Annotated in this window: 46 protein-coding genes (1 of these 46 running past the window's edge); 21 read left to right on the top strand and 25 right to left on the bottom strand. The window is 73.6% G+C overall.

The features are described from left to right. Window positions 1–549: 549 nt before the first annotated feature. Window positions 550–1,566, top strand: a complete 1,017-nt coding sequence (gene trpS / locus AC3EVP_RS23900) for a tryptophan--tRNA ligase (RefSeq protein WP_435132802.1) — start codon at window positions 550–552, stop codon at window positions 1,564–1,566. 75 nt (window positions 1,567–1,641) lie between these two features. On the opposite strand, the gene proC is transcribed toward trpS, so the two are convergent. Next, window positions 1,642–2,466: a pyrroline-5-carboxylate reductase gene (proC, locus tag AC3EVP_RS23895; RefSeq protein ID WP_335983529.1), complete on the bottom strand. Its 825-nt coding sequence runs from the start codon at window positions 2,464–2,466 to the stop codon at window positions 1,642–1,644. Window positions 2,467–2,660: 194 nt separating this feature from the next. Between proC and AC3EVP_RS23890 the strand changes: the two genes are divergently transcribed. Then, complete coding sequence (locus AC3EVP_RS23890) at window positions 2,661–3,128, top strand: hypothetical protein (RefSeq protein ID WP_435132800.1); 468 nt, start codon at window positions 2,661–2,663, stop codon at window positions 3,126–3,128. Between the two features lie 48 nt (window positions 3,129–3,176). Here AC3EVP_RS23890 and AC3EVP_RS23885 read toward each other — a convergent pair whose 3' ends face one another. After that, window positions 3,177–3,749, bottom strand: a complete 573-nt coding sequence (locus AC3EVP_RS23885; protein WP_435132797.1) for a TetR/AcrR family transcriptional regulator — start codon at window positions 3,747–3,749, stop codon at window positions 3,177–3,179. 75 nt (window positions 3,750–3,824) lie between these two features. Here AC3EVP_RS23885 and AC3EVP_RS23880 point away from each other — a divergent pair, with 75 nt between their 5' ends. Together AC3EVP_RS23880 and AC3EVP_RS23875 are read left to right on the top strand one after the other, a co-directional pair. Continuing rightward, window positions 3,825–4,517 (top strand): SDR family oxidoreductase, encoded by a 693-nt coding sequence (locus AC3EVP_RS23880; protein WP_488179823.1) that lies wholly within the window; start codon window positions 3,825–3,827, stop codon window positions 4,515–4,517. 131 nt (window positions 4,518–4,648) lie between these two features. Continuing rightward, window positions 4,649–5,524 carry a glycosyltransferase family 2 protein gene (locus tag AC3EVP_RS23875; RefSeq protein ID WP_435132792.1) on the top strand — a complete coding sequence of 292 codons (876 nt, stop codon included), beginning with the start codon at window positions 4,649–4,651 and terminating at the stop codon, window positions 5,522–5,524. A gap of 73 nt (window positions 5,525–5,597) precedes the next feature. Here AC3EVP_RS23875 and ilvD read toward each other — a convergent pair whose 3' ends face one another. From ilvD to AC3EVP_RS23860, 3 genes are all read right to left on the bottom strand, one after another. Further along, window positions 5,598–7,451 carry a dihydroxy-acid dehydratase gene (gene ilvD, locus AC3EVP_RS23870; RefSeq protein WP_435132790.1) on the bottom strand — a complete coding sequence of 618 codons (1,854 nt, stop codon included), beginning with the start codon at window positions 7,449–7,451 and terminating at the stop codon, window positions 5,598–5,600. Window positions 7,452–7,614: 163 nt separating this feature from the next. Continuing rightward, window positions 7,615–8,418, bottom strand: a complete 804-nt coding sequence (locus AC3EVP_RS23865; protein WP_335983547.1) for a sugar phosphate isomerase/epimerase family protein — start codon at window positions 8,416–8,418, stop codon at window positions 7,615–7,617. 152 nt (window positions 8,419–8,570) lie between these two features. After that, window positions 8,571–9,560, bottom strand: coding sequence for a Ppx/GppA family phosphatase (locus tag AC3EVP_RS23860; RefSeq protein WP_335983551.1), 990 nt, complete (start codon window positions 9,558–9,560; stop codon window positions 8,571–8,573). A gap of 130 nt (window positions 9,561–9,690) precedes the next feature. On the opposite strand from AC3EVP_RS23860, the gene AC3EVP_RS23855 reads away from it, so the two are divergent. Next, window positions 9,691–10,512 carry a DUF3109 family protein gene (locus AC3EVP_RS23855; RefSeq protein ID WP_435132787.1) on the top strand — a complete coding sequence of 274 codons (822 nt, stop codon included), beginning with the start codon at window positions 9,691–9,693 and terminating at the stop codon, window positions 10,510–10,512. Between the two features lie 54 nt (window positions 10,513–10,566). On the opposite strand, the gene AC3EVP_RS23850 is transcribed toward AC3EVP_RS23855, so the two are convergent. After that, window positions 10,567–12,273 (bottom strand): BACON domain-containing protein, encoded by a 1,707-nt coding sequence (locus AC3EVP_RS23850; RefSeq protein WP_435132784.1) that lies wholly within the window; start codon window positions 12,271–12,273, stop codon window positions 10,567–10,569. 152 nt (window positions 12,274–12,425) lie between these two features. Here AC3EVP_RS23850 and radA point away from each other — a divergent pair, with 152 nt between their 5' ends. Together radA and disA are read left to right on the top strand one after the other, a co-directional pair. Next, window positions 12,426–13,799, top strand: a complete 1,374-nt coding sequence (gene radA, locus AC3EVP_RS23845; protein ID WP_335983558.1) for a DNA repair protein RadA — start codon at window positions 12,426–12,428, stop codon at window positions 13,797–13,799. 483 nt (window positions 13,800–14,282) lie between these two features. Next, entirely contained in the window at window positions 14,283–15,440 is a 1,158-nt protein-coding gene (gene disA, locus AC3EVP_RS23840; protein ID WP_435132781.1) for a DNA integrity scanning diadenylate cyclase DisA, read from the top strand. 83 nt (window positions 15,441–15,523) lie between these two features. On the opposite strand, the gene AC3EVP_RS23835 is transcribed toward disA, so the two are convergent. Next, window positions 15,524–16,345: a hypothetical protein gene (locus AC3EVP_RS23835; protein ID WP_435132778.1), complete on the bottom strand. Its 822-nt coding sequence runs from the start codon at window positions 16,343–16,345 to the stop codon at window positions 15,524–15,526. Window positions 16,346–16,584: 239 nt separating this feature from the next. Here AC3EVP_RS23835 and AC3EVP_RS23830 point away from each other — a divergent pair, with 239 nt between their 5' ends. The 5 genes from AC3EVP_RS23830 to AC3EVP_RS23810 all read left to right on the top strand — a co-directional run bounded on the left by AC3EVP_RS23830 (window position 16,585) and on the right by AC3EVP_RS23810 (window position 21,606). Further along, window positions 16,585–17,631 carry an HhH-GPD family protein gene (locus tag AC3EVP_RS23830; RefSeq protein ID WP_435132775.1) on the top strand — a complete coding sequence of 349 codons (1,047 nt, stop codon included), beginning with the start codon at window positions 16,585–16,587 and terminating at the stop codon, window positions 17,629–17,631. A gap of 462 nt (window positions 17,632–18,093) precedes the next feature. After that, the gene (locus AC3EVP_RS23825) at window positions 18,094–18,624 is read left to right on the top strand and encodes a SigE family RNA polymerase sigma factor (protein WP_335983647.1); all 531 of its coding nucleotides are present in this window, start codon (window positions 18,094–18,096) and stop codon (window positions 18,622–18,624) included. Next, the gene (locus AC3EVP_RS23820; RefSeq protein WP_435132772.1) at window positions 18,612–19,379 is read left to right on the top strand and encodes a hypothetical protein; all 768 of its coding nucleotides are present in this window, start codon (window positions 18,612–18,614) and stop codon (window positions 19,377–19,379) included. The genes AC3EVP_RS23825 and AC3EVP_RS23820 overlap by 13 nt, the downstream gene beginning before the upstream one ends. A gap of 3 nt (window positions 19,380–19,382) precedes the next feature. Then, entirely contained in the window at window positions 19,383–20,066 is a 684-nt protein-coding gene (gene cseB / locus AC3EVP_RS23815) for a two-component system response regulator CseB (protein ID WP_335983568.1), read from the top strand. A gap of 289 nt (window positions 20,067–20,355) precedes the next feature. Next, window positions 20,356–21,606, top strand: coding sequence for a sensor histidine kinase (locus AC3EVP_RS23810; RefSeq protein WP_335983650.1), 1,251 nt, complete (start codon window positions 20,356–20,358; stop codon window positions 21,604–21,606). 23 nt (window positions 21,607–21,629) lie between these two features. Here AC3EVP_RS23810 and AC3EVP_RS23805 read toward each other — a convergent pair whose 3' ends face one another. Further along, on the bottom strand, window positions 21,630–23,216 hold the full coding sequence (locus AC3EVP_RS23805) for an MDR family MFS transporter (protein ID WP_435132769.1): 1,587 nt from the start codon (window positions 23,214–23,216) through the stop codon (window positions 21,630–21,632). Between the two features lie 208 nt (window positions 23,217–23,424). Between AC3EVP_RS23805 and AC3EVP_RS23800 the strand changes: the two genes are divergently transcribed. Next, window positions 23,425–24,009: a TetR/AcrR family transcriptional regulator gene (locus AC3EVP_RS23800; RefSeq protein WP_335983572.1), complete on the top strand. Its 585-nt coding sequence runs from the start codon at window positions 23,425–23,427 to the stop codon at window positions 24,007–24,009. A gap of 80 nt (window positions 24,010–24,089) precedes the next feature. Here the strand turns inward: AC3EVP_RS23800 and AC3EVP_RS23795 are convergent, their stop codons facing one another. Continuing rightward, window positions 24,090–24,806: a M23 family metallopeptidase gene (locus AC3EVP_RS23795; protein ID WP_335983574.1), complete on the bottom strand. Its 717-nt coding sequence runs from the start codon at window positions 24,804–24,806 to the stop codon at window positions 24,090–24,092. A 284-nt stretch (window positions 24,807–25,090) separates the two neighbouring features. On the opposite strand from AC3EVP_RS23795, the gene AC3EVP_RS23790 reads away from it, so the two are divergent. Next, window positions 25,091–25,438 (top strand): trypco2 family protein, encoded by a 348-nt coding sequence (locus AC3EVP_RS23790; RefSeq protein WP_335983577.1) that lies wholly within the window; start codon window positions 25,091–25,093, stop codon window positions 25,436–25,438. 7 nt (window positions 25,439–25,445) lie between these two features. Then, window positions 25,446–28,793 (top strand): NACHT domain-containing protein, encoded by a 3,348-nt coding sequence (locus tag AC3EVP_RS23785; RefSeq protein WP_435132765.1) that lies wholly within the window; start codon window positions 25,446–25,448, stop codon window positions 28,791–28,793. A gap of 110 nt (window positions 28,794–28,903) precedes the next feature. On the opposite strand, the gene AC3EVP_RS23780 is transcribed toward AC3EVP_RS23785, so the two are convergent. Then, the gene (locus AC3EVP_RS23780) at window positions 28,904–31,423 is read right to left on the bottom strand and encodes an ATP-dependent Clp protease ATP-binding subunit (RefSeq protein ID WP_335983582.1); all 2,520 of its coding nucleotides are present in this window, start codon (window positions 31,421–31,423) and stop codon (window positions 28,904–28,906) included. A gap of 451 nt (window positions 31,424–31,874) precedes the next feature. On the opposite strand from AC3EVP_RS23780, the gene AC3EVP_RS23775 reads away from it, so the two are divergent. After that, a complete protein-coding gene (locus AC3EVP_RS23775; RefSeq protein WP_435132761.1) occupies window positions 31,875–32,459 on the top strand; it encodes an SCO3374 family protein in 585 nt (194 codons plus the stop codon). Here the strand turns inward: AC3EVP_RS23775 and AC3EVP_RS23770 are convergent. The 10 genes from AC3EVP_RS23770 to AC3EVP_RS23725 form a co-directional block, all read right to left on the bottom strand. Then, window positions 32,390–32,728, bottom strand: coding sequence for a histone-like nucleoid-structuring protein Lsr2 (locus tag AC3EVP_RS23770; RefSeq protein ID WP_202235342.1), 339 nt, complete (start codon window positions 32,726–32,728; stop codon window positions 32,390–32,392). The two genes, AC3EVP_RS23775 and AC3EVP_RS23770, sit on opposite strands and share 70 nt — an antisense overlap. 120 nt (window positions 32,729–32,848) lie before the next feature. Then, window positions 32,849–33,367 (bottom strand): amino-acid N-acetyltransferase, encoded by a 519-nt coding sequence (locus tag AC3EVP_RS23765; protein WP_335983589.1) that lies wholly within the window; start codon window positions 33,365–33,367, stop codon window positions 32,849–32,851. 9 nt (window positions 33,368–33,376) lie between these two features. After that, window positions 33,377–33,772: a BlaI/MecI/CopY family transcriptional regulator gene (locus AC3EVP_RS23760; RefSeq protein WP_335983590.1), complete on the bottom strand. Its 396-nt coding sequence runs from the start codon at window positions 33,770–33,772 to the stop codon at window positions 33,377–33,379. Between the two features lie 104 nt (window positions 33,773–33,876). After that, complete coding sequence (locus AC3EVP_RS23755; protein WP_335983592.1) at window positions 33,877–34,062, bottom strand: hypothetical protein; 186 nt, start codon at window positions 34,060–34,062, stop codon at window positions 33,877–33,879. Between the two features lie 29 nt (window positions 34,063–34,091). After that, window positions 34,092–34,763 carry a hypothetical protein gene (locus tag AC3EVP_RS23750; RefSeq protein ID WP_335983596.1) on the bottom strand — a complete coding sequence of 224 codons (672 nt, stop codon included), beginning with the start codon at window positions 34,761–34,763 and terminating at the stop codon, window positions 34,092–34,094. Between the two features lie 147 nt (window positions 34,764–34,910). Continuing rightward, entirely contained in the window at window positions 34,911–35,708 is a 798-nt protein-coding gene (locus tag AC3EVP_RS23745; RefSeq protein ID WP_335983600.1) for a type III pantothenate kinase, read from the bottom strand. A gap of 6 nt (window positions 35,709–35,714) precedes the next feature. Then, complete coding sequence (nadC, locus tag AC3EVP_RS23740; RefSeq protein ID WP_335983603.1) at window positions 35,715–36,752, bottom strand: carboxylating nicotinate-nucleotide diphosphorylase; 1,038 nt, start codon at window positions 36,750–36,752, stop codon at window positions 35,715–35,717. A gap of 118 nt (window positions 36,753–36,870) precedes the next feature. Next, on the bottom strand, window positions 36,871–38,652 hold the full coding sequence (locus tag AC3EVP_RS23735; RefSeq protein ID WP_435132755.1) for an L-aspartate oxidase: 1,782 nt from the start codon (window positions 38,650–38,652) through the stop codon (window positions 36,871–36,873). Next, the gene (gene panC, locus AC3EVP_RS23730) at window positions 38,649–39,521 is read right to left on the bottom strand and encodes a pantoate--beta-alanine ligase (protein ID WP_435132752.1); all 873 of its coding nucleotides are present in this window, start codon (window positions 39,519–39,521) and stop codon (window positions 38,649–38,651) included. Before panC ends, AC3EVP_RS23735 begins: the two co-directional genes overlap by 4 nt. Next, complete coding sequence (locus tag AC3EVP_RS23725; protein WP_335983612.1) at window positions 39,518–40,408, bottom strand: Rossmann-like and DUF2520 domain-containing protein; 891 nt, start codon at window positions 40,406–40,408, stop codon at window positions 39,518–39,520. The genes panC and AC3EVP_RS23725 overlap by 4 nt, the downstream gene beginning before the upstream one ends. A 392-nt stretch (window positions 40,409–40,800) precedes the next feature. On the opposite strand from AC3EVP_RS23725, the gene AC3EVP_RS23720 reads away from it, so the two are divergent. Next, window positions 40,801–41,940, top strand: a complete 1,140-nt coding sequence (locus AC3EVP_RS23720; RefSeq protein WP_435132750.1) for a threonine aldolase family protein — start codon at window positions 40,801–40,803, stop codon at window positions 41,938–41,940. 66 nt (window positions 41,941–42,006) lie between these two features. On the opposite strand, the gene AC3EVP_RS23715 is transcribed toward AC3EVP_RS23720, so the two are convergent. From AC3EVP_RS23715 to cdgB, 4 genes are all read right to left on the bottom strand, one after another. Continuing rightward, on the bottom strand, window positions 42,007–42,984 hold the full coding sequence (locus tag AC3EVP_RS23715; RefSeq protein WP_435132747.1) for a quinone oxidoreductase family protein: 978 nt from the start codon (window positions 42,982–42,984) through the stop codon (window positions 42,007–42,009). Window positions 42,985–43,153: 169 nt separating this feature from the next. Beyond that, window positions 43,154–43,915 carry a response regulator gene (locus AC3EVP_RS23710; protein WP_335983621.1) on the bottom strand — a complete coding sequence of 254 codons (762 nt, stop codon included), beginning with the start codon at window positions 43,913–43,915 and terminating at the stop codon, window positions 43,154–43,156. A gap of 130 nt (window positions 43,916–44,045) precedes the next feature. Beyond that, window positions 44,046–45,248 carry a sensor histidine kinase gene (locus AC3EVP_RS23705; protein WP_335983624.1) on the bottom strand — a complete coding sequence of 401 codons (1,203 nt, stop codon included), beginning with the start codon at window positions 45,246–45,248 and terminating at the stop codon, window positions 44,046–44,048. Window positions 45,249–45,585: 337 nt separating this feature from the next. Further along, window positions 45,586–47,247 (bottom strand): diguanylate cyclase CdgB, encoded by a 1,662-nt coding sequence (cdgB, locus tag AC3EVP_RS23700; RefSeq protein ID WP_435132744.1) that lies wholly within the window; start codon window positions 47,245–47,247, stop codon window positions 45,586–45,588. Window positions 47,248–47,580: 333 nt separating this feature from the next. Here cdgB and AC3EVP_RS23695 point away from each other — a divergent pair, with 333 nt between their 5' ends. Continuing rightward, the gene (locus tag AC3EVP_RS23695) at window positions 47,581–48,093 is read left to right on the top strand and encodes a flavin reductase family protein (protein ID WP_335983630.1); all 513 of its coding nucleotides are present in this window, start codon (window positions 47,581–47,583) and stop codon (window positions 48,091–48,093) included. 111 nt (window positions 48,094–48,204) lie between these two features. On the opposite strand, the gene arfB is transcribed toward AC3EVP_RS23695, so the two are convergent. After that, window positions 48,205–48,630, bottom strand: coding sequence for an alternative ribosome rescue aminoacyl-tRNA hydrolase ArfB (gene arfB / locus AC3EVP_RS23690; RefSeq protein WP_335983633.1), 426 nt, complete (start codon window positions 48,628–48,630; stop codon window positions 48,205–48,207). Between the two features lie 139 nt (window positions 48,631–48,769). On the opposite strand from arfB, the gene AC3EVP_RS23685 reads away from it, so the two are divergent. The 3 genes from AC3EVP_RS23685 to AC3EVP_RS23675 all read left to right on the top strand — a co-directional run. Beyond that, window positions 48,770–49,345, top strand: a complete 576-nt coding sequence (locus AC3EVP_RS23685) for a TerD family protein (RefSeq protein WP_435132742.1) — start codon at window positions 48,770–48,772, stop codon at window positions 49,343–49,345. Window positions 49,346–49,688: 343 nt separating this feature from the next. After that, complete coding sequence (locus AC3EVP_RS23680) at window positions 49,689–50,144, top strand: tellurite resistance TerB family protein (protein ID WP_335983639.1); 456 nt, start codon at window positions 49,689–49,691, stop codon at window positions 50,142–50,144. A 19-nt stretch (window positions 50,145–50,163) separates the two neighbouring features. Next, on the top strand, window positions 50,164–50,591 hold the beginning of the coding sequence (locus tag AC3EVP_RS23675; RefSeq protein ID WP_435132740.1) for a helix-turn-helix transcriptional regulator. The gene runs 691 nt beyond the window's last position; only the first 428 of its 1,119 coding nucleotides appear in the window; its start codon is at window positions 50,164–50,166; the stop codon falls past the right edge of the window.

Raw genomic sequence — 50,591 nt, 5'->3', positions numbered from 1 at the left:
ACCCTTTCGGGGCCCCTCCGGGCTTTCCCTTCGTTGTGTTCTGACTCTATCAGACCCTTTCCAGTGCCTGACCCCCAGTCAGCGGGGCTTGTCTTTCCGGCCCTTCGGCCGTTCCGACGAGTGAGACTTTAGCGGAGGTTCACCGGCCGATCCAAATCGGCCGCTTCCCGTTCCGCCGGGCATTCCGAAAGCGCACAGGCGGACGAACGCGGCAATGCGCGTTCGACTCGATTGGTTGCTGCGGAATGGTCGCCCGGGGACCGACCGGAGTCGGCGCTCACGTCGGGCAACCCGGAGAACATTACGCACCGCCCCACCCGATGTCAACCCGCCCGGGTACCGGCCGGACAAGCCCCTCCCGCGGTACAGTCCTGTGCATGACCTCGCGTACGTACAGCTCCCAGTGGTGGGCCGCCTAGGGCGGCCCGGACTGACGTACGCATCCAACGGCCGCCGCCTCGGCGGCCGTTTCGCGTTGTGCTCCCCGGCCGCTTCACCGGGCGGCGGTCTCCATCTGTCACACGACACAGGACACAGGAGACGACGGACATGACGGTGACGACGCAGGGCGCGCGGGTCTTCAGCGGGATCAAACCCACCGGGCACCTCACGCTCGGGAACTACCTCGGCGCCATGCGGCGGTGGGCGGAGGAGGACCAGCACCGCACGGAGTCGCTCTTCTGCGTGGTGGACCTGCACGCGCTGACCGTGGAGCACGACCCGGCGCGGGTGCGGCGGCTGAGCCGGCAGACGGCGGGGCTGCTGCTGGCGGCGGGGCTGGATCCCGCGGTGTGCACGGTGTTCGCGCAGAGCCACGTGGACGAGCACACCCGGCTGATGTACCTGCTGGAGTGCGTGGCCACCGACGGCGAGATGCGCCGGATGATCCAGTACAAGGAGAAGTCGGCGCGGGCCCGGACCTCCGGGCAGAGCGTACGGCTGTCCCTGCTGACGTATCCGGCGCTGATGGCGGCGGACATCCTGGCGTACGGGGCGACGGACGTGCCGGTGGGCGAGGACCAGGCCCAGCACGTGGAGCTGACCCGGGACATCGCGGTGCGGTTCAACCAGCGGTACGGCCATACGTTCGTGGTGCCGCGGGCGACCGTGCCGGCGGTGGCGGCGCGGGTGATGGACCTCCAGGACCCGGCGGCGAAGATGGGCAAGTCCCACGCGTCGACGGCCGGGATCGTCTACCTGCTGGACGAGCCGGAGGCCGTCGCCAAGAAGGTGCGGCGGGCGGTGACGGACAGCGAGCCCGGGGTGTCGTACGACCGGCAGGCGCGGCCGGGGGTGGCGAACCTGCTGGAGGTGCTGGCGGCGTGTACCGGTGCGGAGCCGGGAGCGCTGGCGGAGCGGTACGACGGGATCGGGGCGCTGAAGGCGGACACGGCGGACGCGGTGGTGGAGTTGCTGCGGCCGCTGCGGGCGCGGCACGCCGAGATCAGTGCCGACCCGTCGTACGTCGACGGGGTGCTGCGGGAGGGCGCGGCGCGGGCCAGGGCGCTGGCGCGGCCGACGGTGGACGCGGCGTACGAGGCGATGGGGCTGCTGCGGCCGGCCTGAGGGGTGACCGCGGGTACGGGTAAGGGTACGGGTGCGGCGCGTGCCGGGCCCGTACCCTCTTCCGCCGCCGAAGGGTTACGCGCCCGCGGCCAGTTCGCGGCTGCGGTCGCGGGCGGCCTCCAGGGCGGCGATCAGGGCGGCGCGCACCCCGTGGTTCTCCAGTTCGCGGATGGCGCTGATGGTGGTGCCGGCCGGGGAGGTGACGGCTTCGCGGAGCTTGACGGGGTGCTCGCCGCTGTCGCGCAGCATGACGGCGGCGCCGATCGCGGACTGGACGATGAGGTCGTGGGCCTGGGCGCGGGGCAGGCCGAGCAGGATGCCGGCGTCGGTCATCGCCTCGACCAGGTAGTAGAAGTAGGCGGGGCCGGAGCCGGAGAGCGCGGTGGCCGCGTCCTGCTGCTTCTCGGGGACGCGCAGGGTCTTGCCGACCGGCTGGAAGATCGCCTCGGTGCGGGCGAGGTGCTGCTCGTCGGCGTGCCGTCCGGCGGAGATGACGGACATGCCCTCGTCCACGAGCACGGGGGTGTTGGGCATGACCCGGACGACGGCGGTGCCTTCGGTGAGGCGGTCCTCGACGGAGGCGGTGGTGATGCCGGCGGCGGCGCTGATCACGAGCTTGTCGGCGCCGACGTGCGGGGCGAGTTCGGTGAGCAGGGCGCCCATGTCCTGGGGCTTGACGGCGAGGATGAGGGTGTCGGCGGTCTTGGCGGCGTGCGCGTTGTCGACGGCCTGGACGCCGTAGCGGGTGCGCAGTTCGTCGGCGCGTTCGGCGCGGCGGGCGGTGACCAGCAGGTTGGCGGGGGCCCAGCCGGCCCTGATCATCCCGGAGAGCAGCGCCTCGCCGATCTTGCCGGCGCCGAGGACGGCGACGGTCTGGGTCGGGGCGGGGGTGGCGGTCATGCGGTTCACCTCAAGCGGTACGGGGCTCCCTGTGGGGTCATCCTCGCAGGGGGCGGGGGTGGGGTGAGGGACGCGTCCACTCCTCGGGCGGGCGTGCGGGCAGGCGGGGGTCCGGCCGGCGCCGGGGGTGCGGTAGGGGCGGGTCAGGGTCATCCCCTATGGCGTGCCGCCGGTCCCGGGGGGACCGTAGCGGTATGAGTCGTTCATCCCGTGAGATCTCTGTGTCGGGCGCGGAGAAGCGGCAGTTGGCCGTTGCTTCGGTGACCCTCGGACCCTGGCGGCCGGCCGCCGTCGTGGGCGCGCTGGGCGGCGGTGTGTCGCTGGCCCTGCACCTCGTGCACGGGCACTTCGGGCTCGGTGTCCTGACCGGTGCGCTGTCGGTGGCCGCGCTGCTGTTCTTCTGCGTGGGCGGGGCCGGTTCGGTGCTCGGCTACTCCGCGCGGGGCCGCGGGCGGGACCACCGGATCAGGCGCTGGGCGCGCTCGCACCCGTGGCAGGTGGCGAGTGTGCCGGCCGCGATGATGTTCCTGACCGACCTGGTGCTGCGGCAGGTGCTCACCAGCCAGGGGTTCTTCGGGTCGGTGTGGACGGGGCTGTGGCACGGCGCCGTGGTGGGGGCCGTCGTCGGCCTCGCCGGCACCTTCGGCCGCCCCCGCGCCTGACCGCGTCCGGCGGCATCCTGGACCGGCCGCCCCGCGCCGGCCGCCCGGTCAGCGCGCGGCCTTCACCACCAGCGCCGCCAGCTCCCGCCCCACCGCCTCGTCCAGGGGCGCGTGGTCGAGCAGCAGCCGGTACCACAGCACGCCGTAGACCACGTCGATGAGCAGTTCCAGGTCCGTTTCCGGCGTGATCTCGCCGCGGACCGCGGCCCGTTCGAGGATCTGCCGGAGCACCGCGCGCCGCCCGAAGAGGAAGCGGTCACGGAAGTCCGTGGCGAAGGCCGGGTCGAGCAGGGCCTGCGCCATGAGGCCGACCAGCACCGGCCGCTGCCCGTGCTGGCGGAAGGTGGCGGCGAGGAAGGCCGTCAGGTCGTCGGACAGCGTGCCCTCGTCCGGTACGGCGACCGTCGTCTGCGACAGGTCGAGCAGGGCCGTCAGCACGACGTCTGCCTTCGAGGACCACCAGCGGTAGATCGTCTGCTTGCCGACGCCGGCCCGCGCGGCGATGCCCTCCACCGTCAGCGCGCCGTATCCGCGCTCCCTCAGCTCGTCGATGGCCGCGCCCAGGATCGCCTGGCGCGCGGCCTCGCTGCGTGGCCTCCCCGGCCGCCGGTCACCCGTCATCCGCTCACCCTACTTTACAAGACGTGCCGTCTCGATATAAAAACGAGACGGCACGTATCGAATAGTCGAGGGGGCATGGGCATGCGTGTGGTGATCATGGGCGGCACGTCCGGCATCGGGTTGGCGACGGCTCGCGCGCTGCGGGCGGACGGCGCCGAGGTGGTCGTGACCGGCCGCGACCAGGAGCGGCTGGCGGCGGCCGCCGCCGAGGGACTGACCGCCGAGCGCGTCGACGGGACCGACGAGAAGGCGGTCACCGCGTTCTTCGAGCGGTTCGGCGCCTTCGAGCACCTGGTGCTCGCCTTCAGTTCCGGGCACGTCGGCCTGGGCCCGGTCCGGCAGATCGGGCTGGACGCCGTCCGGGCCGCGTTCGAGGGGAAGCTCTTCGGCTACCTGCTCGCGGTCCAGCGGGCGCAGGTCACCGGTTCGGTGACGCTCGTCTCGGCGGCGTCGGCGCGCGCCGGGCTGCCGGGGTCGGTCGGGCTCGCGGCGGTGAACGGCGCCATCGAGCGGATCGTCTCCCCGCTCGCCGCGGACCTCGCCCCAGTGCGGGTGAACGCGGTCTCGCCGGGCGTCATCGACACCGGCTGGTGGTCCTTCATGCCGCCGGAGCAGCGGGCGGCGCAGTTCGACGCCGCCGCGCAGTCGGTGCCCTCGGGCCGGGTCGGCACCGCCGAGGACGTCGCCGGCGCGATCCGGTACGTGATCGGCGCCGACTACGTGACGGGCTCGATCCTGCCGGTGGACGGCGGGTTCACCGTGGCGTGACCGCGGCCCCGGGCCGGGGGCGGGTCAGCGGTCGGGCAGCGGGTGGCAAAGGTCGTGGATTCGCGACCGGGAACACATGGCGGGTGGGGTTAGCATCGGCGGGTCGGTCCCGAGGAACGGAGACTTCACCCGTGCGCCACCCTCGTGTAGGTGTTGCGATTCTGACGATGGGTACCCGGCCCGCGGAACTCCTGGCGCTGCTGGACTCCGTGGCGGCGCAGGAGACCCCGGCGACGCGGGTCGTGGTGGTGGGCAACGGCTCGCCGCTGCCCGATCTCCCCAAGGAGGTCGCCACGATCGAGCTGAGCGAGAACCTCGGGATTCCCGGCGGCCGCAACGTGGCGATCGAGGCGCTGCGGGAGTTCGGCGACGTGGACGTCCTGGTCGACCTGGACGACGACGGGCTGCTGGTGGGCACCGACGTCTTCACCCGGCTGTGCGCGCTGTACGAGGCGGACGAGCGGCTGGGTGTGGTCGGGTTCCGGATCGCGGACGAGCGCGGGCGCACCGCGCGCCGGCACGTGCCGCGGCTGCGGGCGTCGGACCCGATGCGCGGCGGGCTGGTCACCACGTTCCTGGGCGGCGGGCACGGCCTGTCGATGCGGATGCTCGACGAGATCGGCGGCTGGCCGGACCCGTTCTTCTACGCGCACGAGGAGACCGACCTCGCCTGGCGGGCGCTGGACGCGGGCTGGAACGTCCGGTACGCGCCGGAGCTGGTGCTGCGGCACCCGTGGACCTCGCCGACCCGGCACGCGGTGTACTACCGCAATCTGGCCCGCAACCGGGTCTGGCTGGCCAAGCGGCGGCTGCCGGTGCTGCTGGTGCCCGCGTACCTGGGGGTGTGGACGGCGCTGACCGTGGCGCGCACCCGGTCGGGGGCGGGGCTCAAGGCGTGGTGCGCGGGGTTCGTGGAGGGGGTGCGGACGCCGTGTCCGCCGCGCCGGCCGATGCGGTGGTCGACCGCGTGGCGGATGACCAGGCTCGGCCGGCCCCCGCTGATCTGACCGCGCGGGGTGCGCGCGGGTCGGATCTGCGGGAGCCGGGCGGAAGCTCTGGGCCGGACGGAGCCGCGGGCCCTCAGCCCTCCAGCTTGCTGATGTCGCGGACGGCGCCCTTGTCCGCGCTGGTCGCCATCGCCGCGTAGGCGCGCAGCGCGGTGGAGACGTGGCGGGTGCGGGCGCGCGGCGCGTACACGCCGTTGCGGGCCTCCCGGCGGGCGGCCAGCTCCTCGTCGGAGACGAGCAGTTCCATGCTGCGGCCGGGGATGTCGATCCTGATCCGGTCGCCGTCCTCGACGAGCGCGATGGTGCCGCCGGAGGCCGCCTCGGGTGAGGCGTGGCCGATGGACAGGCCCGAGGTGCCGCCGGAGAAGCGGCCGTCGGTGACCAGCGCGCAGACCTTGCCCAGGCCGCGGCCCTTGAGGAAGGACGTCGGGTAGAGCATCTCCTGCATGCCGGGGCCGCCGCGCGGGCCCTCGTAGCGGATGACCACCACGTCGCCGGGCTTGACCTGCTTGGCGAGGATCTTCTCGACGGCCTCCTCCTGCGACTCGCAGACGACGGCCGGGCCCTCGAAGGTCCAGATCGACTCGTCGACGCCCGCGGTCTTCACCACGGCGCCGTCCACGGCGAGGTTGCCGCGCAGCACCGCGAGGCCGCCGTCCTTGGAGTAGGCGTGCTCGACGTCGCGGATGCAGCCGCCGGCCGCGTCGGTGTCCAGGCTGTCCCAGCGCTCGGACTGGGAGAACGCCTCGGCGGAGCGGACGCAGCCGGGGGCGGCGTGCCACAGTTCGACGGCCTCGTCGGACGGGGAGCCGCCGCGCACGTCCCAGGTGTCCAGCCACTGCTTGATCGAGGGCGAGTGCACGGTGTGCACGTCCTCGTTGAGCAGCCCGCCGCGGTACAGCTCGCCGAGGATGGCGGGGATGCCGCCGGCGCGGTGCACGTCCTCCATGTAGTACGTGCCGCCGGGTGCCACGTTCGGCGCGACCTTGGCCAGGCACGGCACGCGGCGGGAGACCTCGTCCATCTCGCTGAGGCCGTAGGCGACCTCGGCCTCCTGGGCCGCGGCCAGCAGGTGCAGGATCGTGTTGGTGGAGCCGCCCATCGAGATGTCCAGCGCCATCGCGTTCTCGAAGGCGGCCGGGGTGGCGATGGCGCGCGGCAGCACCGACGCGTCGTCCTGCTCGTAGTACCGCTTGGCCAGCTCCACCACGGTGGTGCCGGCCCGCTCGTACAGCGCGCGGCGGGCGGTGTGGGTGGCGAGCACCGAGCCGTTGCCGGGCAGCGCCAGGCCGATCGCCTCGGTGAGGCAGTTCATCGAGTTGGCGGTGAACATCCCGGAGCACGAGCCGCAGGTCGGGCAGGCGTTCTCCTCGATGCGGAGGATGTCCTCGTCGGAGACCTGCTCGTTGACGGCGTCCGAGATCGCGTTGATCAGGTCGAGCTTGCGGACGGTGCCGTCGACGAGGGTGGCGCGGCCGGCCTCCATGGGCCCGCCGGAGACGAAGACGGTGGGGATGTTCAGGCGCAGCGCGGCCATCAGCATGCCCGGGGTGATCTTGTCGCAGTTGGAGATGCAGATCAGGGCGTCCGCGCAGTGCGCCTCGACCATGTACTCCACGGAGTCGGCGATCAGGTCGCGGGAGGGCAGCGAGTAGAGCATGCCGCCGTGGCCCATGGCGATGCCGTCGTCCACGGCGATCGTGTTGAACTCGCGCGGCACCGCGCCCGCCGCCTTGATCGCCTCGGAGACGATCCGGCCGACGGGCTGGAGGTGGGTGTGACCCGGTACGAACTCGGTGAAGCTGTTGGCGACCGCGACGATCGGCTTGCCGATGTCGGAGTTGGCGACGCCGGACGCGCGCATCAGCGCGCGTGCGCCGGCCATGTTGCGGCCGTGGGTGACCGTACGTGACCTCAGCTCGGGCACGGTTTCCCCTCCTTCTTGGGCCTGGCGTCTCGGCCTGCGGCCCACTTCGCTCGTACGAGTCTGCGCTGCCGGGACTCGCTGCTGCCTGGAAGTCGAGCCTACGCCGGTCGCCCAGGATTCGGACGCCGCGTCCGCATGGTGACCCGTGCGGGGGACGGGCGGCTCAGCGCACGCGGACGCCCGCGAGGTGCAGGCGGGTGAAGGCCAGCGCCTCGGCGAGGTCCTCCTCGCGTTCGGCCGAGGACATCGCCCGGCGGGTGTTCACCTCGACCACCACGTGGCCGCCGAAGCCGCCGGCGGCCAGCGCGCCCAGCAGCTCGGCGCAGGGCTGGGTGCCGCGCCCGGGCACCAGGTGCTCGTCCTTCGCGGAGCCGTTGCCGTCGCCCATGTGCACGTGGGCGAGCCGGTCGCCCATCCGCGCGGCCATGTCCAGCACCTCGCTGCGGGAGGTGGCCGCGTGCGAGAGGTCCACCGTGAAGTGGCGGTAGTCGTCGTTGGTCACGTCCCAGTCGGGCGCGTACGCCAGCAGCTCGCGGTCGCGGTAGCGCCAGGGGTACATGTTCTCCACGGCGAAGCGGACGTCCGTCTCGTCGGCCATCCGCCACACCCCGCGGACGAAGTCGCGGGCGTAGCCGCGCTGCCAGCGGAAGGGCGGGTGCACCACGACGGTGGAGGCGCCGAGCCGCTCGGCGGCGGCGCGGGCCTTCTGGAGCTTCGTCCACGGGTCGGTGGACCACACCCGCTGGGTGATCAGCAGGCAGGGCGCGTGCACCGCGAGGATCGGCACCCGGTGGTAGTCCGACAGCCGGCGCAGCGCCTCGATGTCCTGGCTGACCGGGTCGGTCCACACCATGACCTCGACGCCGTCGTAGCCGAGCCGTGCGGCGATCTCGAACGCGGTCGCGGTGGACTCGGGGTAGACCGAGGCGGTGGACAGCGCCACCTTCGCCCCGGCAGAGCCTCGCATTCCGGAGATACCGGACACATCGGAGGCGCGGACCCGGGGGGCGTCGCACGCCTGGGGTCGGTCCGCTCGCTGAGGCACGCCTGCCAGCGTACGGCCGCCGGCGCCGCGCAGGGCACCGCCGGCCCGCGCGCCGCCCGGCGCGGCCGCGGGTCTCAGGCGCCGTGCGGGGCCCGCCGCTCCTCCACCGCCTGGTCGCGGGCGGTGGAGGCCAGCTCGCCCACCATCACGTCGAGCTTGCGCAGGATCACACCCTCGCGCAGCGCCCACGGGCAGATCTCCAGCTCGTCGATCTCGAAGAGGTCCATCGCGCCCTCGGCGACCAGCGCGCCCGCCAGCAGCTGCCGCGCGCGGCCCTCGGAGACGCCCGGCAGCGCGGCGCGCTTGGCGGCGCTCATCGCCGCCAGCCGCGGCACCCACTCCTCCAGCACCTCCCGGCGCAGCGTGCGCTGCATGTACAGGCCGTCCGCGCTGCGGGCGGCGCCGCTGATCCGGGCGAGCTGGCGGAAGGTCTTGGAGGTGCCCACGGCGTGGTCGGGGCGGCCGTGCCGGGCGAACTCCGGCACCGCGCGCGCTATCTCGGCCCGCACGTGGCGGCGCAGGGCGCGCACGTCGTCGGCGTCGGGCGGATCGGCGGGCAGCCGCGCGGCGGTCAGCCGGCCGGCGCCGAGCGGCAGGGAGACCGCCGCGTCCGGGTACTCGTCCATGCCGAAGGCGACCTCCAGCGAGCCGCCGCCGATGTCCAGCACCAGCAGCCGGCCCGCGGACCAGCCGAACCAGCGGCGTACCGCGAGGAAGGTCAGCCGGGCCTCGTCGGCGCCGGACAGGACCGTCAGCCGCACCCCGGTCTCGCGCTCTACCCGGGCCAGCACCTGCTCGCCGTTGACCGCCTCGCGGACCGCGGAGGTGGCGAACGCCAGGACGTCCTCGACGCCCTTGTCCTCCGCCACCCGCATCGCGTCCGCCACGGTGCCCACCAGCCGGTCGACCCCGGCCCGGCCGATCGCGCCGTGCTCGTCGAGCAGTTCGGCGAGCCGCAGCTCCGCCTTGTGCGAGTAGGCCGGCAGCGGGCGCGCGCCCGGGTGCGCGTCCACCACCAACAGGTGAACGGTGTTGGACCCCACGTCGAGCACTCCCAGTCGCATGGGCAGCACTGTAGTCAGCGGCGATCGCCCGCCGCGCGGGTCCGACCAGGCGGTACGGCCCGGACTCCACTTCGGCGGGCACGGTCCCGCGTGACCGTATTCGGCGCATTACGGTCTTACTCTTGGGCGCGTGGCCAAGGTGAAGCCCCGCAAGGGCACGAAGAAGAGCGCCGGTACGACCGCCGCGACCGACGAGGCCGGGCTGGACTTCCCCCGCGCCTGGGTGGAGTTCGTCGACCCCGCGGACGAGGAACAGGTCTTCCGGTGCGACCTGACCTGGCTCACCTCCCGCTGGACCTGCGTCTTCGGCAGCGGCTGCCAGGGCATCGTGGCGGGCCGCGCCGACGACGGCTGCTGCTCGCTCGGCGCGCACTTCTCGGACGACGACGACGAGAAGCGCGTCGCGAAGTACGTGACACGGCTCACCGCGGACGACTGGCAGTTCCACGCGCTGGGCACCGGGCCGGACGGCTTCTGGGCCGAGGAGAACGAGGACGGCGAGCGGCAGACGCGGGTGGTGGACGGCGCCTGCATCTTCTCCAACCGGCGCGGCTTCGCCGGGGGCCAGGGCTGCGCCCTGCACGCGCTCGCGCTGCGCGACGGCCGCGAGCCGCTGGAGACCAAGCCCGACGTCTGCTGGCAGCTGCCGATCCGCCGCACCTTCGACTGGGTGGACCGGCCCGACGACAGCCGGGTGCTGGTGGTGTCGATCGGCGAGTACGACCGGCGCGGCTGGGGGCCCGGCGGCCACGACCTGCACTGGTGGTGCACCTCGGCGACCTCCGCCCACGGCGGGGGCGAGCCGGTGTACCTGTCCTACCGGCCCGAGCTCACCGAGCTGATGGGCGAGGCCGGGTACGCGGAGCTGGCGCGGATGTGCGAGGTGCGGCTGGCGTCGGCGCTGCCCCTGGTGGCGCCGCACCCGGCGGACCCGTCCGGCCCGGGGCGGTAGCGGCCCCGGGCCGGACGGGTCTGCGGGTCGATCGGCCCAGCCCGGCCGGCCCGGTCAGCCGGACGGCGTCTGCGACGGCGACGGCGTGGCGCTGTCGGTCGGGGCGGGCGAGTTCGTCGGAGGGGAACTGCTCGGCGGGGGCCCGGATGGCGCGGTCGGCGCGGACGAGGTCGGCGGCGGAGTGCTGGTCTCGGTGCTTCCCCCGGTCGGCGGCGCGGAGGTCGGGGGCACCGAACGCCGGGAGGAGCCTTGCAGGGTGACCGTGGCGTCGCCCGGGGAGAACCGGATCTGCGCCGACCACGAGCCCGACGGCTCCAGGGAGTGGTCCACCCGGATCACCAGCGTGAGCGTCTCGCCCGGTTTCAGGGTGCCCGAGCGTGCGGAGAAGTCCAGCCAGTACGCGGAGGTGGCCGCCGCCCACCTCACCGGCGCGGCGCCCCCGCCGGTGAGCGTGACGTATGTGGCGCCGTCACCCGGCCGCGCCGACACCTCCAGCCACCCCGCGCCCGCCGGCACCGACGACGCCGGGGGCGCCGTACCGCCCGTGACCGCCACGGTGGTGTCCTGCGGCGAGTGGGGGGCGGACGACGCGGTGCCCGAACCGGTCGGCGCGGAGGGTGCGCTCGGCGACGGACCGGCGTGCCCCGCCTGCTCGTACGGCACCCCGTCGATCCCGTCGGACGCGGACGCGCGGTGCCCGTGCGAGCCCTCGCCCAGCGGAGTGGCCCGGTAGGCGGCCCACACCGCGAGCACCGGCGCGGCCACGACCGCCGCGACCACCGTGGTGGTCACCGCGCGGTGCCGCAGCACCGCCCGGCGGGCCGCCCTGTCCCCCAGGTCGACGGGGAAGCCGCGCCGGTCGAAGCGCGGTGTGGACTCCCGGGCCCGCCCGAACCCGGTGTCCATGGCGTGCAGCAGCGCCGCGTACGCCGCCGAGCGCGGCGCCTCCACCAGCGGCAGCACCGCCGCGGCGTCGGCCGCGCCCGGCCACGGCCCGTCGGCGACGACCCGCTCGGCGGTGCGCCGGCACACCGGGCAGTCGTCGACGTGCCGGACCAGCTCGGTGCGCAGTGTGGCGCCGAGCAGCACCCGCTTGTCCCCGGCGAGTTGGGACACCTCCGGGCACCGGCCGGTGTCGACGACGGCCAGCGCCGTACGGGTCCGCTCCACCTCGCAGGCGGCCCGCGCGAGCCGGGTCCTGGCCGCGTCCGCGTCGAGCCCCACCACCAGGGCCACTTCGCGCGGCGCGAGCTGGTGGCGGACCGCCAGCTCCAGCGCCTCGCGCTGCTCGGGGGTGGTGCCGGCCGACTCCGGCCAGGTCAGCGAGGCGAGTTGGGCCCGCCGCTGCTCGGCCACCGCCTCCGAGGTGTGCGGCGCGGCCGGCCGGCCCGCCGCGAGCCGGCGCAGGCACACCCACCGGGCGAGCGCGTACAGCCACGGCCGGCGCAGCCCCGGGTCGCGCAGCCGCACCCGCTGCCGCTCGGCCAGCGCCAGCACCTCGCCCAGCGCGCCGGCCGCCGCGTCGTGCTCGCACAGGATGGACAGGCAGTACGTGAACAGGCCGTCCAGATACGGCTCGTAGTGCGCGGGCGGCTGTATGGGCAGCGTGCCCTGCGGCCGCCGGGCCCGGCCCTCACGTCGGGCCGCGTGCCCCCGGCCGGCCCGCTCCGGCTCCGCGTCGGCACACTGCCGTCCGGACGGAACACGGTGTTTGCGGTGCGCTCCGGTGCTCTGCGTCGAGTTGGGGGATTGCCTGCTCATCACCGGGCGACGGTAGGCCCGCGCGCGCCCCCGGTTCACCACTACCGGCCCTCTTTAACCCGTACGGGTAATGATCCACCACAAAATGGTGAAGTCGCGGCCACACGTACGAGTGACCGCGGCTGTCGGTCCGGCCCGCTACGGTGAACGGCATGGCCACCCGCAAACCCGCGTCCAAGGACCGCCCCTCGTACCGCTGCACCGAGTGCGGCTGGACCACGGTGAAGTGGCTCGGCCGCTGCGGCGAGTGCCAGGCGTGGGGCACCGTCGAGGAGTTCGGCGGCGCCCCCGCGGTCCGCACCACCGCGCCGGGCCGGGTGACGGCGGCCGCCCGCCCGATCGCCCAGGTCGACGGCACCCAGGCCACCGCCCGCTCCACCGGCGTGCCCGAGCTGGACCGGGTGCTCGGCGGCGGCCTGGTGCCCGGCGCCGTCGTCCTGCTGGCCGGTGAGCCCGGCGTCGGCAAGTCCACGCTGCTGCTGGACGTGGCGGCCAAGGCGTCCGGCCCGCAGTCCCCCACGCTCTACGTGACCGGTGAGGAGTCCGCCTCCCAGGTGCGGCTGCGCGCCGACCGCATCGGCGCCCTCGCCGACCACCTCTACCTCGCCGCCGAGACCGATCTGTCCGCGGTCCTCGGGCACCTCGACGACGTCAAGCCCGGCCTGCTCGTCCTCGACTCCGTGCAGACCGTCGCCTCCCCGGAGATCGACGGCGCGCCCGGCGGCATGGCCCAGGTCCGCGAGGTCGCCGGCGCGCTGATCCGCGCGTCCAAGGAGCGCGGCATGGCCACGCTCCTGGTCGGCCACGTCACGAAGGACGGCGCGATCGCCGGGCCCCGGCTGCTGGAGCACCTGGTCGACGTCGTCCTCAGTTTCGAGGGCGACCGGCACGCCCGGCTGCGGCTGATCCGCGGGGTGAAGAACCGCTTCGGGGCCACCGACGAGGTCGGCTGCTTCGAGCTCCACGACGAGGGCATCACCGGTCTCGCCGACCCCTCCGGGCTCTTCCTCACCCGCCGCGACGAACCCGTGCCCGGCACCTGCCTCACGGTCACCCTCGAAGGGCGCCGGCCGCTGGTCGCCGAGGTGCAGGCGCTCACCGTGGACACCCAGATCCCCTCGCCCCGGCGCACCACCTCCGGCCTGGAGAACTCCCGCGTGTCCATGATGCTCGCGGTCCTCGAACAGCGCGGCCGGATCAAGTCCATCGGCAAGCAGGACATCTACACCGCCACCGTCGGCGGCGTGAAGCTCACCGAGCCCGCGGCCGACCTGGCGGTGGCGCTGGCGCTGGCCAGTGCCGCGATCGACACGCCCCTGCCGAAGAACCTCGTCGCCGTCGGCGAGGTCGGGCTGGCCGGCGAGGTGCGCCGCGTCACCGGCGTCGGGCGGCGCCTCACCGAAGCCCACCGGCTCGGCTTCACCCACGCCCTCGTCCCGCCCGACCCCGGCAAGATCCCCGCGGGCATGCGCGTCACCGAAGTGGCCGACATCTCCGACGCCCTGCGCACCCTCCCCCGCCGCTGACCCCCGCCGGGGGCTGAGCGGACCCTCCGGGCTGCCCCGTCCTGTCGGTTCCGGGACCACCCGCCGGTGGAGGGCTGGTCGCGCAGTTCCCCGCGCCCCTTTGGGGCGCCGGCTTCTTTCGCCGGAAGGGCCGAGCACATTCAGGGGCGCGGGGAACTGCGCGACCAGCCACCGACCGCCCTGCGACCGGCAACGGACCGGACGACCGGCGGCGCAACCCCGCACCCGCGCCCCTGTTCTTGCTCAGCTCATCCCGCGAAAGAAGCTGGCCCCCCAAAGGGGCGCGGGGAACTGCGCGACCAGCCAACGACCGGCCTGCGGCCGGGGACGGGCCGGACGACCGGCGGCGCATCCCCGCACCCTCCCCCGATCACTCCTCAAGGTCCCTCGACCGCCCCCTGCGCACCCGCCTACGGCGGGTCCGCCCGAGCCCCCCGCAGGGAGTCGTAAGCTTGGCGAAACGCAGCGACCGTGAGGAGCAGAGTGGCAGCCAACGACCGGGCAGGGGGCTCCGCCCCGGCTCGTAGGGCAGCGGGCGACTCCTCCGGGCGCGCCGGCGCAGCCCTGAGCGACGGCGGTCTGATGCACGCGTCGCTGAGCGCGGTCGCCCCGGGTACGGCGCTGCGCGACGGCTTGGAGCGGATCGTCCGGGGCAACACCGGCGGCCTGATCGTGCTCGGCATGGACAAGACCGTCGAGTCGCTGTGCACCGGTGGTTTCGTGCTGGACGTGGAGTTCACCGCGACCCGGCTGCGCGAGCTGTGCAAGCTGGACGGCGCGCTGATCCTCGACAAGGACATCACCAAGATCCTGCGGGCGGGCGTGCAGCTCGTACCGGACCCCACGATCCCCACCGAGGAGACCGGCACCCGGCACCGCACCGCGGACCGGGTCAGCCGCCAGGTCAACTTCCCCGTGGTGTCGGTCAGCCAGTCGATGCGGCTGATCGCGCTGTACGTCGACGGGCAGCGCCGCGTGCTGGAGGACTCCGCGGCGATCCTGTCCCGCGCGAACCAGGCCCTGGCCACGCTGGAGCGCTACAAGCTGCGGCTGGACGAGGTGGCCGGCACCCTGTCCGCGCTGGAGATCGAGGACCTGGTGACGGTGCGGGACGTCACCGCCGTCGCCCAGCGGTTGGAGATGGTGCGCCGGATCGCCACCGAGATCGCCGAGTACGTCGTGGAGTTGGGCACCGACGGGCGCCTGCTCGCCCTCCAGCTCGACGAGTTGATCGCCGGGGTGGAGCCGGAGCGCGAACTCGTCGCGCGCGACTACGTCCCCGAGCCGACCGCCAAGCGCAGCCGTACCGTGGCCGAGGCGCTCGCCGAGCTGGACGCGCTGCCGCAGAGCGAGCTGATCGAACTGACCACGGTGGCCCGTGCGTTGGGCTACACCGGGTCACCCGAGTCGCTCGACTCCGCGGTCTCGCCGCGCGGTTACCGGCTGCTGGCGAAGGTGCCGCGGCTGCCGAACACCGTCATCGAGCGGCTGGTCGAGCACTTCGGCGGGCTGCAGAAGCTGCTCGCCGCCAGCGTGGACGACCTCCAGGCCGTCGAGGGCGTCGGCGAGGCACGGGCCCGCTCGGTCCGCGAGGGTCTGTCCCGGCTGGCCGAGTCCTCGATCCTCGAACGGTACGTGTAGCCGCACCGCCCGGCCCGCGCCCGCGCAACCGGGACCGGGACCGGGACCGCAACCGCGCGGCCGTACCGCCCGGGCCGCCGCCGTCAGTCGTCGGTGAGCTGGAAGGACGTCTGCTTGCTGCCGTACCCCGACATCCGGAGCTGGACCAGGTAGGTGCCGCTGCCGGCCTGCTGGCCCTTGGGCTTCGCGCACTGCGGCGAGCTGGTCTGCCCGTTCCAGCTCAGCGTGTACGACATCGAGGAGCGCGCGGGCACCTGGAGCAGGTGGGAGCCGGTGGCCGGGCAGTCGTCCGACGCCCAGACGTGGCTGCCGCCCGGCGCGCTGGTGACCGTGAACACCGCGCTCTTCGGGCCGACGTCGATCTTGCACGCGGCCGCACCGGAGTTGGCCGCCACGAGGCGGAACTGCGGGTGCTGGCCGGGCTGGTAGGTGTTGCGCACCGGGCTGACCGAGAGCGTGACCGTGCCGGGGGTGCAGGTCGGCAGCGAGGAGCCGGCCGGCACCTCCTGGCCGGCCGGGGGCACCGAGCCGGTACCGCCGCTGCCAGAGCCGCCCGAGGTGGCCGAGGGCGCCGACGCGGTGGCGCCGCCGGTGTCGGCTCCGCTCGAAGTGCCGCTGTCCGTACCGCCGTTGTCGTCGCCGCCGCTGCCGGAGGAGCCGCTGGGCGCGGTGGGCTGTCCGCCGGGCTCGCTGCCGTCGTGCGGGCCGGACGGTGTCGGGCCCGGGGTGATGGTCGCCGCCGGGGTGTGCGAATCGGCGGGCGCGCTCGCGCCGTTGCCTCCCCCGCCGCCGCGACTGGTGACCACCCACAGGACGATGGCCGCGACCAGCGCGAGCAGGCACAGCAGAACTGCCCGCCGCCGCCAGTAGATGGACGATGGCAGAGGACCGACGGGATTGCGCATGGAGCCCACAGACGCACTCTAGGGGAGATCGGTACCGCGGCGCCGCACCACCCGCCGCCATACGTCCAGTCTTTGCCGATCATCACGTTTACATCGCCCCGAAGTCCCCTCTTTCCGCGCGCTGTTCCGCGCGCCGGTTCCGCGCTCCGTGTACCACCCGGAGTGCATCGTCACGCATCCCCGCGCTCCGGTTACCGTCCGCATGCGATGTCATTGGCATGTGCGAGGATCAACCCGCGATGAGCAATGACCTCTCCCCCACCCAGTCCCCCACCCAGCTTCCGGCGGCCCACGCCCCGGTCGGCGGCGCCCTGGGCGCCTCCCCCCGGCCCACCGCCGGGACCGCGCCCCGGCCCGCACCGGCGCCCGGGACCGGGACACCGTCCGCGGACCCGGTGCCCGTCGACCTCCCCGCCCACGGGGCGCTGCACAGCGCGGTGATCGACTGGTTCGACGACCACGCCCGGGACCTGCCCTGGCGGCGGGCCGACGCGGGTGCCTGGTCGGTGATGGTGAGCGAGTTCATGCTCCAGCAGACCCCGGTCAGCCGGGTGCTGCCGGTGCACGCGGAGTGGATGGCGCGGTGGCCGCGCCCGGCCGACCTCGCCGCCGAGCCCGCGGGGGAGGCGGTGCGGGCCTGGGGCCGGCTCGGCTATCCGCGGCGCGCGCTGCGGCTGCACGCCGCCGCGACGGCCATAGCGCAGCAGCACGGCGGCGAAGTCCCACGCGAACACGCGGAGTTGCTGGCCCTGCCGGGGATCGGGGAGTACACCGCGGCGGCGGTGGCGTCCTTCGCGTACGGCCGGCGGCACATCGTGCTCGACACGAACGTACGGCGGGTCTTCGCCCGCGCGGTCACCGGCGTGGAATACCCGCCGAACGCCACGACCGCCGCCGAACGCCGCCTCGCGACCGCGCTGCTGCCCGAGGACGAGGGCACCGCGGCGCGCTGGGCCGCGGCCACCATGGAACTGGGCGCCCTGGTCTGCGCGGCACGCTCGCCGCAGTGCGGGAGCTGCCCGGTGGCCGACCGGTGCGCGTGGCGGCTGGCCGGCTCGCCCCCGCACGACGGCCCGCCCCGGCGCGGCCAGACGTACGCGGGCACCGACCGGCAGGTGCGCGGCCGGCTGCTGGCGATCCTCCGGGCCAGCCGCACCCCGGTCCCCCGCGCCGTGCTGGACACCGCCTGGCAGGAGCCCGTCCAACGCGCCCGCGCCCTCGACGGCCTCCTCACGGACGGCCTCGTCGAACGCCTCCCCGACGACCACTACCGCCTCCCCGCCTGACCCGCGTTCCGCGGGACCAGCACCCGAAGCCCGGCGCCCACCCCCCGCCAGGCGCCGGCGCCGCCCCGGTGCCCACGGGCGGGGCAGGGGCGCCGTCCGCCCGCCCCCGGGCATCCGGCCCGACACCGTTCCACCCCCACACCGCGACCGCCACCGCCACGACCGCCACCGACACCCGCCGAGCTAGCAGCCCGGCCCGCCCCCGGCACGACTCCGGCCGCGTGCCCGCCGGGCGCCGGCCGCCCTCCGCCGCAGGCGGTTGTCCTCGGGCGCACCGGGGACGGGCGGCCGCGCCGGCCCGTTACGGGGGCTGTTACACAACCGATGGGTTGCTGTGCGCTCGCTGTGCGGCGGTGGTCGCGAAAGCCCAACATCCGGTTCGTAGCGTCGGACCAGGCCGTGGGAGACGTTCTCGTCGGCCCGTGGACGGCAGGCGTGATCGGCGGGGTGGAGGCGACACAGATGGCGGCGAGCAGCGGCGTTCTGGAGTTCGAGGAGTACGTACGGACCCGGCAGGATGCCCTGCTGCGCAGCGCGCGCCGGCTGGTGCCGGACCCGGTGGACGCGCAGGACCTGGTGCAGACCGCCCTGGTGCGTACGTACCCGCGCTGGGACGGCATCGCCGACAAGCGGCTCGCGGACGCGTACATGCGCCGCGTGATGATCAACACCCGCACCGAGTGGTGGCGCAGCCGGCGCCTGGAGGAGGTGCCCACCGGCGACCTCCCGGAGGCCAGCGTCGACGACGGTGCGGAGCAGCACGCCGACCGGGAGATGCTGCGCGACGTGATGCGGGTGCTGGCGCCGCAGCAGCGCCAGGTGGTGCTGATGCGGCACTACGGCCAGCTGAGCACCGAGGAGACGGCCCGTGCGCTGGGTATGTCGGCGGGTACCGTGAAGAGCACGCTGCACCGGGCGCTGGCCCGGCTGCGGCACGAGCTGGAGCACGGCAGGTACGGGTACACGCGGAAGGAGAGCCAGTGCGCCGCATAGCGCTGACCGCCGCGGTGGGCGCGTTCGCCTGCGTGACGGCGACCGGCTGCGGCAGCACGGTGACCGGCGCCCGCCAGGAGGGCCCGGCGCCGACGGCGACGGTGAAGACACCCGACACCGCCGCCCCCGCGCTCGCCTCCGACCCGGCCGCGCTGGCCCGGATGGTGCGCCGGGACACCAGCGTCAGCGCGGAGGTGCGGGAGGACCTGGAGCCGTGCACCGCCGCCGGCTCCGACGACCCGGACGGCGACGGCGACAGCGACGACACCGCCGGCATCGGCTCCGACGCGGCCTACCCGCTGGACACCGACTCCGGCGACCTCACCTCCGGCGACGGCCCCGACCTGGTGGTCAATGTCACCACCTGCGGCGACGGCCTCGGCATCGCCGCGTACGTGTACCGGATGACCGGCACGAAGTACCGCTGTGTCTTCGCCGACGAGCACTCCCCGGTCTACGGCAGTGTGATCAACGGGCGGCTCCAGGTGGTCCACGAGGTCTACCGGACCGACGACGCGGTGGCGTACCCGACCGGTGAGGAAACGGTCACCTACGCCTGGCGCGGCTCCAGCTTCCGCGAGGTCTCGCGCTCCTACTTCGACTTCGGCGCGAAGACGCCGACCGCCGAGCCCGAGCCGACCTCCACCGACCCCGTGCCGCTGCCCAACTCCGAACTGCTCGACCCGGAGCTGCCCTCGACCGCCTCGCCCTCGCCCTCCTCCCCGTCGCCCACCGCGACCGGTGGGGGGCGGTAGCGCATGGCCCCCACCCACGTGCTGTTCGTCGAGGACGACGACGTGATCCGCGAGGCGACCACGCTCGCCCTGGAGCGCGACGGCTTCCGCGTCACGGCGGCGCCCGACGGCGTCACGGGCCTGGACTCCTTCCGGGCCGAGCGGCCGGACCTTGCGCTGCTCGACGTGATGGTGCCGGGCATCGACGGGGTGAGCCTGTGCCGCCGTATCCGCGACGAGTCCACGGTCCCGGTGATCATGGTCTCGGCGCGGGCCGACGCGATCGACGTGGTGCTCGGGCTGGAGGCCGGCGCCGACGACTACGTCACCAAGCCGTTCGACGGCGCGGTGCTGGTGGCCCGCATCCGCGCGGTGCTGCGCCGCTTCCGCGCCGCCTCGCCGGGAGAGGCGGCCGACGAGGGCGCGGTGCTGTCCTTCGGCGACATCGAGATCGACCCCGAGGGCCTGGAGGTCACCCGGGCCGGGCAGCGGCTGGCGCTGACGCCGACGGAGATGCGGCTGCTGCTGGAGTTCGCCCGCGCCCCGGGCACGGTGCTCTCCCGCGACCACCTGCTGGCGCGGGTGTGGGACTACGCGTGGGGCGGCGACACCCGCGTGGTGGACGTCCATGTGCAGCGGCTGCGGACGAAGATCGGCCAGGACCGGCTGGAGACCGTCCGCGGCTTCGGCTACAAGCTGAGGGCCTGAGGTGGACGCGGACATGGAGGTGGACGCGGACGTGGTGGACGGTCCGCCCGGCTCCTCGGCCGGCTCTGCGGCCCCTGCCGCGCCGCCCGGCCCCGTCCGGGCCCCGGACGAGCGCCCCGACGGCAACAGCCGCGACGGCGCCGGCCCCGACGCGGCCCCCGGTCCGTCCCGACGGCGCCGGTCCGCCCGGCTGGCCCGGCTCTCCGCCCGCCTGGCCCGGCGGGCCCGGCGGGCCCGGCGGGCCCGGCGGGCCCGGCGGGCCCGGCGCGCCCTGCGGCACCGCCCGCTGCTGCGCCGCCTGATCCTGCGCCGCGGCCTGCGCTGGAAGATCAGCGCGGCCATCGCCGCGGTCTCCGCCCTGGTCGTCCTCGCGCTCAGCCTCGTGGTGCACAACGCCGCCCGGGTGAGCATGATCAACTCCACCCGGGACGTCCAGGACGAGCGCGTCCAGTCCGCGCTGCGGATCTACGAGGCCACCGGCCGGCTGGTCTTCTACGCCCGGCTCGACGACCCCGGCCTGCCGCCTGCCCTGAAGGTGTACGCCGAACGCGGCCAGCGCGCCACGTACGTCGCGGCCGGCCGCGGCGACGACCCCACCGTGTGGGCCGAGACCCCCGCCGGGAACGGCCACGTGCTGTCGCTGAAGAGCGCGTTCAGCGACCGCTACTCGGTGCTGGTCGACCTCGACCAGGCACTCGTCGCCGGCTCGCTCGCGGTGGTGGTCGGCGGCACCGCGATCGGCGTGCTGATCGGCGGGCGGATGTCGCGGCGGCTGCGCAAGGCCGCGGTCGCCGCCCGCAAGGTCGCCGACGGCGACACCCAGGTGCGGGTGCGCGAGGCGATCGGGGGCCGCCGGGTCCGCGACGAGACCGACGAGCTGGCCCGGGCGGTCGACGGCATGGCCGACGCGCTCCAGCTGCGGCTGGAGGCCGAGCGCCGGGTCACCGCCGACATCGCGCACGAGCTGCGAACCCCCGTCACCGGCCTGGTCACCGCCGCCGAGCTGCTGCCGCCCGGCCGCCCGGCCGAACTCGTCCGTGACCGGGTGCACGCGCTGCGCACCCTCGTGGAGGACGTCCTCGAAGTGGCCCGGCTGGACGGCGCCGCCGAGCACCCCGAGCTCCAGGACATCGCGCTGGGCGACTTCGTACGGCGCCGGGTGCCCGTGCTCGCGCCCGGCGCCACCGTGACCGTCGCCGAGGACGCCGTGGTGCCGACCGACCCGCGCCGCCTGGAGCGGGTCCTCGGCAACCTGCTGGCCAACGCGCTGCGGCACGGCGCGGCCCCGATCGAGGTCCTGGTCGACGGCGCCTTCGTACGGGTCCGCGACCACGGCCCGGGCTTCCCCGCGGACCTGCTGCGGGAGGGGCCCAGCCGCTTCCGCACCGGCCGCACCGACCGCGCGGGCGGCGGCCACGGGCTGGGCCTGACCATCGCGGTCGGCCAGACCCGCGTCCTCGGCGCCCGCCTGACCTTCCGCAACGCCCCGGCGGCCGACGGCGGCGGCGCCGTCGCCCAGCTGATGCTCCCCCGCGGCTGAGCGTCCGACGGCCTTCCGGGCCCTCAGACCGCGTCGACCGGCTCCGGCGCCCCGTCCGCGGGGACCTCCTCCTTGGGGCCCGCACCCCGCAGCGGCGTCTCGACGACGAAGAGCGCGGCGACGAACCCGATCACGCTGACCACGGTGCCCCACAGGAACACCTGGTGGGTGCCGGCGGACACCGCGTGGAAGTAGCCGTCCTTCACGGTGGCGGACAGGCGGGCGACCGCCTTGGGGTCGAGTTGGGCACCGCCGCCGAGCGCCGCCGCGCCCTTGCCGCCCAGCCGCGAGGCCATGACGTCCTGCACCCGGTGCGAGAACAGCGCGCCGAAGAGCGAGACGCCGAAGGAGCCGCCGATGGTGCGGAAGAGCGTCGCGGACGAGGAGCCGACGCCCATGTCCCGCATGTCCACGCTGTTCTGCGCCACCAGCATGGTGATCTGCATGATGCAGCCCATCCCGGCGCCGAGCACGGCCATGTACACGCCGGAGACGGTGCGGGAGGTGTCGACGCCCATCGTGGACAGCAGGTAGAGCCCGATGGTGATCAGCACCCCGCCGACGATCGGGAAGACCTTGTAGCGGCCGGTGCTGGTGGTCAGCCGCCCGGCGACCATCGACACCGCCATCATCGCCAGCAGCATCGGCAGCAGGAGCAGGCCGGAGTTGGTGGCCGAGGCGCCCTGCACGGTCTGCTGGTAGAGCGGCAGGAAGGTCATCGCGCCGAACATGGTGAAGCCGACGAGGAAGCCGATCACCGAGATCAGGGTGAAGTTGCGGCTGCGGAAGATGCGCAGCGGCAGCACCGGCTCGGCGGCGCGGGTCTCGGTGTAGAGGAAGCCGGCCAGGGTGACCACGCCGAGCACCAGCAGGCCGAGGATCTGCCCGGAGCCCCAGGCGTACTGGGTGCCGCCCCAGGTGGTCAGCAGCACCAGCGAGGTGATCGCCACGGTGAGCAGGGCGGCGCCGAGGTAGTCGATCCGGGCGGCGCCGGGCTTCCGCTTCGGCAGGTGCAGCACGACGGTGACCACGGCGAGGGCGACCGCGCCGATCGGCAGGTTGATGTAGAAGCTCCATCGCCAGCCCCAGTTGTCGGTGATCGAGCCGCCGACCAGCGGACCGCCGATCATCGCCACGGCCATCACGCCGGCGATCATGCCCTGGTACTTGCCGCGCTCGCGGGGCGGGATCAGGTCGCCCATGATCGCCATCACGCCGACCATCAGGCCGCCCGCGCCCAGGCCCTGGACCGCGCGGAAGGCGATGAGCTGGTCCATGGACTGCGACATCCCGGACAGCGCCGAGCCGATCAGGAACAGCACGATCGAGGTGAGGAAGATCCCCTTGCGGCCGTACAGGTCGCCGAGCTTGCCCCAGATCGGGGTCGAGGCGGCGGTGGCCAGCGTGTAGGCGGTGACCACCCACGACAGGTGGTTCAGGCCGCCGAGCTCGCCGACGATCGTGGGCATCGCGGTGCCGACGATCATGTTGTCGAGCATCGCGAGCAGCATGGCGATCAGCAGGCCCGCCATCACCACCCGCACACTGCGCTCGCGGGGTGCCGCGGCCGCGGGCGGCTGCTTGCTGAGCGGCGCTTCGGTCTGGGTCATGACCGGCGTCCCTTCCTCCGGGAGGAGGGCGGAGTCGTTCGCTGGAACTTACTTGCCGCCCGGCTAGTTCTGGTCGAAAAGCAAGGTAGGGGCTAACTAGCCGGGCGTCAAGTAAGTGCGTAAGGTCGTGGTGGGGCCGTACCGTGAGGAGGCCCGTCACGCAGTGGCCGCACCAGGCCACGCGCAGTGCAGCAGGAGAGCGACCGCCATGGCCACACCGCACCAGACCCGGCGCAGCGACACACGCCACCGCATCCAGGACGTCGCCCTGAAGCTCTTCGCCGAGCAGGGGTACGAGAAGACGTCGCTGCGGGAGATCGCCGAGCGGCTGAACGTCACCAAGGCGGCGCTCTACTACCACTTCAAGACCAAGGAAGACATCCTGATCAGCATCTCGGCGGACCTCACGGCCCCGATCGACGACCTGATCACCTGGGCGCAGGGCCAGCCGCACACGCTGGAGACGAAGCAGGAGCTGCTGCGCCGCTACTGCGACGCGCTGTGGAGCGCCGGCGACCTCTTCCGCTTCCTCCAGGAGAACCAGGCCACCGTCCGCGACCTGGCGATCGGGGAGTCCCTCAAGATCCGGATAAAGGCGCTCAGCGAGCTGCTCACCGAGCCGAGCTCGCCGATGACCGCGCAGATCCGCTCGCTGACGGCGCTGTTCTCGATGCACGCGGGGATGCACGTGATGCAGAGCGTCGAGGGCGATGACGAGGAGAAGCGCGGGGCGATCCTCGCGGTGGCGCTCGACCTGGTCGCGCAGGCCGAGCACGACCTCGCGCGGACCTGACCGCGCCCGCGCGGGCGGGAGCGCGCGAGGACCCGGGCACCATGGGTGCCCGGGTCCTCATTTCGTGGGTTCCGCCCGCCTTACGGGTTGACGCCGTGGGCGCGCAGGAAGTGCAGCGGCTCGACGGAGGAGCCGTAGTACGGCGTGGTCCGGACCTCGAAGTGCAGGTGCGGGCCGGTGGAGTTGCCGGTGGAGCCGGACAGGCCGATGGTCTGCGCGGTGTTCACGTGCTCGCCGACGTGCACGCCGATCTTCGACAGGTGGCCGTACTGCGTGTACAGGTGCGAGCCGTGCTTGATCACGATGTTGTTGCCGTAGGCGCCGCCCCAGCCGGCGGTCACCACGGTGCCGCTGTGCGCGGCGCGCACGGTGGTGCCGCTGTTGACGACGAAGTCCTGGCCGGAGTGGGTGTGCGCCCAGTGCTTGCCCACCTGGGCGTAGCCCGCACCGAGGGTGTAGCCGGTGACCGGGGTCACCCAGGACGCCTGGAGCTTCTTGGCCGCGGCGGCCTTCTTCGCCTTGGCGTCGGCCTTCGCCTTGGCCGCGGTCTGGGCCGCGGTCTTCGCGGCGGTGGTCTTCGCGGCAGCGGTCTTCGCCTGCACGGCGTCGGAGACGTTCGCGACCGTGGCCGCGTTCATGAAGCCCGAGGAGGCCTCGGAGGAGGAGTGCGACGTGGCGGCGAAGGCCGCCGTAGAGCCCAAGGCGAGTGCCGCCACCAGGCCGCCGCCCACTACGGCGACCCGGCCGCGGGTAACGGTCTTCGGGGTGCGGTTCTGCGTCGTGGAGTTCTTGCGCATGAAGAAATGACCTCACTGGATGGGGGAGCGACGAATCCGGCAGCGGCCCGTCGCGAATCCTTGGTAACCCGGCATTCCGGACATGGGCAAGGACCCCCCTTACTACGGACATTCGTAGGAGAAAAGATGCGTTATGTCCGCATTGCCGCCTGTGCGTTCCCTGTGGGTTCCGCGCTGCGCACCCGGCACTATTTCCGTTAGTAAGTGGTCCGCGTCACGTGGGACACCTCACCGGCACTACCGTGGGAACGGCTGTTTTCCGGGGACCAGAGGGGGGACCGACCATGACCACACCGAACGAATCCGCGCCGGCCGTGACCGGCATGGAACTGGCCGACGCCGTCGAGGCCGTACGTGCCGGGCTGATGGAGGGCGCGGTGCGCGGCGCCGGCGCGGAGGTGCGCTTCGAGGTCGGCGAGATCCGCATGGAGTTCACCGTGGAGCTCCAGCGCACCAGGACCGGCCGCGGCGGCGTCAAGGCCTGGATCGTCGAAGCCGGCGCCGAGGGCTCCCGCACCTCCGGCAGCACCCACACCGTCGCCCTGACCCTGCACCCGAAGTCCGCGACCGGCGGCCACCTCCTGATCGGCGCCCCGCGCGGCGACGCGTCGAGCGTGCGGTACGAGAGCTGACCGCGTCGTGGCCGCGCACCCGACGCCGCGCCCGGTCCGCCCGCCCGCCCCCTACCGCCTCGCGGTCCTCCAGTCCGGCACCGTCCAGGGCAGCGGCTACCTGCTCACGCCCACCCTGGTGCTGACCGCCGCCCATGTCGTCGCCGGCGACGCCCCCGTGCTGCTCACCGCGCCCGGCGGCCCGGACGGCGCCGCGGGCCGGCGGGCCGGCGCCTGGTACGACCCGGGGCGCGGCATCGACGTGGCCCTGGTCACCACCGAGCAGCCGCTCGCCCCCGCCGCCGCCTTCCGCACCGCCGACCGCTGGGCGAACACCGCCTCCCTCGACCCCGTCGCCGGGTGCGAGGCGATCGGCTTCCCCTACGTGCAGCGCACCGACGGCGACCGGCTGGACACCGAACAGGTCGTCGGCACCTACAAGCCCGGCTCCAACCTCTTCAGCGAGTACGGCGTCCTCGTGGTGGACGGCGCCTCGCCCCCCGCCCCCGCCGACGGCCCGTCCCCGTGGGCGGGCCTGTCCGGTGCGGCCGTCCTGACCGGCGGCGCCCTGCTCGGCGTGGTCGTCGCCCAGCAGAACGGCTGGCAGCAGAGCCGGATCGCCTTCACCCCGCTCGCCCGGCTGCTCGGCGACGAGTCCTTCGCCGCCGCCCTGACCGGCCACGGCTACCGCATGCCCCGCCTGGTCGGCCCGCCCCGCCGCCCCACCGACTTCGAGTCCCGCTACGCCGACCACCTCGCCCGGCACCACGGCACCCTGCGGATCTTCGGCATCGACTTCTCCGCCCGCTCCCGCGTCACCTGGCCGCTGGACAGCGCGTACTACGGGCTGGAGGTCACCGCCGACCGCGGCGCCGGCGCCGCGCGCTGGGCCGCCGGCCGGCCGGACCCGGACGCGGTCGGCGGCGCCGCCGGCGGCGCACCGCGCACCGGGCCGCTCCCGGCGGAGCAGGCGCTCGCCGGGCAGGAACTGGTGCTGCTGCGCGGGGTGGCCGGCTCCGGCAAGAGCACCCTGGTGCAGTGGCTCGCGGTCGGCGCCGCGCGGCAGGACCTCGGCGAGCACCTGCGCCACCTGCACGGCCTGGTGCCGTACGTCCTGCCGCTGCGGACCGTCGCCCGCCAGGAGCGGCTGCCGATGCCCGCGGACTTCCTGACCGCGGTGGGCACCCCGCTCACCGCTCCCCCGGGCTGGACCGAGCAAGTCCTCACCGACCGGCGCGCCCTGGTACTGGTGGACGGCCTGGACGAGGTGGACGAGCGCACCCGGGAGCGGGTCGGCGACTGGCTGCGGCTGCTGCTCGGCACCTATCCGGGCAACCGCTGGCTGGTCACCTCCCGCCCGTCCGCCGTCGAGGACGCCTGGCTCGCCGACGAGGGGTTCACCGAGCTGACCCTCGCCCCGATGAGCCGCGCCGACGTCCGCGCCTTCACCGCCCGCTGGCACGACGCGGCCCGCGCCACCGTGCCCGGCGACACCGCGGAACTCGCCCGCCTCGACGGCTTCGAGCACACCCTGCAACAGGCCCTAGGCCGCAAGCAGGACCTCGCCCGGCTCGCCACCAACCCCCTCATGTGCAGCCTCATCTGCGCCCTGCACCGCGACCGCAACGGCTACCTGCCCACCGGCCGCAAGGAGCTCTACGACGCCGCGCTGTCGATGCTGCTCAACCGGCGCGACCGCGAGCGCGACCTCGAACCGCTGCTCACCGAGGCTCCGCAGATCCAGCTGCTCCAGAAACTGGCGTACTGGCTGGTGAAGAACGGCCAGGCGGAGATGGACCGGGCCGACGCGGTCGACCTGGTCGCGGCCGCCCTGCCCGCGATGCCCGCGGTCCGGGACGCGCTGGGCGGCGCCGAGGACGTCTACCGCCACCTGCTGGACCGCAGCGGCCTGATCCGCGAGCCGGTCTCCGGGGCCACCGTGGACTTCGTCCACCGCACCTTCCAGGACTACCTGGCCGCGAAGGCCGCGATCGAGGAGCGCGACTTCGACCTGATGGCCCGCAACGCCCACCAGGACCAGTGGGCCGACGTGATCCGGATGGCCGTCGCCCACGCCCGGCCCGACGAACGCGCCCGCCTGCTGCGCAAGGTCCTCACCCGCGGCGACCGTACGAAGACCCACCGCAGCCGCCTCCACCTGCTCGCCCTGGCCTGCCTGGAGCACGCCACCGAGCTGGACCCGGCGATCCGGGAGGAGGTCGAGGAGCGCGGCGCGGCCCTGATCCCGCCGCGGACGTTCAGTGAGGCGATAAAGCTCGCCGACGTGGGCCCGCTGGTCCTGGAGCTTCTGCCGGGCCCGGACAGACTGACTGACGAGGAGGCGGCGGCAGTGGTGAACACCGCCTGGCAGATCGGCGGCGACGCGGCGGTCCCCCTGCTGGCCCGTTTCACCGACCACGAAGCAGCCGACGTGCGGAGGCTCTTGGCCCAGTTCCCGCCCGACGCCGACCGGCAGCACTTCGCCGCCGAGGTGCTGGATCATCTGCCCCGGGCCAACACGCGCTACGAGGTCCGCACCATTGACGAACTGCGCGCCGTCCTCGCGCTGGGCGGGGTCGAGCACGTCGCCGCCCATGCGACACTCGGCGGCGGCTTCGACGACGTCCTGCACGCCCCGGAGCTGACCACCCTGACGTGGACGGACGCGGTCGACGACGCGATGCTGGCCCGGCTGTGCCGCCGACTGCTCCTGCTGCGGGAGCTCGACCTCTACAACTGCCGCGAGCTCACCGACCTCTCACCGCTGGCGGACCTGCCGCTGCGCCAGCTGCACCTGTCCGACCTGACCGGGGAGATCGGTCTCCGCGTGCTCGGGGATCTCCCGCATCTGACCTCCCTGGCCCTGAACAGCTACGCCGACACCTGGCAGGGGATGGCCCTGCTGCCCGGCGACCTGCCGCTCACCCGCCTCTACACCACCTACGGCACCCGGGGACTGGAGGGCATCGAGCGGCTGACCGCATTGCAGCACCTGGGCTGCCACTCGCCGCAGCCGGACCGTTTCGCCCGCGCCGACTGGGACCGGCTCGGCGCCCTGCCCGCGCTGGCCTCGCTGTCGGTCAGCGACGGGATCGCAGCGCTTTTCGAGCCGGACTTCCCGCCCCTGCCGAACATCCGCGTCCTGTCCACCCGGCTGGTGCGGGACCAGCCGCCGCACCTCCAGGTGCTCCGGCACTTCCCCGGCGTGGAGGAGCTGGAGATCCGGCCGGGAGTGGGGCGCGGCGCCGTGCCCCGGTCGGTCGACCTCGCACCGTTCGCAGAGCTGCCCCGGTTGCGCCGGATCACTTTGCGCGGCACCAGCCCGGCAGCCGTCCACAACGCGGACGCGCTCCCGGACGTCACGGTCGAGTTCTAGACCTGTTCTGGACTTCCCCAGGCCCGGCACCCGAAAAGGGCCCGGCCCCGGGCTCCCCTTACGGGGTGCCGGGGCCGGGCCCTTTCGATGCGGTCACCGCATGCGCAGCGTCACTCCTTGGAGAGGTTCGGCGCGCCGCCGGCCGTCTCCACGGGCGGGGCGTCGGCCACGGTGACCTTCTCCTCGCCGCGGAAGGTGAACTTCGCCGACTCGCCTTCGCCCTCGACATCCACGACCACGATGTGACCGGGGCGCAGCTCGCCGAAGAGGATCTTCTCCGAGAGGGTGTCCTCGATCTCGCGCTGGATGGTCCGGCGCAGCGGCCGGGCGCCGAGCACCGGGTCGTAGCCGCGCTTGGAAAGCAGTTCCTTGGCCTCCAGGCTCAGCTCGATGCCCATGTCGCGGTCGCGCAGCCGCTCGTCGACCGCGCTGATCATCAGGTCGACGATCTGGAGGATGTCCTCCTGGCTGAGCTGCGGGAAGACGATCACGTCGTCCACCCGGTTGAGGAACTCGGGGCGGAAGTGCTGCTTGAGCTCGTCGCTGACCTTGTTCTTCATCCGCTCGTACCCGGACTTGGTGTCGCCCTGGGCGGCGAAGCCCAGGTTGAAGCCCTTGGAGATGTCCCGGGTGCCGAGGTTGGTGGTCATGATGATGACGGTGTTCTTGAAGTCGACCACCCGGCCCTGGGAGTCGGTCAGCCGGCCGTCCTCCAGAATCTGCAACAGGCTGTTGAAGATGTCCGGGTGCGCCTTCTCGACCTCGTCGAAGAGCACGACCGAGAACGGCTTGCGGCGCACCTTCTCGGTGAGCTGGCCGCCCTCTTCGTATCCCACGTATCCGGGCGGGGAGCCGAAGAGCCGCGAGACGGTGTGCTTCTCGCTGAACTCGGACATGTCGAGCGAGATCAGCGCGTCCTCGTCGCCGAAGAGGAACTCCGCGAGCGCCTTGGACAGCTCGGTCTTACCGACGCCGGACGGGCCGGCGAAGATGAACGAGCCGCCGGGACGCTTGGGGTCCTTCAGACCGGCACGGGTACGGCGGATCGCCTTGGAGAGCGCCTTGACCGCGTCGACCTGCCCGATGATGCGCTTGTGGAGCTCGTCCTCCATGTGCAGCAGCCGGGTGGACTCCTCCTCGGTCAGCTTGAAGACCGGGATGCCGGTGGCGGTGGCCAGGACCTCGGCGATCAGCTCGCCGTCGACCTCCGCGACGACGTCCATGTCGCCGGCCTTCCACTCCTTCTCCCGCTTGGACTTCGCGGCGAGGAGCTGCTTCTCGTTGTCCCGCAGGGAGGCGGCCTTCTCGAAGTCCTGCGAGTCGATCGCGGACTCCTTCTCCCGGCGCACCTCGGCGATCTTCTCGTCGAACTCGCGCAGGTCCGGCGGCGCGGTCATCCTGCGGATGCGCATCCGCGAGCCCGCCTCGTCGATCAGGTCGATCGCCTTGTCCGGCAGGAACCGGTCCGAGATGTAGCGGTCGGCGAGCGTGGCCGCCTGCACGAGCGCCTCGTCGGTGATGGAGACGCGGTGGTGGGCTTCGTACCGGTCCCGCAGGCCCTTGAGGATCTCGATGGTGTGCGGCAGCGACGGCTCCGCGACCTGGATCGGCTGGAAGCGGCGCTCGAGCGCGGCGTCCTTCTCCAGGTACTTGCGGTACTCGTCGAGCGTGGTGGCACCGATGGTCTGGAGTTCACCGCGGGCCAGCATCGGCTTCAGGATCGAGGCCGCGTCGATCGCGCCCTCGGCCGCGCCGGCGCCCACCAGGGTGTGCAGCTCGTCGATGAACAGGATGATGTCGCCGCGGGTGCGGATCTCCTTGAGCACCTTCTTCAGGCGCTCCTCGAAGTCACCGCGGTACCGCGAGCCGGCCACCAGGGCGCCGAGGTCGAGCGTGTAGAGCTGCTTGTCCTTGAGCGTCTCGGGCACCTCGCCCTTGACGATCGCCTGGGCCAGGCCCTCCACGACGGCGGTCTTGCCGACGCCGGGCTCGCCGATGAGCACCGGGTTGTTCTTGGTGCGGCGGGACAGCACCTGCATGACCCGCTCGATCTCCTTCTCGCGCCCGATCACCGGGTCGAGCTTGGTCTCCCGAGCGGCCTGGGTGAGGTTGCGGCCGAACTGGTCCAGCACGAGCGAGGTCGAGGGGGTGCCCTCGGCCGGCCCGCCGGCCGTGGCCGACTCCTTCCCGCCGGAGTAGCCGGACAGCAGCTGGATGACCTGCTGCCTGACCCGGTTGAGATCGGCGCCCAGCTTCACCAGGACCTGGGCGGCGACGCCCTCGCCCTCGCGGATCAGGCCGAGCAGGATGTGCTCGGTGCCGATGTAGTTGTGGCCGAGCTGAAGGGCCTCGCGGAGCGACAGCTCCAGCACCTTCTTGGCACGGGGGGTGAAGGGGATGTGGCCGGACGGGGCCTGCTGCCCCTGGCCGATGATCTCCTCCACCTGCTGGCGGACCGCCTCAAGAGAAATCCCGAGGCTCTCCAGGGCCTTAGCGGCGACACCCTCACCCTCGTGGATCAGGCCCAGGAGGATGTGCTCGGTGCCGATGTAGTTGTGGTTGAGCATCCGGGCTTCTTCCTGAGCCAGGACGACAACCCGCCGCGCGCGGTCGGTGAACCTCTCGAACATCGTTAATCGCTCCTCAGAGCGGTCGGGCAGTGAGGGGTCGGTCCCCTCCCTGTCCTTCCGCATGCTAGTCCCGCACAGCGGCGCCGCTCGCGAATCACCCCCGCTCTCGCGGGGAAAGCCGCGCAACCGGCTGACGTCACTCCCACAACCTCGATGGTGCGAGACGATGTTCCCGCAGGCCAGGCGAATACCCTCTCAATCAGTACGCCCGTGGCGAACGCCCGCCCCGCCTGCTCGAACACCAGCCCTTCCCACTAGGTAGTTCTTACCCTCGGTCGCCGACAATCCACACCGCGCGGGCACTCCGCTCTGCGCTAAGGGCGAACACCGCGCGCCGGTTTCCGGCCATCGCGGGGCCCGCTCCGGGGGGCGCCCAGGCCACCGGCATCACCAGGTGTGTTCGATGCCGGACGGTACGTAACCGCCGCCTCGGTGCGGCAGTTGACACGGCATGGGCTGGTACGAGCACGAGCTGGGTTGGCCGGTCGTCGACGGCCCGCCTCCGGCACTGGTCACGGGCGTGCGGTTCGACGCGCTCGACGTGCCGGCGGAGGCGGGCTTCGCGATGCTGAGCCGGTTCTCCCGTCCGGGCCTGCTCGGGCCGGTGGCGCTGGACGGCCACCGAGTGCGGCTGCTGGTCGCCGCGGGGACGGCCGAAGAGCTGCCCGGACTGCTGGAGTGGCTGGAGTGGGGGGGCATCGAGCTGGACCTGGCGGCCCTGGGCGCAGGGCGGACCCTGCGGGCTCCAGCGCACCCCGAGTGGGGCCGCAGGGAGGCCGCGTACGACCGGTCGGCACCGGTGTGGCTGCGGCCTCCTCGGCCGGGGTTCGACGTGGAGTCGACCGTGCCCGCGCTGCGCGTGGCCCGCGAAGCCGACGAAACGGGGGTTCCCGTCGGACTCACCGCACTGGTGGCCGCACTGGCGACCGCCTGCCACCGCGTCGCACTGCGGGCGCGCTGCCCTGATCAGCCGTGGGCCTTCTCGTACGCCTCACGGATGGTCGCGGGGACGCGACCGCGGTCGTTGACGTCGTAGCCCTTCTCCTTGGCCCACGCACGGATCTTCGCGGTGTCCTGGCTGGAGCTGCTGCCACCGCGCACGGCCTTGGTGCGGCCCCGCCCGGCACGGCCACCGGTGCGGCGGCCACTGTCCGTGTACGGGTTGAGCAACCCGCGCAGCTTGTCGGCATTCTCCGTGGTGAGGTCGATCTCGTACGTCACGCCGTCGAGCGCGAACGTCACGGTCTCGTCGGCCTCGCCGCCGTCGAGGTCGTCCACAAGAAGGACCTGAACCTTCTGTGCCACCGGCTTCCCTTTCATCGAAAACGGATTAACGGTAAAAGCAAAGCGCCTTTCACCGAAAAACACAAACCCCTTGCGCGAAGTGGCCCACCTGTGCGCCCGCGCGATCCGGACATACCGGTCTCAGAGTTGCAGCAGCATCCGGCTGTTACCCAAGGTGTTGGGTTTCACTCGCTCCAGGTCCAGGAACTCTGCGACACCCTCGTCATTGGAACGCAGCAGCTCGCCGAAGACATCGCCGTCCACCGGGGTCTCGCCGATCTCGACGAAGCCGTGCCGGGCGAAGAAGTCGACTTCGAAGGTGAGGCAGAAAATACGCCTGACGCCCAGCCAGCGTGCAGTGTGCAGCAACTTGGCCAGCACCTGGTGGCCCACGCCGGCCCCGCGCAGCGAGGGGTGCACGGCGAGCGTCCTGACCTCGGCCAGGTCCTCCCACATCACGTGCAGCGCGCCGCAGCCGACCACCTCGGCGTCCTCGTCGCGTTCGGCCACCCAGAACTCCTGGAGGTCCTCATAAAGGGTCACCGTGGCCTTGTCGAGCAGGATGCCGTCCCTGGCATAGGAGTCCAGCAGCCGCCGCAGAGCGGGGACATCGCCGGTACGGGCCCGGCGGATGGTCACGTCATTCGACATCAGGGGCATGGGCGGACGCTATCGCCCTTCGGGTTCCGCCGGGCCGGAGGGGTCCACGGACTGGATGATGCGCAATGCGTCCCGCACGGCTTCGCGCTGTTCCGGGGACATCATGCCGAAGAAGTGGACGAGGGCCTCGGCCGGGTTGTCGCTCGCCGCCCAGGCTTCGTTCATCAGTGCGGCCGAGTACGCCGCACGCGTCGATACCGCCTCATAGCGATATGCGCGGCCTTCCGCCTCCCGGCGCAGCCAGCCCTTCTGCCGGAGGTTGTCCATTACGGTCATCACCGTTGTGTAGGCGATGGAACGATCCCGTGAGAGGTCTTCGAGTACCTCACGAACCGTGACCGCGCGGTTCCACTCCCACACCCGGGTCATCACGGCGTCTTCGAGTTCTCCGAGTGGTCGGGGCACACCGGAAATACTACGGGCGAAACGCGACGAATGTCGTAATTACCGCTCTTCGCGGCGCACCGGGCGGCGGTGCGCCGCGGCCCGGTCAGGAGCGCTCGGGTGGGTCAGCGCTCGTCGGGGGTGGCGGTCCGGGCGGCCTGCGCGGCCTCGGCGGCGGCCAGCGCGGCGTCCACGGCGGCGTCCTCCTTGGCCTTGTTGGCGCCGCCCTGGTTCTTGACGATGGTCACGATCAGCGCGGTGAAGAGCACCGCCATCACCAGCGGCGGCACGATGGCCGAGACATAGTTCATGGCGCCCAGCGTAGCCACCCCCGTTCGCGCTAGGCGGAGCGGGCCTCGTCCGGTTTCCGGTCCGTGCGGCGGGGCGGCCAGATCTCCGCCGGAGTGGGGGTGCGGCGGCCCGGCTCGCGGGGTTCGGCCGGCGGCGGGGCGGCCGGCTTCGGCTTGGCGCCGGGCGCCGGCACCGGGCGCGGCTTGGGCTGGTCGGCGTCCCCGGCCGCACGGGGGGCGGGAGCGGGGACGGCGGCCGGCAGGGGCAGGGACAGCAGGCGGCGCGGGGCGGGCATGTGGGCCTCCAGACGCTGGCGTACGTCGTTCTCCGCAAGGGTTTCGCAGCGGTGCAGCAGGGCGGTACGGCGGCGGTGCTCCCCGGTCGCGGTGGGCAGGGCGCGCAGCCGGCGCAGTGCGGCGAGGTCGTCGGGTCCGGGCAGGTAGCCGCTGTCGAGGGCGGTGGCCAGGCGGTCGAGGTAGCCGCTCGCCGCGCCGGGCAGCGCCAGGCGGTAGCGGTGCAGCTCGGCCAGGTGGAAGGCGCGCATCCGGCCCGCCTCCCGTACGGCGTCGTCCAGGCCGCCGGCGAGCCGCAGGCAGTCCTGTACGTACTCCGCGGGGCGCGGGGCGACCACCACGGCGGCGGTCCCGGCGGTCGCGTGCGGGCCCAGCACCTCCGCGAGCGCGCGCCGGAGCACGCGCACCTCGTCCGCGCTGAACGCCATTCCCCCTCGGTTTCCATGTGGCGTTGGCATGCATGGACATTAATCGTTAAGCGGACAAACCTCACGTAACGCCGCGCGGCTCGGCGGGAAGCCGCGCGGCGCCCGGCCGTCCGCGGGGCCGCGCCGGGGAGGAGGCGCCCGGTGGCGCTACGCGGTGGCCGGGGCGTTGCGGGCGTAGACCAGGCGCAGTCCGATCAGGGTGAGCCACGGCTCGTGCGCGTCGATCAGGGACGCCTCGCCCAGCACCAGGGGCGCCAGGCCGCCGGTGGCGATCACGGTGACGTCGTCCGGGTCGTCGGCCAGCTCCCGCGCCATCCGCTCGGCGATGCCGTCGGCCTGTCCGGCGAAGCCGTAGAGGATGCCGGACTGCATCGCCTCGATGGTGTTCTTGCCGATGACGCTGCGCGGACGGGCCAGCTCGATCTTGCGCAGCTGGGCGCCGCGCATGCCGAGCGCGTCGACGGAGATCTCGATGCCCGGGGCGATCGCGCCGCCCACGTACTCACCGCGGGCGGTGACCGCGTCGAAGGTGGTGGCGGTGCCGAAGTCGACCACGATGCACGGGCCGCCGTACAGGTGTACGGCGGCCAGCGAGTTGATGATCCGGTCCGAGCCGACCTCCTTGGGGTGGTCGACCAGGATCGGCACGCCGGTCTTGACGCCCGGCTCGACGAGGACCGCCGGCACGTCGCCGTAGTACCGCCGGGTCACCTCGCGCAGCTCGTGCAGCACCGACGGCACCGTGGAGCAGATCGCGATGCCGTCGATGCCGTCACCGAGGTCGCCCAGCAGCGGGTGCATGCCCATCAGGCCCTGGAGCAGGACCGCCAGTTCGTCGGCCGTGCGGCGCGGATCGGTGGAGATCCGCCAGTGCTCCACGATCTCCTCGCCGTCGAAGAGCCCGAGCACGGTGTGGGTGTTGCCGACGTCGATGGTGAGCAGCATCCGCCTCTACGCTTCCGCTCGCAGGTCGAGGCCGATGTCGAGGATCGGGGAGGAGTGGGTGAGCGCCCCCACCGCCAGGAAGTCCACCCCGGTGTCGGCGTAGGCGCGGGCGTTGTCCAGCGTGAGCCGGCCGGAGGACTCCAGCAGGGCGCGGCCGCCGACGATCGCGACCGCCTCCTCGGTCTCGGCGGGCGTGAAGTTGTCCAGCAGGATCAGGTCGGCCCCGGCGTCCACCACCTCGCGGACCTGGTGCAGGGTGTCCACCTCGACCTCGATCGGCACCTCGGGGAACTCCTCGCGGACCAGCTTGAAGGCGGCCGCGACACCGCCCGCGGCGACCACGTGGTTGTCCTTGACCAGGGCCGCGTCCGACAGCGACATCCGGTGGTTGGTGCCGCCGCCGCAGCGCACCGCGTACTTCTCCAGCGCGCGCAGACCCGGCGTGGTCTTGCGGGTGTCGCGCACCTGCGCCTTGCTGCCCTCCAGGGCGTCGGCCCAGGCGCGGGTGGCGGTGGCGATGCCCGACAACCGGCACAGCAGGTTCAGCGCGCTGCGCTCGGCGGTGAGCAGGTCGCGGGTGCGGGTGCGCACGGTCAGCAGCTTCTGCCCGGCGGCGACCCGGTCGCCGTCCTCGACGTGCCGCTCCACCTCGAACTCGTCGGTGCACACCACCGACAGCACCGCCTCGGCGACCCGCAGCCCCGCCACGGTGCCGTTCTCGCGCGCGGTGAAGTCCCCGGTGGAGAAGGCGTCCTCGGGCACGGTCGCCACCGTGGTGACGTCCACGCCCTGGTCGAGGTCCTCCTCGATCGCCATGTGCGCGATGTCCTCGACCTGGACCGGGTCCAGGCCGGCGTCCACGATCAGCGCGGCGAGGTCCGGGTCCAGGCCGCACTCCAGCGGGTCCAGGTCGTACGGGTCGTGGGCGTCGCCGCAGCCGCAGCCGTCGCCGCAGCCGCCGCCCGCGGACTCGGCGGGCGGGCCGAACGTCGGCAGCGGAAGAGCGACGGGCTGGGGCCGGTCAGGGCCGTCGGAGGATGTCACGGAAGCTCCTTCGTGTGCTGCGTGCCTTGCCGCGTACGTTGCGTCGTCCACTGCTGGTGCGGGCCGCGGTCCGCCGGGGCCGCGGTGCGCCGCCGCGGGCCGGGGCCCGGACCGCCGGTCACGGCTGCGCCCGCCGCGGTGCGGCGGCGGCCCCATCATCCCCGATCCCGGCGGACGGGGTGACCGCCGGGACCGGACCGGGGCGGGTGGCCGGCAGGCCCGGTCCCTCGGTGGTGGCCACGTCCAGGGTGTGGTGCGGGGTGAGCCGCACCACCAGGTGCCGGCGCCACTGCCGGTCGTCCCGGTCGGGCCGGTCCTCGCGCCAGTGGCAGCCGCGGGTCTCCTCGCGGCGCCGGGCGGCGGCCACCAGCACCCGGGCCACCAGGCCCAGGTTGGTCGCCTCCCACGTCTCCACGCACGGCTCGGCCGTCTTGCCGTCCCGCTCGTACGCCTCCACGGCCGCGGTGTGCAGCCGCTCCAGCGCGCCCGCCGCCGCGGCCAGGCTCTCCGCGCTGCGCAGCACCCCGGCGCCCGCGGTCATGATCCGCTGCACCTCGTAGCGCGCCTCGGAGGCCAGCAGCGGGGTGCGCGCCGGGGCGGGCGCCACCGGCTCGCCCGGCTCCGGACCGGTGCCCGCCACCACGTCGGCGGCGATCCGCTCGGCGAAGACCAGCCCCTCCAGCAGGGAGTTCGAGGCGAGCCGGTTCGCGCCGTGCACGCCGGTGCAGGCCACCTCCCCGCAGGCGTACAGGCCCGGCACGGTGGTGCGCCCGCGCAGGTCGGTCCGCACCCCGCCGGAGGCGTAGTGCGCGGCGGGCGCGACCGGGATCGGCTCGGTCACCGGGTCGATGCCGTGGGCGCGGCAGGCGGCCAGGATCGTCGGGAACCGCTCGGCCCACATCCGCGCGCCGAAGTGCCGCGCGTCCAGGTACATGTGCGCGGCGCCGGTCTCCTGCATCCGCCGCATGATGCCCTTGGCGACGATGTCGCGCGGCGCCAGCTCGGCGAGTTCGTGCTGCCCGACCATGAAGCGCACGCCGTCGGCGTCGACCAGGTGCGCGCCCTCGCCGCGGACCGCCTCGGACACCAGCGGCTGCTGGCCCTCGGCGTCCGGGCCCAGCCACAGCACGGTCGGGTGGAACTGCACGAACTCCAGGTCGCTGACCTCGGCCCCGGCGCGCAGCGCGAGCGCCACGCCGTCGCCGGTGGACACCGCCGGGTTGGTGGTCGCGGAGAAGACCTGCCCCATGCCGCCGGTGGCCAGCACCACGGCGCGGGCGCGTACCGACCCCACTCCGTCGCGGGCGCCCTCGCCCATCACGTGCAGGGTGACGCCCGCGGTGCGGCCCTCGGCGTCGGTGAGCAGGTCGAGCACCAGGGCGTTCTCTACGAACTCGATGTCCGGGTTGCCGACCACCGCGGCGATCAGGGCGCGGGAGACCTCGGCACCGGTCGCGTCACCACCCGCGTGGGCGATGCGGCTGCGGTGGTGGCCGCCCTCACGGGTGAGCAGGATCGAGCCGGAGTCGTCGGTGTCGAAGCGGGCGCCGGTGGAGATCAGCCGCCGTACCGCGTCCGGGCCCTCGGTGACCAGGAGCCGCACCGCGTCCTCGTCGCACAGGCCCGCGCCCGCGACAAGGGTGTCGTCCAGGTGCTGCGCCGGGGTGTCGCCCTCGCCGAGCGCGGCGGCGATCCCGCCCTGCGCCCAGCGGGTGGAGCCGTCGTCCAGGTGCGCCTTGGTCACCACGACGACCTTGGCGCCGGCCGCGGCGCAGCGCAGCGCCACGGTCAGCCCGGCCACGCCGGAGCCGACCACGACCACGTCGGCGCCCAGCGACCAGCCGGGAGCGGGGGCGGACAGGCGTATGCCGGCGGGGTCGGCGGCAGCGGAGGAGGTCATTCGGGGGCTCCGAACTCCAGGGGGATGTTGTCGATCAGCCGGGTGCCGCCGACCTTGGCGGCGACGGCGAGCACGGCCGGACCGGTGTGGTCCGGTGCGGCCTCGGTGAAGGTGGCGGGGTCGACGAGCGCGAGGTAGTCCAGGCCCACCGGGGGCTGCTCGCGGGCGGCGGCGTCCAGCACGGCGCGGGCCGCGGCCACGGCCGCCCGCGGGCCGCTCCCGGCGGCGTCGCGTCCGGCGAACAGCGCCCGGGACAGCGCCCTGGCCGTGACCCGCTCCTGCTGCGACAGGTAGCGGTTGCGGCTGGAGAGCGCGACACCGTCGTCCTCGCGGACCGTCGGCACGGAGACGATGTCGACGGGGAAGTTCAGGTCGGTGGCCATCCGCCGGACCAGGGCGAGCTGCTGGGCGTCCTTCTGTCCGAAGAACGCGGCCGTGCGGGGTGTCCCGGCGGCGGGGGCCAGCGGGTTGGTCAGGTGCAGCAGCTTGGCGACCACGGTGAGCATCCCGTCGAAGTGGCCCGGCCGGGACGCCCCTTCGAACCCCTCCCCCATCGGGCCCGCGGTGATCCGCACCTGCGGCGGGCCGCCCGGGTACACCTCGCCGGTGTCCGGCGCGAAGACGAAGTCGGCGCCCGCCGCCTCGGCGAGCTTCACGTCCGCCTCCAGGGTGCGCGGGTAGCGGTCCAGGTCCTCGTTCGGCCCGAACTGGAGCGGGTTGACGAAGACGGTGACGGTGACCACGCCGTCCCCCGCGTGCGCGCGGGCGGCGCGGATCAGGGCGGCGTGTCCGTCGTGGAGCGCGCCCATCGTCATGACCACGGCCGAGGCGGGGGCCAGGTCGCGGGCGTGGTGGACGAGTCGGGTCATAGGGTCCCCCCGTCGGCGAGGGCGCCGAGCAGCGCCTCCGCGTATTCGGCCTTGAGCATTCCGTTGGCGAGCGCGCGGTCCGCGGTGGCCCGGGCCATCGCCACGTACGACGCGACGTTCTCCGGTGCGCGGGCGCGCAGTTCGGCCAGGTGCGCGGCGACCGTGCCCGCGTCGCCGCGGGCCACCGGGCCGGTCAGGGCGGCGTCGCCGGAGCGCAGCGCGTTGTCCAGCGCGGCGCCCAGCAGCGGGCCGAGCATCCGGCCCGGCTCCTGCACGCCTGCCTGCCGCAGCAGGTCCATCGCCTGCGCGACCAGCGTGACCAGGTGGTTGGCGCCGATCGCGAGGGCCGCGTGGTAGAGCGGGCGGGCGGACTCCTCGATCCACTCGGGCTCGCCGCCCATCTCGATCACCAGCGCCTCCGCGGCCGTGCGCAGCTCGCCCGGCGCGGTGACGCCGAAGCAGCAGCCGGCCAGGCGCTGGACGTCCACCGGGGTGCCGGTGAACGTCATCGCCGGGTGCAGCGCGAGCGGCAGCGCGCCCGCACGCAGCGCGGGGTCCAGCACGGAGGTGCCGTAGCGGCCCGACGCATGGACCAGCAGCTGGCCCGGGCGTACGGCGCCGGTCTCCGCCAGGCCGCGCACCAGTGCGGGCAGGGCGTCGTCCGGCACCGTCAGCAGCACCAGGTCCGCGCGGGCCAGCACCTCGGCCGGCTCCACCAGCGGGACGCCCGGCAGCAGGGTCTCCGCGCGGCGGCGGGACGCCTCCGACACGCCGCTCGCGGCCACCGGGCGGTGGCCCGACAGTGCCAGCGCCGCCGCCAGGACCGGGCCGACCCGGCCCGCGCCCACCACGCCCACCGTGAGCCTCGCGGGTTTCTGCTCCACCACGCCTCCCAGCCTCAGCGACCCTTCTCGTCAACCTTACGCGAACGTCGCTCCCCGGACCCCCCGGGTGCCCCCATCCCCGGGTTCCGGGACCACCTGCCGGTGGCCTGTTGCGCGCGCCGTTCCCCGCGCCCCTCCGGGGCGCAACCTCTTCCGCGGGAAGAGCCGAGCAGACCCGGGGGCGCGGGGAACTGCGCGACCAGCCACGACGCACCGCCAAGATCCCGGCACCGACCGGATTGGGCACCCCGGAGGGGAAGCCACCCACGGGCAGGTGGTCCCGGCACCCACTGAACGCACCGCCCCGGAGGGAAGCCACCCACCGGCAGGTGGTCCCGAAACCCGGGGACGGGGGCACCCCGGAGGGTCCCGTCACGGCAGCGCACACTTTGGGGATGGAAACGACGGAGCAGCTACGGAAGCGGCGGCGGGCGGCCGTGGAGGCGTGTACGCGGGTGCTGAGCGACGGCCACGACCGCACCCTGCGGGAGTGGTCGGCGCAACTGGCGCGGGACGCGGAGACCGCGGGCGTGGATCTGGACGCACCCGCGGACATGTACGGCGACGGCGTCGTGGCGGAGTTGGAGACGCGGGTCGCGGCACTTCTGGGCACGGAGGCGGCCGCGTTCTTCCCGACGGGCACGATGGCCCAGCAAGCGGCGCTGCGGGCGTGGGCGGGGCGGACGGGCAGCTCCGTGGTGGCCCTGCACCCGCTGGCGCACCCGGAGATGTACGAACGGGACGCGCTGAGCACGGTGAGCGGGCTGCGTACGGTGCACCCGACGCGGGAGCGGCGGCTGCCGGAGGCGGACGAGATTCGCGACCTCGGCGAGCCGTTCGGCACGCTGATGCTGGAACTTCCGCTGCGCGACGCGGGGTTCGTGCTGCCGACGTGGGAGGAGCTGGAGGCCACGGTGGCCGCCGCCCGGGAGCGGGACGCGGTCGTGCACTTCGACGGCGCCCGGCTGTGGGAGTGCGCCCCGCACTTCGGCCGGCAGCTGCCGGAGATCGCCGGGCTCGCCGACAGCGTGTACGTCAGCTTCTACAAGTCCCTGGAAGGGCTCTCGGGCGCCGCGCTCGCCGGCCCCGCGGACTTCGTGGCGGAGACGAAGGCGTGGCGGCACCGCTACGGCGGCCAGATCGCGCACCAGTTCCCGGCGGCGCTGTCCGCACTGGCCGGACTGGAGCGGGTGCTGCCGCGGCTGCCGGAGTACGTCGCGCACGCGAAGACGGTGGCGCGGGCGCTGCGCGAGGGCCTGGCGGACGCCGGGGTGGCGGTGCCGCTGACGCACCCGGCCGAGCCCCACACCCACCAGTTCCAGATGTGGCTGCCGTACCCGGCGGACGCGCTGGACGACGCCGGGCTGCGCATGGCCGAGGAGACCGGCACCAGCCTGTTCGGCCTGCGCCGCTTCTCCGAGCCCGGGCCGCCCGGGCTGTCGATGGCCGAGGTCACCGTGGGCGAATCGGCCCTGGAGTGGACGGAGTCCGAGGTGCGGGCCGCCGCGGCGGAGTTCGCCGCACGCCTGCGCTGAACCCCGGAAGCCGCCCGGCCGGCCGGGCGGCCGGGCGGCCGGGCGGTCAGCCGGGCGGCCGGGCGGTCAGCCGGCCACCCGGATCAGGAGCTTGCCGGTGCTGGTCCGCGACTCGACCAGTGCGTGTGCCCGCGCGGCCTCCTCAAGGGGGAACTCCGCGCTGACGGGGAGTTCCACGCCGCCCTCGGTGACGGTGTGGAACGCCCGGTCGGCTATCAGCCGCAGCAGCGCCGGGTCCGAGGCGGCCAGCGACAGGATGGAGAAGCCGCCCACCGACAGGGCGGGCGCCATGACGTCGGCGGGGCCGACCTGCCACGACTCCTCCCCGCCGGCGTTGCCGAAGGAGATCAGCCGCCCGAACCGCGCGACCACCGCCTGTGTACGGCGGAACGTCTCGCCGCCGACCGAGTCGAGCGCGATGTCCACGCCGCGGCCGCCGGTCGCCGCCAGCACGTCCTGGTCGAAGGTGTCAGCGGTGAACACCTGGTCGTAGCCGGACTTGAGGGCGTGCTCGGCCTTGTCCAGGCTGGAGACGACCCCGTAGACCGCGCTGGCGCCGCCGGCCCGGGCGAGCTGGCCTGCGACGGTGCCGACCCCGCCGGCCGCGCCCTGCACCAGGACGGTGTCGCCCTCGCGGAGCCTGGCCACCTCGTGCAGCAGGGCGTAGGCGGTCGGCAGGACGCTGGGCATGGTGGCGGCGGTGCGCAGGTCGACGCCGCCGGGCAGCGCGAAGACCGCGGCGGCGGGCGCGTCCACGATGTCGGCGTAGCCGCCGCCGTCGAGGAAGGCGGCGACCTCCTGGCCGGGGGTGAAGCCGTCGACGCCCTCGCCCACCTCGCGGACCAGGCCGGAGACCTCCAGCCCGGGCCGGTGGGGCAGGCCGGTCACGCGGTAGCCGATCGTACGGGCCAGGATGTCGGCGAAGTTGACGCCCGCGTAGGCGACGTCGATGGTGATCCGGCCGGGTCCGGGGTGCGGCTCGGGCACGTCGGCGAGGGTGAGGACCTCGGGGCCGCCGAACTCCTCGATGACGATGGCGCGCATGTGGTGCTCCCCCTAGCTGGTCGGCCACCCTGCCGAGGTGGTGACGGCGCGGCGCCGGCGGTCGGTCCGTGGCCGGTACGGGTGGTGCCGGTGGGTCAGTCGGTCGGAATGCATTCTTCCCCCTGAACTCCCCCGCACAGCACGGTTGTTCCCGACCTTCACCGGAAGATCACCTTCCGGGCGCGCCGCCGCCGGCCCGGACCAGGCCGGACTCGTAGGCGAGCACCACCGCCTGGACCCGGTCGCGCAGTTCGAGCTTGGTGAGGATGCGGCCGACGTGCGTCTTGACCGTCGCCTCGGACAGCACCAGCTTCCTGGCGATCTCGCCGTTGGACAGGCCCTGGGCGACCAGCAGCAGCACCTCGCGCTCGCGGTCGGTGAGCCGGTCCGTCGCGGCGGCCCCGGCGGCCGGCTCGGGCGAGGTGGGCAGCATCGGGGTGAAGCGGTCCAGCAGGCGCCGGGTGGTGCTGGGGGCGACGACCGCGTCACCGCTGTGCACGGCCCGGATCGCGGTCAGCAGCTCGTCCGGCGGCACGTCCTTGAGCATGAAGCCGCTGGCACCGGCCTTGAGCGCGGTGAAGGCGTACTCGTCGAGGTCGAAGGTGGTCAGGATCAGCACGCGCGGGGGGCCCGGCTCGGCACGGGGCGCGTCCGGGGCAGCACCGCGGTCCGTCGTACCCCGGTCAGTGCCGCGGTCCGTGGTGCCGCGGTCGCCCCCGCAGATCCGGCGGGTGGCCTCCACGCCGTCCATCCGCGGCATCCGCACGTCCATCAGCACCACGTCCACGCGGGTGTGCCGCAGCACCTCCAGCGCCTCGGCGCCGTCTCCCGCCTCGGCCACGACCTCCATGTCCGGCTGGGCGGCGAGCACCATCCGGAAGCCGGTGCGCAGCAGCACCTGGTCGTCGACGAGCATGACGCGGATCGCCATCGGATCGGGTCCTTTCGGGGACGTACGGGGACTTGCGGGGACTTCCGGGACTTGCGGGGAGGGGGCGAGGCAGGGACGGGGAGGGACGGGACAGGTGCGTACGGGCGGCAGCCGGGGCGGGCCGCGGGCCTCACCCCGCGCCGCGCAGCGGCAGCACCGCGCTGATCCGGAAACCGCCGCCGGGCCGCGGCCCCGCGGTGAGGGTGCCGCCGACCATGCCGATGCGCTCGCGCATGCCGATCAGCCCCTGCCCGAGCCCGTCCTGACCGCCCTGCGCGTACAGCTCCTGCCGCGCGCCCCTGCCGTCGTCCTCGATGAGCAGGTCGAGCGCGGCGTCCCCGAAGCCCAGCAGCACGCTGGCGCTCGCCCCGTCGCCGCCGTGCTTGCGGACGTTGGTCAGCGCCTCCTGCACGATCCGGTACGCGGTCAGCTCCACGCCGCTGGACAGCGGGCGGGCCTGCCCGGCCACCTCGAAGCGCACCGGCAGCCCGGCGCCGCGCACCTGGTCGATGAGGTCGGCGAGCTGGTCGACCCCGGGCTGCGGGACGTACTCCCCGCCCGCGTCGTCCCCGGCCCGCAGCAGCCCGAGCAGCCGGCGCATCTCGGCGAGCGCCTGCCGCCCGGTGGTCGAGATCGTGGACAGCGCCTCCTTGGCCTGGTGCGGCGCGGCGTCCAGCACGTAGGCGGCGCCGTCGGCCTGGACGACCATGACCGACACGTTGTGCGCCACCACGTCGTGCAGCTCCCGGGCGATCCGGGCCCGCTCGGCGGCCACCGCGGCCTTCGACTGGGCCTCGCGCTCGCGGTGCAGCCGCGCGGCCCGCTCCTCCAGCTCCGCGTAGTACGCCCGCCGGGTGCGCAGGCGGTCGCCGATCACCCAGGACAGCGCGTAGATGACGGTCAGGAAGAACGTCTGGAGCAGCGTCGTCCACACGGTGGAGTACTCGCTGTGCTGGGGCCAGCGGAGCATCGCCAGCGGGCCGGCGGCCAGGCCCCCGGTCAGGGCGAGCCGGGAGGACCAGCGGGCCCCGTTCGACGCGCAGGTGTAGATGATCACCAGGAACGCGATGTTGCTCGGGTTGGGCTGCACGTTCAGGGCCAGTTGCAGCAGGCCGACCGCGAACGCGACCAGCAGCAGCCGCTCCGGCGCCCTGCGGCGCAGCGCGACCACCGCGCACAGGGCGAACGCCAGCGGGACCGCGAGGTAGCGCTGCGACCAGTGCAGCGAGTCGTCCACCATGATCCACAGCGCGCACAGCATGAGCAGGACGACGGCCCAGAAGCTGTCGACCCACGTCGGGTGTCTGCGGAGGAACTCGTAGACGCGCTGCACATAACCCAGCGTAGGCACGGCTGAGCGTCGCGGGGTCAGCCCGCAGAGCGATCCCCGCTACTCCCCAAGGTGGACCTCCGGTCCGGCCCGCCGCCCCGTGGCCGCCCTCCGCGGGCGGCGGTGCCCCGCGGGCGCCCTCCGCGGCGAGGGCAACCGACAAGGGGCGCGGGGAACTGCGCGCCCAGCCACTTCCGGTGGCGCGCCGGGCCCGCAGGCCCAGCCCCCGCGGCGGGTCTCCGGACCACCGGCCGGCGACGGCTGGTCGCGCAGTTCCCCGCGCCCCTGAAGGGTGACCGTCTTCCGCGGAGGGCACCCCGGGGGCGGTTCGGCGCCGGCGTCAGCCGGCCCTGCGGTGGTTGGGCCGGGAGGTCGCCCGGGAGCGCTTCTCGACGTACATCCGCTGGTCGGCGGAGTGGAGCACTTCCTCGGCGGTCATACCGCAGCCGGCCCACCCGATGCCGAAGGAGGCGCCGACCCGGACGGCGCGGCCGTCGACGCGGATCGGGGGGATGATCGCGTTGCGCAGCCGCACCGTGAGGTCGGTCGCGTCGGCGGGGGCGAGCCCGTCCGCGAGGACCACGAACTCGTCACCGCCCAGCCGGGCGACGGTGTCGCCGTCGCGGACCGCGCCGGTCAGGCGCCGCGCCACCTCGATCAGGACGGCGTCGCCGGTGTGGTGGCCGAAGCGGTCGTTGATGGACTTGAAGCCGTCGAGGTCGCAGAAGAGCACGGCGAGGCCCTTGCCGGCGCCCTCCTCGTCGTTCTCGTCGGGCGCGACGGTGTGGACGTGGGAGTCGAAGGAGAGCGGCGCGGCCAGCTCGTCGGGCCCGTAGCCGTAGCTGAAGGCGAACCCGTCGCCACTGCCGTCGGGCTCGGGGGGCAGCCCGGAGGTGCCGGCGGCGGAGCGCTCCTGGGGCTGGGAGCAGAGCCGGGCGGAGAGCCGGGAGCGCAGTTCGGCGCTGTTGGGCAGCCCGGTCAGGGAGTCGTGGCTGGCGCGGTGGGCGAGCTGGAGCTCCCGGCTCTTGCGCTCCTCGATGTCCTCGACGTGGGTCAGCAGGAAGCGCGGCCCGTCGGTGGTGTCGGCGACCACGGAGTTGCGCAGGCTCACCCAGACGTAGCTGCCGTCGCGCCGGGCGAGCCGCAACTCGGCCCGGCCGCCCTCGGCGGAGGTGCGCAGCAGGACCCCGACGTCCTCGGGGTGCACCAGGTCGGAGAAGGAGTAGCGGCGCATGACGGACGCGGAGCGCCCCAGCAGGCGGCACAGCGCGTCGTTGGCGCGCAGCAGCTTGCCGTGCTGGTCGCCGCCCATCTCGGCGATGGCCATGCCGCTGGGGGCGTACTCGAAGGCCTGCCGGAAGCTCTCCTCGCTGGCCCGCAGCGCCTGCTGGTCGCGCTCCAGCCGGACCAGGGCGCGCTGCATGTTCGCCCGCAGCCGGGCGTTGCTGATCGCGATGCCGGACTGGAAGGCGTACATCTGAAGGGCCTCGCAGCCCCAGGGGCCGGGGTGGCGGCCGCTGGTGGGGCGGTCGACGGATATCACCCCGATCAGCTCGCTGCCGACGGTCTGGGAGGCGTACATGGGCGCGTAGAGGCGGTCGCCGGGGTGCCACTCGTCCGGGAAGCGCGGCGGCGGGCCCTCGGTGTGCCACTGCGGCACGTCGTCGTCGACGAGGACCCAGCCCTCGGTGTGCGGGATGAAGCGGAGGGTGCCCCACTGCTCGCCCATGGCCAGCCGGCGCTCCCAGGAGCTGCGCGAGCCGACCCGGCCGGACAGCAGCGCCTCGCCCGCGGCGCTGCCGGCGAACGCGGCCACCACGAGGTCGCCGTCGGGCCGGACCAGGTTCACGGCGGCCAGTTCGTACCCCAGGCCGCGTACGACGCCGTCGGCGACCGCCTGGAGCGCGTCCGCGAGGCTGCGCGCGGTGTTGAGGTCCGCCACGACCTGGTGGAGCTGACGCAGGGTCGCGAGACGGACGTACGGCTCCGACTCGGTGTCCATGCCTGGCGACCTCCCCACGGTCAGATGGCAAATCCAGCGAGGTTTCCCATGCTCCGGCCGCCGTAGCGACCGCGCCGTAATTCACAGTCTTCCAATTACAACGCAACTGAATCACAGCGAGCTGTGCAGTCGGTACACAGGGTCAACAATTCATGCCTCTTGTGACTCAAGTCACACAGCTGGGCGGGCTGTTGGGGGCGGACCGCGGGCCGGAGGTCCTAGGACCCGGCAGCCGCGCCGATGGGACCCCCGCCCGATGCCGGCGCCCCCGACCGGCCCGTACCGTTGGGAGACGTGCCTCAGACTCCCCCCGGACGGCATCCTGGGACCACCATGGACCAGACCGTCAGCATCGACGACTTCCGCGCCGCCATGACACGCCTGTCGGCGGGCGTCGTCCTCATCACCGCGCACGACCCGGAGGACGGGCCGCGCGGCGAGGACGTCGGCATGACCGCGACCGCGTTCATGTCCGTGTCACTCGAACCCCCGCTGGTGCTCGTCAGCGTGCGGGTCGGGTCCCGGATGGAGGAGCTGCTCGACCGGCAGCCGCGGTGGGCGGTGTCGGTGCTCAGCGAGAGCCAGCGGCACATCGCCGGGCGGTTCGCGATGCGCGGGCGGATCAGCGACCGGCTGCTCTTCGAGGACGTGGCCTACTACCGCGGCGAGGCGTCCGGCGCCCCCGTCCTCGGCGGTGCGCTGGCGATACTCGAGTGCGAGACCCAGCAGAGTGTGGTCGCCGGCGACCATGTGCTCGCCATCGGGCGGGTGCTGACCGCGCGCACGCCGAGCGCCGAGGGCGGCCCGCTCACGTACTTCCGCGGGCGCTACCGCTACCTCGCCTGATCTCCGCGCACCCGCGCCGTTCGCGCCTGCGCGCGGGGCGTTCCTGTCGGGCGCGGGCGTCACCGGTCGGCCCGGGCGTCACCGGCGGGCCCGGGCGCGGACGGCGGCGGCTCAGTCCCAGGCTCCGCTGCGGCCCTTCTTCGTCTGGCCGCGCTGCTTCTTCTCGCGGAGCCGCTTCTCGTTGATCCCCCGGGGGATGCGGGTGGGGCGGCGCGCCTTGGGCGGCGGGGCGGTCGCCTGCCCGAGGATCGAGGCCATCCGGGCCGCGGCCGTCTCGCGGTTGCGCCACTGCGAACGGTGCTCGGAGGCCCGTACGGTCAGCACACCGCCCACCAGGCGGCCCGACAGCCGCTCCAGCGCCCGCTCCCGCCACACCGGCGGCAGCGACTCGTTCGCCGCGAGGTCGAACCGCAACTCGACCTGGCTGTCGCTGGTGTTCACATGCTGGCCGCCGGGTCCGGACGAGCGCGAGAAGCGCCATATGAGCTCGGACTCCGGGACGGAGACCGAGCCGCGGATGATCAGTGGCCCGGGCATGTCTCCATGGTCGCGCGTCCGCCGCGCCACGTCACGGGGATTTCCGGCGGGAGCGGAACCGTACGAACCCCGCGCCGCGTTCAGACGGATGACGGTACTTTCGTCCGCAACACCTACGACCACACAAAGGGGACTTCCCATGGCGGTAAGCCTGACCAAGGGCGGCAACGTCTCGCTGACGAAGGAGGCGCCCGGCCTGACCGCCGTCACCGTCGGCCTCGGCTGGGACGTCCGCACCACCACCGGTACGGACTTCGACCTCGACGCCAGCGCGATCGCCGTGAACGCCACCGGCAAGGTCCACTCGGACGGCTTCTTCGTCTTCTTCAACAACAAGCAGAGCCCGGACCAGACCATCGTGCACACCGGCGACAACGTCACCGGTGAGGGCGAGGGCGACGACGAGCAGATCAACGTCAACCTCGCCGCGCTGCCGGCCGATGTCGACAAGGTCGTCTTCCCGGTGTCGATCTACGACGCCGAGACCCGCAGCCAGAACTTCGGTCAGGTGCGCAACGCGTACATCCGCGTCCTCAACCAGGCCGGCGGTGCCGAGATCGCCCGCTACGACCTCAGCGAGGACGCCGCCACCGAGACCGCGATGGTCTTCGGCGAGCTGTACCGCAACGGTGCGGAGTGGAAGTTCCGTGCCATCGGGCAGGGTTACGCGTCCGGGCTGGCAGGCATCGCCAGCGACTTCGGCGTCAACCTCTGACCGGACCCGGCTCCAGGGGCCCCGACTTCGAGGGCCCAGGCGCCAAGGGCGCCCGCTCCGACGGCTCCCCCGCCCGGCAACGCCGGTGCGGCGGGGGCCGTTCGTGCGTTCGCCCGCCTGGACGCCGCCCGCATGTGCGGGTTGTTCGCTCACAGCGAACGAGGCCGAACCGGGGCGGGTCAGGGCGCGTACCTGGGAGAACGCCCCGGCGCCCACTCACCCGCCGCACCGCCCTTGGGAACTCCTTTACGGTCGGGAGGAGTTCCCGGTACGGAAACAGCGACGCACCGTACGACCGCAGCGCGGCCCCGTACCGTACCGACACACGCTCAGGAGAGACGCCATGGCACTGTGGGACCGCTTCAAGGCATCCGCCCAGGACATGCAGACCCAGCTCACCGCCAAGAAGAACGACCTGAAGAGCGGCGCCTTCCGCGACGCCAGCATGGCGATCTGCGCGCTGGTGGCCGCGGCCGACGGCAACGTGGCGCCCGAGGAGCGGCAGCGGGTGGCCGCGCTCATCGCCAACAACGACGTCCTCCAGAACTTCCCGGCCGACGACCTCCACCGCCGTTTCGAGGACTACCTCAACCGGCTTGCCGCGGACTTCGAGTTCGGCAAGGTGGCCGTCCTCCAGGAGGTCGCCAAGGCGAAGAAGAAGCCCACCGAGGCGCGGGCCGTGATCCAGATCGGTATCGTCATCGGCGGTGCGGACGGCGTGTTCGACAAGTCCGAGCAGGGACTGGTACGCGAGGCGTGCTTCGCGGTGGGCCTCAACCCCGCGGAGTTCGACCTCTGACGCGGGGAGGGCCGGCTGGATGCCGGATGAGGAGGACCAGGCACTCGCGGTGTACGAGGCGCTGCGCCGCTTGGGCAGCGCCGAACCGGCGCTGATGGGCGACGCGGCGGACCTCGACCAGGAGCAGGCCGCCGCGGCCCTGCGCCGGCTCGACGCCCTCGGCCTGGTCCACAGCAGGGCCGACGGCCAACTGGAGGCGGTGGAGCCGGACACCGCTCTGGTGCGCGCGATGGACATGTACCACCGCGCCGCCGAGGACCACGCGAGCCGGGCCGAGTCGCTCTACGAGGCCACCCAGGCCCTGCTCTACACCTACCGGCCCGCCGTCGAGCGCGTGTCGAGCAAGGTGGAGATCGAGTCCATCACCGACCCCCGCGCCAAAGTGCGGGTGGTCGCCGCCATGAACGCGACCGCGCAGAACACGGCCGACTCGCTGCATCCGGGTCC

Source organism: Actinacidiphila sp. bgisy144, assembly GCF_057708105.1.
Note: the sequence above shows the minus strand (reverse complement) of the source record. Positions and strands in the feature narration are given on the sequence as shown.

Excerpts from the sequence above, each read along its gene's own strand:
- trpS (WP_435132802.1), top strand. The coding sequence starts at position 550 with ATGACGGTGACGACGCAGGGCGCGCGGGTCTTCAGCGGGATCAAACCC.
- proC (WP_335983529.1), bottom strand. The coding sequence starts at position 2,466 with ATGACCGCCACCCCCGCCCCGACCCAGACCGTCGCCGTCCTCGGCGCC.
- AC3EVP_RS23890 (WP_435132800.1), top strand. The coding sequence starts at position 2,661 with ATGAGTCGTTCATCCCGTGAGATCTCTGTGTCGGGCGCGGAGAAGCGG.
- AC3EVP_RS23885 (WP_435132797.1), bottom strand. The coding sequence starts at position 3,749 with ATGACGGGTGACCGGCGGCCGGGGAGGCCACGCAGCGAGGCCGCGCGC.
- AC3EVP_RS23880 (WP_488179823.1), top strand. The coding sequence starts at position 3,825 with ATGGGCATGCGTGTGGTGATCATGGGCGGCACGTCCGGCATCGGGTTG.
- AC3EVP_RS23865 (WP_335983547.1), bottom strand. The coding sequence starts at position 8,418 with ATGCGAGGCTCTGCCGGGGCGAAGGTGGCGCTGTCCACCGCCTCGGTC.
- AC3EVP_RS23860 (WP_335983551.1), bottom strand. The coding sequence starts at position 9,560 with ATGCGACTGGGAGTGCTCGACGTGGGGTCCAACACCGTTCACCTGTTG.
- AC3EVP_RS23850 (WP_435132784.1), bottom strand. The coding sequence starts at position 12,273 with ATGAGCAGGCAATCCCCCAACTCGACGCAGAGCACCGGAGCGCACCGC.
- radA (WP_335983558.1), top strand. The coding sequence starts at position 12,426 with ATGGCCACCCGCAAACCCGCGTCCAAGGACCGCCCCTCGTACCGCTGC.
- AC3EVP_RS23835 (WP_435132778.1), bottom strand. The coding sequence starts at position 16,345 with ATGCGCAATCCCGTCGGTCCTCTGCCATCGTCCATCTACTGGCGGCGG.
- AC3EVP_RS23830 (WP_435132775.1), top strand. The coding sequence starts at position 16,585 with ATGAGCAATGACCTCTCCCCCACCCAGTCCCCCACCCAGCTTCCGGCG.
- AC3EVP_RS23825 (WP_335983647.1), top strand. The coding sequence starts at position 18,094 with ATGGCGGCGAGCAGCGGCGTTCTGGAGTTCGAGGAGTACGTACGGACC.
- cseB (WP_335983568.1), top strand. The coding sequence starts at position 19,383 with ATGGCCCCCACCCACGTGCTGTTCGTCGAGGACGACGACGTGATCCGC.
- AC3EVP_RS23805 (WP_435132769.1), bottom strand. The coding sequence starts at position 23,216 with ATGACCCAGACCGAAGCGCCGCTCAGCAAGCAGCCGCCCGCGGCCGCG.
- AC3EVP_RS23800 (WP_335983572.1), top strand. The coding sequence starts at position 23,425 with ATGGCCACACCGCACCAGACCCGGCGCAGCGACACACGCCACCGCATC.
- AC3EVP_RS23795 (WP_335983574.1), bottom strand. The coding sequence starts at position 24,806 with ATGCGCAAGAACTCCACGACGCAGAACCGCACCCCGAAGACCGTTACC.
- AC3EVP_RS23790 (WP_335983577.1), top strand. The coding sequence starts at position 25,091 with ATGACCACACCGAACGAATCCGCGCCGGCCGTGACCGGCATGGAACTG.
- AC3EVP_RS23780 (WP_335983582.1), bottom strand. The coding sequence starts at position 31,423 with ATGTTCGAGAGGTTCACCGACCGCGCGCGGCGGGTTGTCGTCCTGGCT.
- AC3EVP_RS23775 (WP_435132761.1), top strand. The coding sequence starts at position 31,875 with ATGGGCTGGTACGAGCACGAGCTGGGTTGGCCGGTCGTCGACGGCCCG.
- AC3EVP_RS23765 (WP_335983589.1), bottom strand. The coding sequence starts at position 33,367 with ATGCCCCTGATGTCGAATGACGTGACCATCCGCCGGGCCCGTACCGGC.
- AC3EVP_RS23755 (WP_335983592.1), bottom strand. The coding sequence starts at position 34,062 with ATGAACTATGTCTCGGCCATCGTGCCGCCGCTGGTGATGGCGGTGCTC.
- AC3EVP_RS23750 (WP_335983596.1), bottom strand. The coding sequence starts at position 34,763 with ATGGCGTTCAGCGCGGACGAGGTGCGCGTGCTCCGGCGCGCGCTCGCG.
- AC3EVP_RS23745 (WP_335983600.1), bottom strand. The coding sequence starts at position 35,708 with ATGCTGCTCACCATCGACGTCGGCAACACCCACACCGTGCTCGGGCTC.
- AC3EVP_RS23735 (WP_435132755.1), bottom strand. The coding sequence starts at position 38,652 with ATGACCTCCTCCGCTGCCGCCGACCCCGCCGGCATACGCCTGTCCGCC.
- panC (WP_435132752.1), bottom strand. The coding sequence starts at position 39,521 with ATGACCCGACTCGTCCACCACGCCCGCGACCTGGCCCCCGCCTCGGCC.
- AC3EVP_RS23720 (WP_435132750.1), top strand. The coding sequence starts at position 40,801 with ATGGAAACGACGGAGCAGCTACGGAAGCGGCGGCGGGCGGCCGTGGAG.
- AC3EVP_RS23715 (WP_435132747.1), bottom strand. The coding sequence starts at position 42,984 with ATGCGCGCCATCGTCATCGAGGAGTTCGGCGGCCCCGAGGTCCTCACC.
- AC3EVP_RS23710 (WP_335983621.1), bottom strand. The coding sequence starts at position 43,915 with ATGGCGATCCGCGTCATGCTCGTCGACGACCAGGTGCTGCTGCGCACC.
- cdgB (WP_435132744.1), bottom strand. The coding sequence starts at position 47,247 with ATGGACACCGAGTCGGAGCCGTACGTCCGTCTCGCGACCCTGCGTCAG.
- AC3EVP_RS23695 (WP_335983630.1), top strand. The coding sequence starts at position 47,581 with ATGGACCAGACCGTCAGCATCGACGACTTCCGCGCCGCCATGACACGC.
- arfB (WP_335983633.1), bottom strand. The coding sequence starts at position 48,630 with ATGCCCGGGCCACTGATCATCCGCGGCTCGGTCTCCGTCCCGGAGTCC.
- AC3EVP_RS23685 (WP_435132742.1), top strand. The coding sequence starts at position 48,770 with ATGGCGGTAAGCCTGACCAAGGGCGGCAACGTCTCGCTGACGAAGGAG.
- AC3EVP_RS23680 (WP_335983639.1), top strand. The coding sequence starts at position 49,689 with ATGGCACTGTGGGACCGCTTCAAGGCATCCGCCCAGGACATGCAGACC.